This is a genomic window from Leptolyngbya cf. ectocarpi LEGE 11479, from assembly GCF_015207065.1.
In the GTDB taxonomy this organism is placed as follows: Bacteria; Cyanobacteriota; Cyanobacteriia; order Phormidesmidales; family Phormidesmidaceae; genus Leptothoe; species Leptothoe ectocarpi.
In genome coordinates, this window is sequence record NZ_JADEXP010000001.1 from 1 (window position 1) to 57,671 (window position 57,671).

Annotated in this window: 59 protein-coding genes; 40 read left to right on the forward strand and 19 right to left on the reverse strand. The window is 48.8% G+C overall.

What is annotated here, in order from left to right; translation table 11 throughout:
- The 3 genes from IQ260_RS00005 to ndhN form a co-directional block, all read right to left on the reverse strand.
- On the reverse strand, positions 1–818 hold an 818-nt coding region (locus tag IQ260_RS00005), incomplete at its 3' end, for an AAA family ATPase (protein ID WP_228015293.1).
- A gap of 96 nt (positions 819–914) precedes the next feature.
- Positions 915–2,051 (reverse strand): circadian clock protein LdpA, encoded by a 1,137-nt coding sequence (ldpA, locus tag IQ260_RS00010; RefSeq protein ID WP_193989665.1) that lies wholly within the window; start codon positions 2,049–2,051, stop codon positions 915–917.
- Between the two features lie 77 nt (positions 2,052–2,128).
- Positions 2,129–2,602: an NAD(P)H-quinone oxidoreductase subunit N gene (ndhN, locus tag IQ260_RS00015; RefSeq protein ID WP_193989667.1), complete on the reverse strand. Its 474-nt coding sequence runs from the start codon at positions 2,600–2,602 to the stop codon at positions 2,129–2,131.
- Between the two features lie 521 nt (positions 2,603–3,123).
- Here ndhN and rplC point away from each other — a divergent pair.
- The 21 genes from rplC to infA all read left to right on the forward strand — a co-directional run bounded on the left by rplC (position 3,124) and on the right by infA (position 14,257).
- A complete protein-coding gene (rplC, locus tag IQ260_RS00020; protein ID WP_193989669.1) occupies positions 3,124–3,762 on the forward strand; it encodes a 50S ribosomal protein L3 in 639 nt (212 codons plus the stop codon).
- A gap of 20 nt (positions 3,763–3,782) precedes the next feature.
- Positions 3,783–4,415, forward strand: a complete 633-nt coding sequence (rplD, locus tag IQ260_RS00025; protein ID WP_193989671.1) for a 50S ribosomal protein L4 — start codon at positions 3,783–3,785, stop codon at positions 4,413–4,415.
- Entirely contained in the window at positions 4,408–4,713 is a 306-nt protein-coding gene (locus IQ260_RS00030) for a 50S ribosomal protein L23 (protein WP_193989673.1), read from the forward strand. The genes rplD and IQ260_RS00030 overlap by 8 nt, the downstream gene beginning before the upstream one ends.
- 38 nt (positions 4,714–4,751) lie before the next feature.
- Positions 4,752–5,615: a 50S ribosomal protein L2 gene (gene rplB / locus IQ260_RS00035; RefSeq protein WP_193989675.1), complete on the forward strand. Its 864-nt coding sequence runs from the start codon at positions 4,752–4,754 to the stop codon at positions 5,613–5,615.
- A 79-nt stretch (positions 5,616–5,694) separates the two neighbouring features.
- Positions 5,695–5,973, forward strand: a complete 279-nt coding sequence (gene rpsS / locus IQ260_RS00040; RefSeq protein ID WP_193989677.1) for a 30S ribosomal protein S19 — start codon at positions 5,695–5,697, stop codon at positions 5,971–5,973.
- 8 nt (positions 5,974–5,981) lie between these two features.
- On the forward strand, positions 5,982–6,344 hold the full coding sequence (gene rplV / locus IQ260_RS00045) for a 50S ribosomal protein L22 (protein WP_193989684.1): 363 nt from the start codon (positions 5,982–5,984) through the stop codon (positions 6,342–6,344).
- A 45-nt stretch (positions 6,345–6,389) separates the two neighbouring features.
- Positions 6,390–7,121 (forward strand): 30S ribosomal protein S3, encoded by a 732-nt coding sequence (rpsC, locus tag IQ260_RS00050; RefSeq protein ID WP_193989686.1) that lies wholly within the window; start codon positions 6,390–6,392, stop codon positions 7,119–7,121.
- A 35-nt stretch (positions 7,122–7,156) separates the two neighbouring features.
- Entirely contained in the window at positions 7,157–7,576 is a 420-nt protein-coding gene (gene rplP, locus IQ260_RS00055) for a 50S ribosomal protein L16 (protein WP_193989688.1), read from the forward strand.
- A 3-nt stretch (positions 7,577–7,579) separates the two neighbouring features.
- A complete protein-coding gene (rpmC, locus tag IQ260_RS00060; protein ID WP_193989690.1) occupies positions 7,580–7,825 on the forward strand; it encodes a 50S ribosomal protein L29 in 246 nt (81 codons plus the stop codon).
- A gap of 13 nt (positions 7,826–7,838) precedes the next feature.
- On the forward strand, positions 7,839–8,090 hold the full coding sequence (gene rpsQ, locus IQ260_RS00065) for a 30S ribosomal protein S17 (RefSeq protein ID WP_193989692.1): 252 nt from the start codon (positions 7,839–7,841) through the stop codon (positions 8,088–8,090).
- Positions 8,091–8,102: 12 nt separating this feature from the next.
- Positions 8,103–8,468, forward strand: coding sequence for a 50S ribosomal protein L14 (gene rplN, locus IQ260_RS00070; RefSeq protein ID WP_193989694.1), 366 nt, complete (start codon positions 8,103–8,105; stop codon positions 8,466–8,468).
- Positions 8,468–8,809 (forward strand): 50S ribosomal protein L24, encoded by a 342-nt coding sequence (gene rplX, locus IQ260_RS00075; RefSeq protein WP_456152048.1) that lies wholly within the window; start codon positions 8,468–8,470, stop codon positions 8,807–8,809. The genes rplN and rplX overlap by 1 nt, the downstream gene beginning before the upstream one ends.
- A gap of 44 nt (positions 8,810–8,853) precedes the next feature.
- Positions 8,854–9,399: a 50S ribosomal protein L5 gene (gene rplE / locus IQ260_RS00080; RefSeq protein ID WP_193989696.1), complete on the forward strand. Its 546-nt coding sequence runs from the start codon at positions 8,854–8,856 to the stop codon at positions 9,397–9,399.
- 20 nt (positions 9,400–9,419) lie between these two features.
- The gene (gene rpsH, locus IQ260_RS00085) at positions 9,420–9,821 is read left to right on the forward strand and encodes a 30S ribosomal protein S8 (RefSeq protein WP_193989698.1); all 402 of its coding nucleotides are present in this window, start codon (positions 9,420–9,422) and stop codon (positions 9,819–9,821) included.
- 65 nt (positions 9,822–9,886) lie between these two features.
- Positions 9,887–10,423, forward strand: a complete 537-nt coding sequence (gene rplF / locus IQ260_RS00090) for a 50S ribosomal protein L6 (RefSeq protein ID WP_193989700.1) — start codon at positions 9,887–9,889, stop codon at positions 10,421–10,423.
- 7 nt (positions 10,424–10,430) lie between these two features.
- Entirely contained in the window at positions 10,431–10,790 is a 360-nt protein-coding gene (rplR, locus tag IQ260_RS00095; protein ID WP_193989702.1) for a 50S ribosomal protein L18, read from the forward strand.
- 21 nt (positions 10,791–10,811) lie between these two features.
- Positions 10,812–11,336: a 30S ribosomal protein S5 gene (rpsE, locus tag IQ260_RS00100; RefSeq protein ID WP_193989704.1), complete on the forward strand. Its 525-nt coding sequence runs from the start codon at positions 10,812–10,814 to the stop codon at positions 11,334–11,336.
- Positions 11,337–11,368: 32 nt separating this feature from the next.
- Positions 11,369–11,815, forward strand: coding sequence for a 50S ribosomal protein L15 (rplO, locus tag IQ260_RS00105; protein WP_193989706.1), 447 nt, complete (start codon positions 11,369–11,371; stop codon positions 11,813–11,815).
- Between the two features lie 86 nt (positions 11,816–11,901).
- Complete coding sequence (secY, locus tag IQ260_RS00110) at positions 11,902–13,224, forward strand: preprotein translocase subunit SecY (RefSeq protein WP_193989708.1); 1,323 nt, start codon at positions 11,902–11,904, stop codon at positions 13,222–13,224.
- Complete coding sequence (locus IQ260_RS00115) at positions 13,224–13,778, forward strand: adenylate kinase (protein WP_193989710.1); 555 nt, start codon at positions 13,224–13,226, stop codon at positions 13,776–13,778. The genes secY and IQ260_RS00115 overlap by 1 nt, the downstream gene beginning before the upstream one ends.
- Before the next feature lie 254 nt (positions 13,779–14,032).
- The gene (gene infA, locus IQ260_RS00120; protein ID WP_006276978.1) at positions 14,033–14,257 is read left to right on the forward strand and encodes a translation initiation factor IF-1; all 225 of its coding nucleotides are present in this window, start codon (positions 14,033–14,035) and stop codon (positions 14,255–14,257) included.
- A 46-nt stretch (positions 14,258–14,303) separates the two neighbouring features.
- Here the strand turns inward: infA and IQ260_RS00125 are convergent, their stop codons facing one another.
- Both IQ260_RS00125 and chrA read right to left on the reverse strand, forming a co-directional pair.
- On the reverse strand, positions 14,304–15,362 hold the full coding sequence (locus IQ260_RS00125) for a DUF1611 domain-containing protein (protein ID WP_193989712.1): 1,059 nt from the start codon (positions 15,360–15,362) through the stop codon (positions 14,304–14,306).
- Positions 15,363–15,494: 132 nt separating this feature from the next.
- Complete coding sequence (chrA, locus tag IQ260_RS00130) at positions 15,495–16,679, reverse strand: chromate efflux transporter (RefSeq protein WP_193989714.1); 1,185 nt, start codon at positions 16,677–16,679, stop codon at positions 15,495–15,497.
- A 98-nt stretch (positions 16,680–16,777) separates the two neighbouring features.
- Between chrA and IQ260_RS00135 the strand changes: the two genes are divergently transcribed.
- Entirely contained in the window at positions 16,778–17,755 is a 978-nt protein-coding gene (locus IQ260_RS00135; protein ID WP_193989716.1) for a LysR family transcriptional regulator, read from the forward strand.
- A 72-nt stretch (positions 17,756–17,827) separates the two neighbouring features.
- Here IQ260_RS00135 and IQ260_RS00140 read toward each other — a convergent pair whose 3' ends face one another.
- Positions 17,828–19,897: an NAD(P)H-quinone oxidoreductase subunit 5 gene (locus tag IQ260_RS00140; protein ID WP_322744860.1), complete on the reverse strand. Its 2,070-nt coding sequence runs from the start codon at positions 19,895–19,897 to the stop codon at positions 17,828–17,830.
- 301 nt (positions 19,898–20,198) lie between these two features.
- Here IQ260_RS00140 and IQ260_RS00145 point away from each other — a divergent pair, with 301 nt between their 5' ends.
- Complete coding sequence (locus IQ260_RS00145) at positions 20,199–22,226, forward strand: mechanosensitive ion channel domain-containing protein (RefSeq protein WP_193989718.1); 2,028 nt, start codon at positions 20,199–20,201, stop codon at positions 22,224–22,226.
- Here the strand turns inward: IQ260_RS00145 and IQ260_RS00150 are convergent.
- Together IQ260_RS00150 and recN are read right to left on the reverse strand one after the other, a co-directional pair.
- Positions 22,223–24,130, reverse strand: coding sequence for an EAL domain-containing protein (locus IQ260_RS00150; protein ID WP_322744861.1), 1,908 nt, complete (start codon positions 24,128–24,130; stop codon positions 22,223–22,225). The genes IQ260_RS00145 and IQ260_RS00150 overlap by 4 nt on opposite strands.
- A 311-nt stretch (positions 24,131–24,441) precedes the next feature.
- A complete protein-coding gene (gene recN, locus IQ260_RS00155) occupies positions 24,442–26,157 on the reverse strand; it encodes a DNA repair protein RecN (protein WP_193989720.1) in 1,716 nt (571 codons plus the stop codon).
- Positions 26,158–26,577: 420 nt separating this feature from the next.
- On the opposite strand from recN, the gene IQ260_RS00160 reads away from it, so the two are divergent.
- A complete protein-coding gene (locus IQ260_RS00160) occupies positions 26,578–28,509 on the forward strand; it encodes an ABC1 kinase family protein (RefSeq protein WP_193989722.1) in 1,932 nt (643 codons plus the stop codon).
- A gap of 93 nt (positions 28,510–28,602) precedes the next feature.
- Here IQ260_RS00160 and IQ260_RS00165 read toward each other — a convergent pair whose 3' ends face one another.
- Complete coding sequence (locus IQ260_RS00165; RefSeq protein WP_193989724.1) at positions 28,603–29,052, reverse strand: hypothetical protein; 450 nt, start codon at positions 29,050–29,052, stop codon at positions 28,603–28,605.
- A 504-nt stretch (positions 29,053–29,556) separates the two neighbouring features.
- On the opposite strand from IQ260_RS00165, the gene IQ260_RS00170 reads away from it, so the two are divergent.
- Positions 29,557–30,159, forward strand: a complete 603-nt coding sequence (locus tag IQ260_RS00170; protein WP_193989726.1) for an anti-sigma factor family protein — start codon at positions 29,557–29,559, stop codon at positions 30,157–30,159.
- Positions 30,160–30,189: 30 nt separating this feature from the next.
- Here the strand turns inward: IQ260_RS00170 and IQ260_RS00175 are convergent, their stop codons facing one another.
- On the reverse strand, positions 30,190–31,425 hold the full coding sequence (locus IQ260_RS00175) for an FIST signal transduction protein (protein ID WP_193989728.1): 1,236 nt from the start codon (positions 31,423–31,425) through the stop codon (positions 30,190–30,192).
- 425 nt (positions 31,426–31,850) lie between these two features.
- On the opposite strand from IQ260_RS00175, the gene IQ260_RS00180 reads away from it, so the two are divergent.
- From IQ260_RS00180 to IQ260_RS00195, 4 genes are all read left to right on the forward strand, one after another.
- A complete protein-coding gene (locus IQ260_RS00180) occupies positions 31,851–32,075 on the forward strand; it encodes a Calvin cycle protein CP12 (protein ID WP_193989730.1) in 225 nt (74 codons plus the stop codon).
- Positions 32,076–32,297: 222 nt separating this feature from the next.
- Positions 32,298–32,894 carry a DUF3177 family protein gene (locus IQ260_RS00185; RefSeq protein ID WP_193989732.1) on the forward strand — a complete coding sequence of 199 codons (597 nt, stop codon included), beginning with the start codon at positions 32,298–32,300 and terminating at the stop codon, positions 32,892–32,894.
- Between the two features lie 40 nt (positions 32,895–32,934).
- Positions 32,935–33,228 (forward strand): DUF7734 family protein, encoded by a 294-nt coding sequence (locus IQ260_RS00190; RefSeq protein WP_193989734.1) that lies wholly within the window; start codon positions 32,935–32,937, stop codon positions 33,226–33,228.
- 118 nt (positions 33,229–33,346) lie between these two features.
- Positions 33,347–34,417, forward strand: a complete 1,071-nt coding sequence (locus tag IQ260_RS00195; RefSeq protein ID WP_193989736.1) for a 3-deoxy-7-phosphoheptulonate synthase — start codon at positions 33,347–33,349, stop codon at positions 34,415–34,417.
- Here IQ260_RS00195 and IQ260_RS00200 read toward each other — a convergent pair.
- Positions 34,414–35,514 carry a hypothetical protein gene (locus tag IQ260_RS00200; protein ID WP_193989738.1) on the reverse strand — a complete coding sequence of 367 codons (1,101 nt, stop codon included), beginning with the start codon at positions 35,512–35,514 and terminating at the stop codon, positions 34,414–34,416. The genes IQ260_RS00195 and IQ260_RS00200 overlap by 4 nt on opposite strands.
- Positions 35,515–35,963: 449 nt before the next feature.
- On the opposite strand from IQ260_RS00200, the gene IQ260_RS00205 reads away from it, so the two are divergent.
- Complete coding sequence (locus tag IQ260_RS00205) at positions 35,964–37,511, forward strand: FecR family protein (protein ID WP_193989740.1); 1,548 nt, start codon at positions 35,964–35,966, stop codon at positions 37,509–37,511.
- A 67-nt stretch (positions 37,512–37,578) separates the two neighbouring features.
- Here IQ260_RS00205 and IQ260_RS00210 read toward each other — a convergent pair whose 3' ends face one another.
- Positions 37,579–39,996, reverse strand: coding sequence for a serine/threonine-protein kinase (locus tag IQ260_RS00210; RefSeq protein ID WP_193989742.1), 2,418 nt, complete (start codon positions 39,994–39,996; stop codon positions 37,579–37,581).
- A gap of 859 nt (positions 39,997–40,855) precedes the next feature.
- On the opposite strand from IQ260_RS00210, the gene IQ260_RS00215 reads away from it, so the two are divergent.
- Positions 40,856–41,374: a LabA-like NYN domain-containing protein gene (locus IQ260_RS00215; protein WP_193989744.1), complete on the forward strand. Its 519-nt coding sequence runs from the start codon at positions 40,856–40,858 to the stop codon at positions 41,372–41,374.
- 3 nt (positions 41,375–41,377) lie between these two features.
- Here the strand turns inward: IQ260_RS00215 and IQ260_RS00220 are convergent, their stop codons facing one another.
- Both IQ260_RS00220 and IQ260_RS00225 read right to left on the reverse strand, forming a co-directional pair.
- Positions 41,378–42,361, reverse strand: a complete 984-nt coding sequence (locus IQ260_RS00220) for a glutathione S-transferase family protein (RefSeq protein WP_193989745.1) — start codon at positions 42,359–42,361, stop codon at positions 41,378–41,380.
- A 9-nt stretch (positions 42,362–42,370) separates the two neighbouring features.
- Positions 42,371–43,117: a 5-formyltetrahydrofolate cyclo-ligase gene (locus IQ260_RS00225; protein ID WP_193989746.1), complete on the reverse strand. Its 747-nt coding sequence runs from the start codon at positions 43,115–43,117 to the stop codon at positions 42,371–42,373.
- 133 nt (positions 43,118–43,250) lie between these two features.
- Here IQ260_RS00225 and IQ260_RS00230 point away from each other — a divergent pair, with 133 nt between their 5' ends.
- Positions 43,251–45,206, forward strand: coding sequence for a tetratricopeptide repeat protein (locus IQ260_RS00230; RefSeq protein ID WP_193989747.1), 1,956 nt, complete (start codon positions 43,251–43,253; stop codon positions 45,204–45,206).
- Between the two features lie 144 nt (positions 45,207–45,350).
- On the opposite strand, the gene IQ260_RS00235 is transcribed toward IQ260_RS00230, so the two are convergent.
- Complete coding sequence (locus IQ260_RS00235; protein WP_193989815.1) at positions 45,351–45,614, reverse strand: hypothetical protein; 264 nt, start codon at positions 45,612–45,614, stop codon at positions 45,351–45,353.
- On the opposite strand from IQ260_RS00235, the gene IQ260_RS00240 reads away from it, so the two are divergent.
- The 5 genes from IQ260_RS00240 (at position 45,613) to lepB (IQ260_RS00260) (ending at position 50,087) form a co-directional block, all read left to right on the forward strand.
- Entirely contained in the window at positions 45,613–46,728 is a 1,116-nt protein-coding gene (locus IQ260_RS00240; RefSeq protein ID WP_228015299.1) for a glycoside hydrolase family 10 protein, read from the forward strand. The genes IQ260_RS00235 and IQ260_RS00240 overlap by 2 nt on opposite strands.
- 34 nt (positions 46,729–46,762) lie before the next feature.
- The gene (locus tag IQ260_RS00245) at positions 46,763–47,959 is read left to right on the forward strand and encodes an NAD(P)/FAD-dependent oxidoreductase (RefSeq protein WP_193989749.1); all 1,197 of its coding nucleotides are present in this window, start codon (positions 46,763–46,765) and stop codon (positions 47,957–47,959) included.
- 27 nt (positions 47,960–47,986) lie between these two features.
- On the forward strand, positions 47,987–48,664 hold the full coding sequence (locus IQ260_RS00250; protein WP_193989750.1) for an HAD-IA family hydrolase: 678 nt from the start codon (positions 47,987–47,989) through the stop codon (positions 48,662–48,664).
- A 226-nt stretch (positions 48,665–48,890) separates the two neighbouring features.
- On the forward strand, positions 48,891–49,439 hold the full coding sequence (lepB, locus tag IQ260_RS00255) for a signal peptidase I (protein WP_193989751.1): 549 nt from the start codon (positions 48,891–48,893) through the stop codon (positions 49,437–49,439).
- Positions 49,440–49,502: 63 nt separating this feature from the next.
- Positions 49,503–50,087, forward strand: coding sequence for a signal peptidase I (gene lepB / locus IQ260_RS00260; protein WP_322744862.1), 585 nt, complete (start codon positions 49,503–49,505; stop codon positions 50,085–50,087).
- On the opposite strand, the gene IQ260_RS00265 is transcribed toward lepB (IQ260_RS00260), so the two are convergent.
- Entirely contained in the window at positions 50,084–51,337 is a 1,254-nt protein-coding gene (locus tag IQ260_RS00265; RefSeq protein ID WP_193989752.1) for a dihydroorotase, read from the reverse strand. The genes lepB (IQ260_RS00260) and IQ260_RS00265 overlap by 4 nt on opposite strands.
- Before the next feature lie 27 nt (positions 51,338–51,364).
- Entirely contained in the window at positions 51,365–52,711 is a 1,347-nt protein-coding gene (locus IQ260_RS00270; protein WP_193989754.1) for a histidine phosphatase family protein, read from the reverse strand.
- A 411-nt stretch (positions 52,712–53,122) separates the two neighbouring features.
- Here IQ260_RS00270 and IQ260_RS00275 point away from each other — a divergent pair, with 411 nt between their 5' ends.
- Positions 53,123–53,290: a hypothetical protein gene (locus tag IQ260_RS00275; RefSeq protein WP_193989756.1), complete on the forward strand. Its 168-nt coding sequence runs from the start codon at positions 53,123–53,125 to the stop codon at positions 53,288–53,290.
- 128 nt (positions 53,291–53,418) lie between these two features.
- Positions 53,419–54,042, forward strand: a complete 624-nt coding sequence (locus tag IQ260_RS00280) for a ComF family protein (protein ID WP_193989758.1) — start codon at positions 53,419–53,421, stop codon at positions 54,040–54,042.
- Here IQ260_RS00280 and IQ260_RS00285 read toward each other — a convergent pair.
- Positions 53,996–54,418 carry a hypothetical protein gene (locus IQ260_RS00285; protein WP_193989761.1) on the reverse strand — a complete coding sequence of 141 codons (423 nt, stop codon included), beginning with the start codon at positions 54,416–54,418 and terminating at the stop codon, positions 53,996–53,998. The genes IQ260_RS00280 and IQ260_RS00285 overlap by 47 nt on opposite strands.
- A gap of 408 nt (positions 54,419–54,826) precedes the next feature.
- Between IQ260_RS00285 and IQ260_RS00290 the strand changes: the two genes are divergently transcribed.
- On the forward strand, positions 54,827–56,023 hold the full coding sequence (locus IQ260_RS00290) for a response regulator (RefSeq protein ID WP_193989763.1): 1,197 nt from the start codon (positions 54,827–54,829) through the stop codon (positions 56,021–56,023).
- A gap of 10 nt (positions 56,024–56,033) precedes the next feature.
- Here the strand turns inward: IQ260_RS00290 and IQ260_RS00295 are convergent, their stop codons facing one another.
- Complete coding sequence (locus IQ260_RS00295) at positions 56,034–57,659, reverse strand: AAA-like domain-containing protein (protein ID WP_193989765.1); 1,626 nt, start codon at positions 57,657–57,659, stop codon at positions 56,034–56,036.
- Positions 57,660–57,671 lie beyond the last annotated feature (12 nt).

Sequence of the window (57,671 nt, forward strand, 5' to 3'; positions counted from 1 at the left end):
CCAATTAAGTCCGCCAGGGTGGGATTTTTGATCAGATTTTCTAACTGATTACCGTGAGCCGTGCCCACTAGTTGTACACCCCGTTCGGCAATGGTACGAGCGGCTAAGGCTTCGAGTTCGGTACCGATTTCATCAATGACAATCACCTCGGGGGTATGGTTTTCCACCGCCTCAATCATGACCTGATGCTGTTGCTCTGGTCGAGCTACCTGCATGCGTCGGGCTCGTCCAATGGCAGGGTGGGGAATATCCCCATCCCCAGCAATTTCATTAGAGGTGTCAATAATCACCACCCGCTTGTTCAGATCGTCGGCCAACACACGGGCAATCTCTCGCAGAGCCGTTGTTTTGCCGACACCTGGCCGCCCCAGCAATAGGATAGACTGGCCTGCTTCCACCAGGTCACGAATCATCTCCACGGTGCCAAAGACGGCTCGCCCCACGCGGCACGTCAGGCCAATAATGGTACCCGCCCGATTCCGCATGGCGCTGATGCGATGTAGGGTTTTCTCAATACCGGCCCGGTTATCGCCGCCGAAGGTGCCTACACGCTCGATACAATGGTCGAGATCCTCTTTGGAGATCACTTGCTCCGAAAGATAGTCTGCTTGGCCTGGAAATCTGGCGTCGGGGCGTCGGCCCAAATCCAGAATCACCTCAATCAGCTGATGCCGCTGGGGATGCTTGCTAAGGGGCTGACTCAGGGCAGCAGGTAAAATGCTGAGCAGCTGGTCCAAATCGTCATGAATTGGAGCCGTACGGCTAGACAAGGTAGAAGTCGATTCAGGCGCAGATTGATGTTCGTCTGAACGAGCCATAGATTTGGGAGTTAAACAGAGAAGTAGAAACAGACTTGGATCAACAAATTTCTTAGCAGCGCTAGCGGTATGGAGCCCCCAAGTGCCTCTAAAAGGTTATGGAGGGATAGTAGCGGTTGAGGTGTGCGGCCCACACAGGTCATGCTTTAAGAATTGTGAATATCTAATTTTGGGATGTGCGTCAGGTTTGATTTGACTTACTAGCTCACCAGCCAAACTAACCTGCTGCCATAGTTTTTCGGGATCATCTTCCAGAGGACTATCCCCTACATCCACCAAACGTCTGGCATAACTACCGTAGGCGATGCCGTTGATGCCGTACGTTGTATGCTCGAGCGGAGATGGATGGCGTTCCTGGAGTAAATTGAGAGATCGCAACTTAGCTACCGTGTAATCGTTGGTGCCACCTGCTAGTTGAACATAGCCAGGTAAACGGGCGTTTAAGACTTTTTGAGCTAATCGAATAGTCGCCAGGGTGGTGCCTTTCCCAATATCACCAGTCATGGAACGACCGTCAGTCTGCCATAGCAACTGTGGCGGTTTGGGCTCCATTAGTTGGTAGAGCTGGGCTAAGTAATCAACAATGGCACTGGTATGGGGTTCACCATCGGGGCAGCTAATCGCAATCAGCTTCAGCTGGGAAATGTAGGGAGCTAGCTGCTGCCACAGAACCTGAAATTCTGCCTGCCGACCTATTTGGGTATGAATTTCGATGGCATCGATGTGGGGCAGTAAGGCGGGTGCGATCGCACCCGCAGCCACCTTGAACGAACGCTCTTCAATTATTCCAAGAGGGCACATCGGCAAACAGCGGCCACAGCCATAACAGCGGTCGGCCATTACCCCTAGCCCATCAACCTGAGCCTCTTTCATCTGCGAAATGGGTAATATCGCATGAGCTGGACAAACTCGCTCACAAGGCCTCAGACAGTCCGCCGGACATCTTTTTAACTCAAACCAAGCCTTGCGAAAGTGGGGATCCTGTCCATCATTAAAGCTCACCATCAACCAAGGTTTATCGATGGCGGCAATTGTCTGGGCCGCCGCAATTCCCGCCAAAGCAGCCTGAACAACCGCTAGTTCAGCAGCTACATCAATACAATCTGCCCCTGCCAAACTATAAACCAGGGACAAATTTCGAATTTTTGAGACATCTTGATAACTAGCGCCGCAAATAAGCTTGAACCATTGACCAAGCTCTAGGGCATCTAGCGGTTTTTGCGAAATAGCCACCCACCTATGCTATCTCTTCTGCCAGTAATCTGCAGACACATAGAGCGTTTAATCTAGTGAGCTAGCCCAAAAGAAATCTATGCAGACTGCACAGCATTCTTCAAAGGGAACCACTTAAACGAACGCTCGCCGCCCAGCTCAACCACAACTTTGATACGTGGGTCAGCGGCACTCAACGTTGCCAAAAAGGCTAGCTCCTGACTCGATAAAATATGTCCTTCAATCAACCAAAGCACAATCCCCTTCATACCAGGGGCCATCCGCTCTAAGCGATAGCTAAGGACCGGCGGAATAAAATAACGATCGCCAACAGCCGCTTGCCCCGTGCCTTTCTTCCCTAAGTGAGGCGGACGAACACCATGGACATCCCCTAAATAAGCTGATAAATCGCCCAGACCACGGGCCGTCATGTGCAGACTTTCATAGCCCGCCGCCCGCATGCGCCGTTGATAGCGGCCCTCAAAACCACCCTCAAGCGGTATTCGCACTGCTAGCGCACCATTGCTCTCTAAATCACGGACGAACCGATTGCCCAGTACCAGTAATCCCATAGCTTATGCAAACAGTGCCTGTAGTGAATTAACCCATCTATATATTAGAGATATTAGAGCCGTTAGCCATCACCTTATTAAAAAACCAGTGAATTCAGATTTATGACGACATGGCCAATTTAGTGCTTCTGCATGGATACGTATGCAAGATAGGGAAACTCTTCCGCCATCTCAGCATAAAACTATTCTCAAAAAAGTGGACAAGTGCATCAAATATCTGTAGCATTAGAGACCGCTGCTAAATTAGATACTAGGCGGGTTTCTGTTTAAGTCTAAGGCAGCACTTTACCGGCTCAAAGGGTTACATCTCCTGCACATTTCTGCAATGAGAGCTGTGCAAATCCCTAGCCATTAACGTTAGATATTCAATCTAATACGGTTGAATTTTCAGAAGAGCAGTCAATACCATTTAGGATTTATTTGCTTTTCTGGACAATTGCCCCCGCTGTGAAAAAACAAGGGGCTCAAACTGCTGGCTGTGGTAATGCAGGCTGGCTGAAATGTTTAGTCGGAGATTGATTGTGTCTGTCGGTATTCTCGGGACAAAGCTGGGAATGACTCAGGTGTTTGACGACACTGGCAATGCTGTGCCAGTAACTGTCGTTCAAGCAGGCCCTTGTGTTGTCACCCAAGTTAAAACGAAACAAACCGATGGCTACTGCGCCGTGCAGATTGGCTATCAGGAAGTAGCAGAAAAAGCATTAAGTAAGCCTGAGTTGGGTCACCTTAAAAAGGCAGGCCCTACTAATCTGCGCCACTTGCGCGAGTATCGCGTTGACGACAGTTCAACGTTTGAGCTGGGTCAAACGTTGGCTGCAGATATTTTTGAGGCTGGTCAGCTTGTAGATGTCTCCGGCAAAAGTATTGGTAAGGGATTTTCTGGGAACCAAAAGCGCCATAACTTTAAGCGTGGACCCATGACCCATGGTTCTAAAAACCATCGCCTACCAGGATCTATTGGTCCTGGTACAACACCTGGTCGTGTCTATCCTGGCAAGAAAATGGCTGGTCAGCTGGGCAACGTCAAGGTCACCGTGCGTAAGCTATCGGTAGTCAAGGTTGATAGTGAGCGTAATGTTCTGCTAATCAAAGGTGCTGTTCCTGGTAAGCCAGGTGCACTGTTGAACATTGCCCCTGCAAACATTGTCGGCAAGAAATAAAGGGGGCTAAGAACTTAATTATGGTTGATTGCGTAGTAAAGGATTGGCAAGGAGCTGATGCAGGCACCGCTAATCTTGACTTAAACGTTGCGAAAGAAGATAACGCAGCTCACATCGTTCATCGTGCCATTGTGCGTCAGATGCATAACTCACGCCAAGGTACATTGTCTTCCAAAACTCGTTCCGAGGTCCGTGGAGGCGGTCGCAAGCCATGGCGTCAGAAAGGAACTGGGCGCGCTCGTGCTGGTTCAAACCGTTCTCCCCTATGGCGCGGTGGTGGTGTGATTTTCGGTCCTAAACCTCGCGACTTCGAAGTCAAAATGAATCGCAAAGAGCGTCGTCTCGCTCTACGTACGGCGTTTCAGAGTCGTGTGGAAGATATGGTCGTCGTTCAAAGTTTTGCGGACCAGCTGACATCACCCAAAACGAAAGAAGTCCTGTCGGCGATGGAACGGTGGGGTCTAGATGCTGACCAGAAAACTCTGATGATCACGGCTGAGAAAAACGAGACTATTCATCGTTCTGTACGAAACGTAGCCAATATCAAGCTCATCTTGGCTACAAATCTGAATGTTTACGACATCCTACTAGCTGACCAGTTAGTGGTGACAGCAACCGCTCTCGAGAAAATTCAGGAGGTGTACAGTGCCTAAGGCAATTGACTCCCGAAATTTACCTGACATCATTCGGAAACCTCTCATTACCGAGAAGGCTACTTTGAATCTGGAAAACAACCAGTACACATTTGAAGTAGCGCCAAAAGCAACAAAGACTGAAATTAAAACAGCTATTGAAGCCTTATTTGAGGTGAAGGTAACGGGTATCAGCACCATGAACCCACCCCGTAAGAAAAAACGTCTCGGTCGATTTATAGGTTACAAGCCTACTTATAAGCGGGCAGTCGTCACCCTCGCAGAGGGCGATAGTATTCCCCTCTTCCCAGATGTCTAGTAACGACCTCAGCACTCCATTAGTTTGCAGATAAAATCATGGGAATTCGTACTTATCGGCCTCTGACTCCAGGAACTCGTGAGCGCAGTGTTTCTGACTTTTCAGAAATCACTCGGAGCAAGCCGGAAAAGAAATTAACGCGCTCTATTCATCGTGCTAAAGGCAGAAACAACCGTGGGGTTATTACCTGTCGTCATCGTGGGGGTGGCCACAAGCGTCTCTATCGCGTTATTGACTTTAAGAGAAATAAGCGAGAGATGACAGCAGAGGTCCTGTCCATTGAATATGATCCAAACAGAAATGCTCGCATCTCCCTAGTTCAGTACGAGGATGAGGAGAAGCGCTACATTCTGCATCCTGTGGGTTTAGCCGTAGGTTCTACCATTGTGGCGGGTCCTGATGCTCCGCTGGAAGTAGGTAATGCACTGCCGCTGCATAAAATGCCCCTTGGTACATCAGTTCATAACGTTGAGTTATACCCAGGCCGTGGTGGTCAAATCGTCCGTGCCGCAGGTGCTTCTGCTCAAGTTATGGCCAAAGAGGGTGGCTATGTCACCCTCAAGCTACCTTCCAGTGAAGTTCGGATGGTACGTCGCGAGTGCTATGCCACGATTGGTCAAGTCGGCAACGTAGAAGCGCGCAACGTTACCCTTGGTAAGGCCGGTCGGAAACGTTGGTTGGGTCGCCGTCCAGAAGTTCGCGGTAGTGTGATGAACCCGGTGGACCATCCCCATGGTGGTGGTGAAGGGCGTGCTCCAATTGGTCGCAGTGGACCGGTAACTCCTTGGGGTAAGCCTGCACTTGGATACAAAACTCGTGACAAGAAGAAGGCCAGTACGTCGCTAATAGTGCGCCGTCGTCGTCGTTCTTCCAAACGTGGTCGCGGTGGTCGTGATGCGTAGGCGTCTATCCAGAGATATGGATGTGATGGTTCACCAATTCTTTTGTTGTTTAACCGATTGTTTTTAGGCTGGCGAAACTATGGCTCGCTCTCTCAAGAAAGGACCTTTTGTGGCAGATCATCTGCTCAAAAAAATTGAAAAACTCAATGTAAAAGGAGACAAGCAGGTTATCAAAACCTGGTCTCGTGCCTCCACAATTATTCCTCAGATGATTGGGCATACCATCGCCGTCCATAACGGTCGTCAGCATGTTCCTGTCTATGTAAGTGAGCAAATGGTGGGCCATAAGCTAGGCGAATTTGCTCCCACGCGCACATTTCGTGGGCATGTCAAGGGTGATAAGAAAGCGAGACGTTAGAAATAGCCATGGTTGAAATCGATAGTAGTAATCAAGTTAAGTCTGTTGCTCGCTACATTCGGATGTCTCCCCACAAGGTGCGTCGGGTGCTTGATCAAATTCGTGGGCTCTCCTATCGAGAGGCCCTAATTATTCTTGAGTTCATGCCCTACAGATCCTGCGAGCCAATCCTGAAGGTGCTTCGCTCTGCTGTAGCCAATGCTGAGCACAACAATGGTATGGATCCAGTCGATCTCTATGTTAGTGAAGCCTTTGCTGACCAAGGGCCTGTCTTAAAGCGTTATCGCCCTCGAGCTCAGGGTCGTGCTTATCAGATTCGGAAACCGACCTGCCACATTACGATTGCCGTAGCGCCTGGCTCTTCTAGATAGATCTGTTAGTTTTTTCACTGTTAGCTCTGTATAAGGTAAAAATCTGTGGGACAGAAAATTCACCCAATTGGCTTTCGACTTGGCATCACTAAGGAACATGCTTCCTGCTGGTATGCCGACTCAAAGCAATATCCTAGCCAGCTGCAAGAAGACCATACTATTCGCCAGTTTATTGAGAAAACCCTCAATAACGCCGGTATTTCAGACATTAAAATTGCTCGCAAAGCTGACCAGATCGATTTGGAACTGCATACAGCCCGACCTGGTGTTGTTGTTGGTCGTGGCGGCACCGGGATTGAGTCACTGCGAGTCGGCTTGCAGAAACAGCTTAAGGACAACACTCGTCAGATTCGTATCAATGTGATCGAAATTGCTCGTGTTGATGCCGAAGCTGCCCTGATTGCTGAGTATATTACTCAGCAGCTAGAGCGTCGGGTTTCATTTCGTCGGGTTGTACGTCAGACAATTCAACGGGCGCAACGGGCTGGTGTTGAAGGGATCAAGATTCAGGTTAGTGGTCGTCTGAATGGGGCTGAAATTGCTCGAACTGAGTGGACACGGGAAGGTCGTGTCCCCCTGCACACCCTACGTGCAAATATCGATTATGCCTATAAGACTGCCCAAACAACCTACGGAATTCTAGGTATCAAAGTTTGGGTCTTTAAAGGTGAAATTATTCCGGGACAAGAGGATGCACCTCAACCCGCTAATAATCAGCCCCGTCGTCGTCAGCCTCGTCGTCGTCAGCAGTTTGAAGATCGTTCTAACGATTCTTAAGCTTTCTCTTTAACTGTTTAGCCTGTTTAAGCACCATGCTGAGTCCTAGAAGAACAAAATTTCGTAAACAGCATCGCGGCCGTATGCGCGGTATGGCCCATCGAGGCAGCACGATTAACTTTGGTGAGTATGCTCTCCAGGCAACTGAATGCTCTTGGATGACCTCTCGTCAGATCGAGGCTGCACGTCGTGCGATGACTCGTTATGTAAAACGTGGCGGAAAGATCTGGATCCGCGTTTTTCCAGATAAGCCTGTGACCATGCGTCCGGCTGAAACCCGGATGGGTTCTGGTAAAGGTAATCCAGAATTTTGGGTTGCTGTGATCAAACCCGGTCGAATTCTATTTGAAATTACAGGTGTGCCTGAGGAAATCGCCCGTGAGGCTATGCGTTTAGCATCCTTTAAGCTGCCATTCAAAACCAAATTCATCGCCCGTGAAGGATTGGAGGATTAAGAGATGGTACTTTCTAAGGCTAAAGAGTTAAGAACGCTTAGTGATGATGAGCTTTCTACTGAGATAGCAAATATCAAGCGAGAGTTGTTTGATTTGCGTTTTCAACAAGCTACTCGTCAGATGGAGACGGGCTTTCATCAGTTTAAACATGCCCGCCGAAAATTAGCTCAGCTAATGACTATCGAGCGCGAGCGTCAGCTGATAGCTGGTGTAGCTAATGAAGAGGCAGCAGTAAGTAGCGAGCAGTAGGAGTTAAACAGCCATGGCAGCTAAAGAATTAACAGGGCGTGTTGTTAGCGACAAGATGGATAAAACAGTTGTAGTGGCTGTTGAAAACCGAGTCCCTCACCCAAAGTATCAAAAAATTGTTGTCCGTACTAAGAAGTACAAGGCTCATGATGATGCCAATGAATGTAAGGCTGGGGACCTTGTTCGTATCCGAGAAACTCGTCCCCTCAGCCGTACTAAGTGCTGGGTCGTTGCCGATATCCTAGGCCGTTCTGAAAAAGTGTAGGGGAACCGATTAATGATTCAGCAGGAAACATATCTGAATGTGGCAGATAACAGCGGTGCACGTAAGCTCATGTGCATTCGTGTCTTGGGTGGAAATCGTCGCTATGCTGGCGTAGGCGATGTCATTATTGCCGTGGTTAAAGATGCACTGCCGAACATGGGCGTAAAAAAGTCTGACGTAGTCCGTGCAGTTGTAGTGCGCACCAGGAAAAATCTTCGTCGCAGCAGTGGCATGAGTATCCGTTTTGACGATAATGCGGCTGTTCTTATAAACAATGACAATAATCCCAAGGGTACTCGGGTTTTTGGGCCGGTTGCCCGCGAACTAAGGGATAGAAACTTTACCAAAATTGTTTCATTAGCACCGGAGGTACTGTAGTGGTAACAAAACAGCCCGTGCGCCATAGGATGCACATCAAGAAAGGTGACACTGTACAAGTCATCACGGGTAAAGATAAGGGCAAAGTTGGTGAAGTTACAACTGTCTTGCCTAAGAAGAGTCAGATCGTTGTTGAAGGCGTCAATATTCGCACTAAGCACGTGAAGCCTCGACAGGAAGGTGAGTCTGGACAAATTGTCACCTCTGAATTTCCAATTCATAGCTCAAATGTGATGCTTTACTCTAAAAAAGAAAAGGTAGCTAGCCGTGTTGGCTATACCTTTACTGAAGATGGTCGTAAAGTCCGCATATTGAAAAAGACAGGCGAAATTATCGATTAGCCCATTATTTGTCCCTGACCAAGCCCAGGGAAAGGAAAGAGAGAATGGCTGAACAGTTAAAAGATTTTTACAATACAAAGGTTGTTCCTAAATTAATGGAGCAATTTGAGTATAAGAACTTACATCAAGTACCTAAAGTACTCAAAGTAACCATCAACCGTGGTTTAGGTGAAGCTTCTCAAAACGCAAAAGCGTTAGAGGCATCAGTGAGTGAGGTGGGAGTAATCACAGGTCAGCGACCCGTAATTACTCGCGCAAAAAAAGCAATTGCTGGCTTCAAGATTCGTCAGGGTATGCCAGTAGGGGTGATGGTTACCCTTCGTTCTGAGCGTATGTATGCATTCCTAAATCGTTTAATCAATTTAGTATTGCCCCGAATTCGTGACTTTCGAGGTGTAAATCCTGGAAGTTTTGATGGGCGTGGTAATTACACCCTGGGGCTGCGGGAGCAGTTGATTTTCCCTGAGGTCAGTTACGACAGTGTTGATCAGGTTCGAGGCATGGATATCACAATTGTGACTGATGCCAAGACTGATGAGGAAGGACGAGCCCTTCTCAAAGAGCTGGGAATGCCGTTCCGGGATAGCTGAGGTTTATACGAGAGAGAAATATGGCGGCTAACGATACGATTTCAGACATGCTGACGCGCATTCGAAATGCAAATCTTGCGCGGCATAGGACTGTCCAAATCCCATCTACCAAAGTTACCCGAAATATCGCCAAGGTGCTTCAAGAAGAAGGCTTTATTGGTGATACCTCGGATTCAACTGAGGGTATTGCACGAATGATGACTGTGAGCCTTAAGTACAAAGGGAAAATGCAGCAGCCTATTATTCGTAACTTGACCCGTGTTAGCAAACCAGGTTTGCGAGTTTACGCAAGCTGTAAGGACCTACCTCGAGTTTTGGGAGGTATTGGTATTGCTATCGTTTCTACATCAAGTGGCATCATGACCGATAGGGATGCTCGTCATAAAGGTGTTGGTGGAGAAGTTCTTTGCTATATCTGGTAACGGGTTACCTCATTTGTAGTTAGTTGTTTTCACGTCCGTTGCTGGCGGTTAGGGAAGGATTCAAAATGTCTCGGATTGGTAAAAAACCGGTGCCTGTGCCTTCAGGTGTAACTGTTTCTATTGATGCTCAATCGGTAGCTGTTAAAGGCCCTAAGGGAGAGCTGTCTCGTGTTCTGCCTAGAGAAGTCGATATTGCCCAAGACGGGGAGCAGATTGTTGTGACTCGTCAAAGTGACTCACGTACGTCAAGGGCCTGCCACGGTTTATCACGCACTTTGATCGCCAATATGGTGGAGGGTGTGTCCAAAGGCTTTGAAAAGCGTCTCGAAATTAAAGGTGTAGGTTATCGTGCCGCCATTAAAGGCAAGACGTTGACCATGAATTTGGGTTACAGCCATCCGGTAGAGTTTGAACCGCCAGCGGGTATTGACTTTAAAGTAGAAAGCAACACCAATGTAACTGTTAGTGGCATTGACAAGGAGCTGGTCGGAACTATCGCTGCTAAGATTCGGGATGCTCGCCCACCTGAACCTTATAAAGGTAAGGGAGTACGCTATCTCGGTGAGATGGTTAGACGGAAAGCTGGTAAAGCAGGGAAGTAATTGAGTTATGAAAGCTACGCGTAAACAGTCTACTCATCGCCGTCACGCCCGTATTCGGCGTCGTATAAAGGGCACTGCTGAGCGGCCTAGACTAGCCGTCTATCGCTCTAATAATCATATATATGCTCAGGTCATTGATGATTACAAACATCACACCCTGGCTGCGGCTTCTACATTGGATACCGATCTAAAGGGAGATGACAGCAGTGCCACTAAAGATGCCTCAGCAAAAGTTGGTAAGCTAATTGCTGAGCGTTCTTTGGCCAAAGGTGTCAAGCAAGTCGTTTTTGATCGTGGTGGTAAACTTTATCATGGTCGGGTTGCAGCCTTGGCAGATGCTGCTCGTGAAGCTGGTCTGGATTTTTAGGACTTCTTAAAGGGTTTAAATATGGCAAAGGAACGTCGTAAGGGTAATAAAGGTAAAGAGAAAGATTCAGAGTGGCAGGAGCGCGTAGTCCAAATCCGCCGTGTGACTAAGGTAGTCAAGGGTGGTAAAAAGCTCAGTTTTCGCGCCATTGTTGTAATTGGCAATGAAAAAGGCCAAGTTGGCGTTGGCGTAGGTAAGGCTAGCGATGTCATTGGTGCAGTGAAAAAAGGTGTAGCCGATGGCAAGAAAAATTTGGTAGAGGTGCCGCTAAACAAGGCATACTCCTTACCTCACCCAGCGAATGGTGAAGCAGGTGGTGCTCGCGTCTTCATGCGTCCGGCAGCTCCTGGTACAGGGGTTATTGCAGGGGGTGCGGTTCGTACTGTACTTGAACTTGCAGGTGTACGTAATGTCTTGGCGAAGCAGCTCGGTTCTGACAACCAGTTGAACAATGCTAGGGCAGCAGCAGATGCTCTGGCTTCATTGAGAACCTTCTCGGAAGTAGCTAAAGAGCGTGGAATCGCACTTGAAAAGCTATATGCCTAGGTCTGAAATAGTTGAATTATTAGGTTGAAACGATGAGACTAGAAGATGCCCAGCCTAAAGCTGGTTCAAGACGACGACGGCGGCGCTTAGGTCGTGGCATTGCGGCAGGTCAAGGGGCTACATGCGGCTTCGGAATGCGCGGTCAGAAATCTCGTTCGGGTCGTCCTACGCGTCCTGGTTTTGAAGGTGGTCAACTGCCTTTATACCGACGTATTCCGAAGCTTAAGCACTTTCCCATCGTGAATCAGAAGGTATTCACTGTGCTGAATGTGTCGAATTTGGCCGATTTGGCTGCTGGATCGGAAGTCACCATGGATTCTCTAATGGAAGCTGGCATCATCACATCCGATGATGGCCCACTGAAAATTTTGGGTGATGGTGAACTTAACGTCGCATTGACAATTAAAGCAGCTGCATTTACGAAAAGTGCTAAAGCCAAAATTGAGGCTGCTGGCGGCACCTGTGAAATCGTGGCGTAAGCTTCTAGAATAAACCTATATTCTGATCAGCTGTGCTTGAGGTTTTTCGCCTGGGTGCAGCTTGTGTTTAATTAGATTCTAAAACTATGGTTGTCAGTCGAGGAAAGACACCCAGTGCCCAGGAAACCTTTTTGCAGATGGCACAAGCTGCTGGTCTGCGTGGGCGTTTGTTGGTGACATTGGGACTATTAGTGCTGGTGCGGTTGGGAATGTATATTCCTGTACCAGGAATTGATCGTGTCGCTTTCTCACAGCAGGTTGATGCTGGAGGTTTACTGGGCTTTCTAGATATCTTTGTGGGTGGTGGTTTATCCCTACTAGGTATATTTGCTTTAGGTATCTTGCCCTATATCAACGCCTCCATCATCATGCAGCTGCTGACAGCTGCAATTCCACAATTAGAGGATCTTCAAAAAAATGAGGGTGAGGCTGGGCGTCGCAAAATCTCCCAAATTACTCGCTATGTGGCGATGGGATGGGCAGTTTTGCAAAGCACGCTGCTGGCAAGTTTTTTGCTGAGCCCTTTTGCCAATCAACCTGGCATCCCTTTTATTGTTGAAACCGCTGTAGCTCTGACTGCAGGCTCCATGTTTGTCATGTGGGTAGGTGAGCTAATTACAGAGCGCGGCGTCGGGAATGGAGCATCGCTCCTGATATTTCTAAATATTGTTTCATCGCTCCCTCGTTTACTCGACAGTGCTGTAACCGTAGCTCAGTCTCCTACATCATCTCGTCAAGATGTAGCAGGCATAGTCATTGTCAGTCTGGTTTATTTGGCAATGATTGTCGGGATTGTCTTTGTTCAAGAGGGCATGCGTCGGATCCCCATTGTGTCGGCACGACGTCAGGTAGGTCGTAAACTCTATTTAGAGAAAAGTAATTATTTACCCTTACGTTTGAACCAGGGTGGAGTGATGCCGATTATTTTTGCATCGGCTATGTTGGTACTTCCGTTGCAGGCAGCACCTTATATTGCTAGCACCTTATCTAACCCCGGCGTTTCAGATTTTGTCAATCGATTTTTGAGTCCAGGCTCAATCCCCTATAACCTGATGTATCTGGTGATGATCCTATTCTTCAGCTACTTCTACGCCTCACTAGTGGTCGATCCTGAAGACATGTCTCGGAATTTGAAAAAGATGGGTGCCAGTATTCCAGGAATTCGTCCTGGCAAGGCCACTAGCGATTTTATTGGTAAGGTGCTCAATCGACTAACGTTTTTGGGAGCCTTGTTTCTTGGAATCGTTGCTGTGGTACCCAGTATGGTCGAAAGTGGTTTGCGCGTAACCGTGTTTCAAGGATTAGGGGCTACGTCTTTACTAATCCTCGTAGGTGTGGCTATTGATACGGCAAAACAGATCCAAACCTATGTGATTTCTCAACGTTACGAAGGCATGGTGAAAAAGTAGTGATAAGAGTAATTTTTTTAGGCCCTCCTGGGGCTGGTAAGGGGACACAGGCTGCGGTTCTATCTCAGATTTTTGGGGTACCTCACATTTCTACTGGGGACATTCTACGTTCATCAGTTGCGGCTCAAACTGCATTGGGCAAAAAAGCTGAATCTTACATGAATGCAGGAGAACTTGTACCTGATGACCTCATCCTGGATCTCATTCGTGAGCGTTTAGCTCAAGATGATGCTGCCAAGGGATGGATTTTAGATGGGTTTCCCCGCAATGTCAGTCAGGCAAACTTTCTGGACAAACTGTTGGCCGAGATTGCACAACCCTGTGAATGTGTACTCAATTTAGAAGTACCTGATAATGTGCTGATATCACGATTACTTGCCCGAGGCCGTAAAGATGATAATGAAGACGTTATCCGTAATCGATTAGAGGTTTATCGACAGAAAACTGAACCACTGATTGAGTTTTTTCGTAATCGCCAGCAGTTAGTATCCATCAATGGCAATCAGACAATGGATGCGGTAGCGTCTGATTTGAAGCGGATCTTGCAAGCTTAAGTCAGTCCCTAACCCTATCTAACGTTAATCAGTACTCACTGAGAGCTATTTGATAGTATTTTAGGTAGCGTTTGTTACGCTATTAGGATGAGGGCACCATTAGATCAAGTAAAATGGTGCTATAAAAATCCTAAGTTTTGCCAATGGGTAGAGTGGATATCCTAAAGCATCGGGATATCGACTGAAAAAGCGGATGGACGGTTGGGGTCTATCCGCTTTATGTTTAGTTTTTTACTGAGTTGAGGAATAGCTAATTGTCTAAGCAAGATTTAATTGAAATGGAAGGGACTGTTACCGAATCTCTTCCTAACGCTATGTTTCGGGTTGATTTGGATAATGGGTTTAATGTTCTGGCTCATATCTCTGGCAAAATCCGCCGTAACTATATCAAGATTTTGCCCGGAGATCGAGTCAAGGTTGAGCTGACTCCCTACGATCTGACAAAGGGACGCATCACATATCGTTTGAGGAAAAAGTAATTTTCCGATGTTAGTTTTCCATGCGCCGAAAGCGGGCTGCGCAGTTTTAGTCACACAGAATAGCATCTAAAATTGGGGCTGCGTCAAAGCGAACAACATCTGTACAGGGAAGTCCAGTGGTTGCTGATAGACCTGAGATTGTCTTCTTTGCTTCTTCTTCAGTTACACCAAAGGTATTTAATGCAATCCCTACAATCCGGGGAGAAGTAAACGTCCCACCTGCCGAAGCTACAGTCTCATAAAGATGAGTCACCTCTTGAATAGGAGGAATGATAAAGTCTGGAAAGTGTTGAATGCGCTCCAGATTAATTTTATGTACCAGTACGAGGTGTGTAGGTTGGGAACCTCGCAGTAAAGGTAGGGTTGCTGTCGATGCAGGATTTAGCAGAGATCCTTGCCCTTCGATATAGAGCACTTCGTTGTGATTTGCTGAGGCCATGACAGCTTGTTCGATGGCTCCAGCGGCAAAGTCTACTCGTACAGCATCCAGGGCTATCCCAGAAGCGCCAAGCATCAGGGCAGTTTGCCCCGTAGCAATCAATTGAGATGTCAACCCTCGAGCTTGGGTGGCTCGGTTAAGCTCGATACAGGTGGACATTTTGCCCACGGCCATGTCGGTGCCCACGGCTAATACTCGACGACAGCTTAGTCGCCTAGCTTGGCCTGTACCGACGGATAATCCGGTGGGTTCTTGTCGCATATCCCAAATCCACTGATCAGGATATCGAGCAGGGTCAAGATGCTTGGTGAGGCTAGGGTCGTCATTAAAGTAGGTATGGAGACCGTTCATGATGCTGAGACCTGCTGCGATCGCAACCCGCACATCGTCTAACCATGGCTCTGGCAACCGCCCCCCCGATGGCGCTAGCCCAATTGCCAACACATCTGGCTCATAGGCCAGCGCAGCCTCCATCGTAGCCACAATAGGAACTTCACGATTGATGCCAGTCAGCGCTTTGAGCGATTCTCCAGCGCAGGTTTCGTCAATCACAACAGCGATAAGATTTTCGCTGTAGCGCAGCAATGCTAGCCCCGTTTTGCCCTTAGGGCCGGTGATACCGTTATGGAACAAGATAGCAATGCGATGGTGGGGTTGGAGATGCATAATCAGTCAGGGAAACACTATGGGGAAATTGTGAGCTGTATAGCTCGGTAATTTCGTACTGTACACAACGTTTCGACTGGAATAACTCAAAACTCAAAAACCAAAAGACCCTGCGGCAAGTCGTCCAAATATCTACAAACCTGAAGCTCCACCATCTAACAGCGGATATCCGAACAGACCGAGTACAGCACCACCGAGAATCAGTTTCCAAGCAGTCACTTTGAAATGGATAATCGCAATGAGAGCTGCGATCGCAACCACCACAGCCAATACCGACAAAGGCCAGGTCACCTGACCAAATGTAGTTTGGCCTAGGGGCACTGCCGCCGCCATAATTGCCCCGACCACAGCCGGTTTGATTCCTTTAAGAAACGCCTGTACCCAAGGGTTTTTCCGCAAACGCACCAGCAGGGGAGCTGCCAGCATAATAAACAAAAATGACGGTGTGAAAATGCCGACAGCCGAGATCAGCGCCCCCAAAAAACCAGCCATTTTATACCCCACAAAGGCAGCTGTCAGGACGACTGGACCAGGGCTCAGCTGACCGATAGCCACGCCATTAATAAAGTCGGCAGTAGAAAGCCAGTCCAGCCGTTCAACCACCTCAAACTCGAGTAAAGGAATAATCACTAACCCTCCCCCAAAAATGAGGGTGCCAACCTTAAGAAAAAAGGTAAACAACGGCCACCCATAGGTCGAGAGTCGCTCAATGCCCCAAAAGCCAGGCTGCAATATGGCCAATACCCCCAAGGGCATAACACTATTGAAACGTCGTCCCTTCGGGCCATAAATGCCCATCCCCAATAATCCTGCTAGTAAGAATACAACCGGGGTACTAAGACTGCCGAAAGCACTGGCCAAAAACGCTATCACAGCAATACTGACCCCAATCCAGTTCTGAATAGACTTGCGGCCTAATTTGTAACAAAAGCCAAGGATGATAGCAATCATCACAGGCGACAAGCCAAAAAATACAGCCATCAGCTGAGGCAGTTGCTGAAATCGAAAATAGACCCAGCTCAAACCCACCACAATAAAAAATGCTGGCGTAATAAAAGCCAAACCTGCTAACAATGCCCCGAGCCAGCCACCATAGACATAGCCTGTGTAAATCCCCATTTGGGTAGAAGCTGGCCCCGGCAACATCTCACAGACCGCTAAACCATCGCTAAATTCATCGGAGCTGAGCCAGCCACGGCGCTCTACTGCCTCGTCATTGATCATGGCAATGTGAGCCTGGGGACCACCAAAGCCAATTGCCCCCAGTTTAAAAAAGAGCCCAGTCAGCTCCTGCAGCCGACTTAATTGAGTATTCATAGAAAAATCCCACTCAAACAGGTTTCTTTGATAGAATAGAGTCTATCGAACAAGACATTACGATTTACTTGCTCATAGCCGCAACGAGGATTCAGCCCGTGATTCATGCGACGCTCCATCAGCTCAAGGTGTTTGAAGCCACTGCGCGCCACGGTAGCTTCACCCGTGCAGCCGAAGAACTCTATTTAACCCAGCCAACGGTATCGATACAAGTCAAGCAGCTTACAAAAGCTGTCGGACTACCGCTATTTGAACAAATTGGAAAACGTCTATACCTGACCCAGGCAGGCAAAAAACTGCTAGAAACCTGTCAGGAAATTTTTCAGGGTCTGTCCCAGTTTGAGATGTCCATTGCCGATCTTAAGGGCATGAAGCAGGGCAAACTGAGCCTAGCTGTAATTACTACGGCTAAGTACTTTGTGCCTCGACTGCTGGGGCCGTTCTGCAAACGCTACCCTGGGATCGATATTTCCCTCAAGGTCACTAACCATCAGAATATCCAGGAACGGATGCTCAATAATCGGGAAGATTTGTTTATTTTTAGCCAGCTGCCAAGCCAGCCAGATCTTAAAACCTATCCTTTTTTGGACAATCCACTGGTGGTGATCGCACCCACCGACCATCCGTTAGCTGGAAAAAAGAACATCCCAATTGATGCCCTAAACCACGAGCCTTTTATCATGCGCGAACCGGGCTCAGGGACACGCGAGGCCGTACAAAAGCTATTTTCTGAGAACAATATAGATGTCAAGGTGCGGCTGGAACTGGGTAGCAACGAAGCGATTAAACAAGGTATTGCCGGTGGTCTTGGCGTTTCTGTTTTGTCGCAGCACACTATTATCTCGGAAGGGACTACGGGCGAGTTTGCCATCCTTGACGTGGAAGGATTTCCTATCCCCCGTCAGTGGTATGTGGGCCATTTAGCTGGCAAACAGCTCTCTGTAGTGGCTGAGAGCTTTTTACAATACCTGCTAGATGAAAGTCCGGCCATGGCGAAGAAGTTTTTACCAGGCCTGGGAAATCCAATCCTGGGTCAAGAAGACGTGCCTGGAAAAGAAACAGCAACGGTAGGATAACTAAACAAGAATGCCTAACCCCAAAAAGGATTAGGCATCTTGAAACTCAACATTCAAGGCTGATCGCAGCTGCTAGGTCAAACCTGATAGCAGCACTAGACCCAGCACAGCCCCAAACACAATCAGGGCATAGAATTGAGCACGTCCGGTTTCTAGGTACTTTAGACCTTCACCGGTAATCAACGTCAGGAAACCCGTCAGGTTAACAATCCCGTCTACAAGCTTAACGTCCGTGGTGAGTGCTGCTTTGGCAATCTTGCGACTGCCTTGGACAAAGACGGTGTCGTAGATATCGTCTACGTACCATTTGTTGAGGGAGAAGTTATAGAGGGGCTTGATCTTATTTGCGATCGCACCCGCATCGATTACCTTCACCACATACATCAGTACCGCCAGAGTAATCCCGACAACTGAGATCGCCACAGAACTGCCAGCCATAATGGCAAACTCATGCAGATCAACCTCTTCGGCCAGCTCAGCTACGGTCACTACTTCACCTGGGGCAGAGATAAACGCCTCAAAGTAGTTGGCAAAGGGTGTGCCCATCAAACCAACTAGAATAGAGGGAACCGCCAGTAACATCAGCGGTAGCGTCATCGTAATCGGTGATTCGTGGGGCTCAGATGCATGGTGATCGTCATGATCTTCCTCCGCTGTCGGCATTTCCTGAGTACTCATTGCCCCAGGGCCGAGGGAAGCGCCCATGCGTTGAAGAGTCTCAATGCGTAACTGCTCTTTGATATCCGCATTGGTACCGCGAAACTCACCTTCAAACGTAGAGAAGTACATACGAAACATGTAAAACGCGGTGATTCCAGCGGTCACCCAGCCCACAGCCCACAGTAAAGGACTCACCTGGAAGGTGGAACCCAGAATTTCATCTTTAGACCAGAAGCCAGCAAAAGGAGGAATCCCGGAAATAGCCAGGGTACCGATTAGGAAGGTAATGGCTGTTGCCGGCATATATTTACGCAGCCCCCCCATCAAACGCATGTCTTGGGCATAGGTGGGGTTATGACCAACCACACCCTCCATGCCATGGATGACTGAACCAGACCCGAGAAACAGCATCGCCTTGAAATAGGCGTGGGTCATCAGGTGGAAAAGCCCCGCGCTGTAGGCCCCCACCCCCATGGCCATCACCATGTAACCCAGCTGGGACATGGTGGAATAGGCGAGGCCTTTCTTAATATCGTTTTGCGTGATGGCGATGGTGGCCCCCACCATGGCGGTAAAGGCACCCACATAGGCAATGGTAGTCATGGCCACCGGAATCTCTTCAAATACCGGGTACATGCGACCAATCAGAAATACCCCAGCTGCAACCATAGTGGCCGCGTGAATCAGGGCAGAAATGGGGGTGGGGCCTTCCATGGCATCCGGTAGCCACACGTGGAGCGGAAACTGGGCGGACTTCGCCATGGGACCCATGAAGACTAAAATCGCAAACAGCGCTGCGATCGCACCGGGTAAACTGCCCACTTCCACCAGGTGAGTGAGGCGCTCACCCATGACATCAAACTCAAAGCTGCCGGTGGCCCAAAAGATACCCAACATGCCCAGCAGCAGGCCAAAGTCACCGACGCGGTTGGTAACAAATGCTTTCTGACAGGCATCTGCCGCTGGCTTACGGTTGTACCAAAAACCAATGAGCAGGTAGGAACACATGCCCACCAACTCCCAGAACACATAAACCTGTACCAGGTTAGGACTGAGCACCAGACCCAGCATGGAGAAACTAAACAGGCTCAAATAGGCATAAAACCTAACATAGCCAGGATCGTGAGCCATGTAGCCATCGGTGTAGACCATCACCAAAAAGGCCACCGTGGTTACAATCACCAACATCAGCGAGGCCAGGTGATCGATGGTGTACCCCATCTGCAGATGAAAGCTGCCTGCTGAGGCCCAATCAAACATAAATGAATAGGTTTCGTGACCATTCCACTGACTCCAGAAGAGGCCAAAGGACATCACCATCGCCGCCCCAATCAGGCTAACGATCAGTATTGAACTAGGTGTACGTAGCTTGCTTGTGGCGTCGCTATAGCTGATCAGACCCACACCCACAATCGCTGCACCGAGAAGGGGCAGTGCTGGGATGAGCCATGCGTAAGAATAAAGAGGTTCCAAGGCTTCCATAGTATGCTTTATGCCTGCTCGCTCGAGTTGGCAAAACCGCCTACATTGTGACACATGGGAGCTGGACTATTTTCCAACTTCCTGACGCCTTGCTTGCAGAACATTGATTTTTCCTTGAGCAACCACTCACCTGAACTTGGTAAAACTCAAGCAAACTGAGGATTTCTAGGACTTCTGTTTTATACGGGTCCAGCATCCACTGTAATCCTGAGAAAAAGGTTATTTTTTACGACAGGCTCTGACGGTTTAGGTTTCTTGATACTGGGCTGAGGTAAACAACGGTAAGCATTGATAAAACGCCATGGGAAATCAGAGGGTGGACTCAACCCACCAGGTGGGAATGGACAATAGACAAGGCTGGTGTCGATCTAGGCATGGGCAATGGAGCAGATGGGTACAGCCCTGCCGGATAATCTGGCAGCTAGCCAACATCGCTTTAGTCACCATCTTAGTCACGGCTCTGCTTAATGTTCAGCCTGCGGGAATAGCGCAATCTCAGCCAGCGCAGGCGAGGGCAGATGTGGTGATTGACGGTCGAGTCCTGTTTCAACTGGACCAGATTGATACCGTCAGTGCCCAGAGACGGGCGGATGTTGCCAATGAAGCCCTGTGGAAGGTGTTAGAAAATGCTGAAAGTCAGCCGACGCCTTCACCGATTCGGGTGAGAACTCGCGAGCAAGAGGGTCTGGTTACGGTACGGGCCAATGGGCGGCATTTGTTAACCGTGACCAGTCGCGATCTGATGGCTGGGGTATTGGCCCAGGACCAGGCAGACGGATGGGCCGGGGAGCTACAAGCAGCTCTGGACAGAGCACAAAAAGAACGACGGCCCACATATCAGCGGCAGATGGCCTGGGTGAGTGGAGGAGCCAGTGCGATCGCACTGGCTATCTGGGCACTGCTCTATAATGGTCGCCGCTGGCTATGGCGGCGACAAACCCGCACTGGCAAAAAATTACCCATGTGGCTATTGCCCTTCTTGCTCGGCGCCCAAGTCGTCGTGTGGCTGGCGACGGCGGTTTATATTTGCGAATTATTTCCGGCAGCGCGGTCCATGCGCTACCGGATTTTTCAATTTTTAGAACGGACCTTTACCGGTCCTCTCTTTGATATTGATGGTCAGGATTATTCCCTGGTCAATTTATTTCAGCTCGTTCTTCTAACCCTGGCGCTGTGGATTGGCGTACGGATTGTGACGTCGGCGGTAAAGTCGCGATTTTTAACGGCGGCGATTCCCAACCGGGGGGTACAAGATGCGATCGCAACGCTAATGCAGGTCGTTCTGACGGGCCTCGGCCTGTTTTTAATTTTACAAGTACTGGGAATTGACCTGAGTGCGCTGGCGATTTTAGCGAGTGTGCTGGGTGTGGGCCTGGGGTTGGGTCTACAGCATATAGCCAACAATATCGTCAGTGGCTGGGTGATGCTATTGGAACGATCGATTCAGGTGGGGGATTTTATTAACCTGGGGGACCTGGCAGGAACCGTGGAAAACATTGGGGCTCGGAGTACGGAAATTCGTACATTGGATCGAGTAGCGATTATTGTGCCCAACGCGGAGCTGCTGGAAAACAAGGTGATTAATTGGAGCCATGGCCACCCGGTATCGCAGCTGCACTTGCCCATTGGTGTCGCCTACAACTCAGATATCCGCCAGGTGCATGATGCCGTGATGGAGGTGGCCCATACTCACCCGAGTGTGCTGCAGTATCCCCAACCCCGTCTGCGGTTTCTCGGTTTTGGGGATAGCTCCCTTGATTTTGATGTACTGGTTTGGATTCGTGACCCACGGCTGCAGTTTGACCTCAAAAGTGACCTTTACTACATGCTTGAGGCAAATTTTCGGCATTACGACATTCAGATCCCCTTTCCCCAACGAGATTTGAATATTCGCTCACCCCAGCTAGATTTGGCCGCATGGCCACAGCAGTCCGCTCAGAATGATCCTTCTAGATTGCAGCAGCCCCAGAAAAGCCATCATGGCTCACCTGAACTCAATGATCTATTGGCGCATGTTAGAGACTATTCCAGTCTGTTAAAAAATCAGCAGGGAGTGCAGGAGGCGCTGTTGGAGCGTCTAGTCAAGCAGATGCGATCGCAAAATGGTTTGATTATTCAGAACCGACGCTTTCGCCTGACCGTATATTCGAGTTGCTTTGTGGGCAGTGAAGCCGTAACTTGGCTAACCCAAACACAAAACGCTACCAGGGAGGCCGCCGTCAGAATTGGCCAGGCCATGGTGGAACAAGGAATTTTTCACCATGTCAGCGATGAACATCCATTTAAGGATGAGTATTTATTTTATCGATTTTATGAGGATGAGGCTTAGGGCGAGCCCGGTGGCAAGGGTCTCGGTTTGCCGATGCCATACCCCTGGGCATAGTGCACATTTAAGTCTTGCAGCTTAGCTAAAATGGCGTCATTTTCAACAAATTCAGCAATGGTTTTCATCCCCATCATGATCGCCACCTGATTAACCATATCCACAATGGTGGCTATGTAATGTTCCTCATCAATGTTACGAATCAAATCCCCGTCGATTTTGAGATAATCAACCGGCAAACTGCGCAAATAGCCAAAAGACGAAACACCACTGCCAAAATCATCCAGTGCAAAGCTCACCCCTAGCTGCTTTAAGGTGGTAATGAATTTCAAAGCCTGATCAAGCTGTGAGATTGTTGTTGTTTCAGTAATTTCGAAACACAGTTTCTCCGCTGGCATGGTGGACTGTTGTAACAACTGCAGAACAAACTCTATAAACTTTTCATTACTTAAACTACTCCCCGAGAGGTTAATGGCCACCATGGTTTTAGCATCCGGATAATACTGTCTGTAGTTGGTCAGCACAGTTTTGACTACCCAGCGATCAATGAGGTCAATCATGCCATAGCGTTCAGCCATGGGAATAAACAACTCAGGAGAGACAATCTTGCCGTGCTCATCCGTTAACCGCAACAAAATTTCAACATGTTTATACGTGTCATCAAACAACGAGACAATCGGTTGCTCCATTAAATGAAAGCGGTTGTCTTCAATAGCCTGGGGAATATTGGCAATATGGACCAGTTCCAAATGCTGCCGATCCAGTTCCGAATCATTGTACTCGGCAAGATAAACTCGTCCTCGTCCCAAATCCTTGGCTTTGTAGCAGGCCAAATCAGCTCTGCTAAGCAACTCAAGCGCATTCGATGCATTCCCTAAAATGGGTACCAGACCAATGCTGACGCCCACCTGAAATTGACGTCCACGCCATGTAAAACGGTAGTCTCTAATCTTATCAACCAGCGTTTGAGACAGTTTTTGTCCTTGTTCTAGAGAACACCCTTCCAACAGCAGACCAAATTCATCTCCTCCCAGTCGTGCCAAACTGTCAGAGCTGCGGATAGTTTGGCGCAGCAGCTGGGCAAGCTCTGCTATTAGCTGGTCACCGATCAGATGTCCAGCTGTATCATTGACAATTTTGAACTGGTCTAGGTCCAGATAGCCTAAGACTGATTGGATATTGCGATCGCGGACTCGTTTTACAGCCTGACGCAGGCGTGTATCAAATTCATTGCGGTTAATCAACCCCGTCAATGGGTCATAGGCGGCTTGATAGGCAATGGTTTGCGTTAGGTTATATTCCTCTGTCATCTCTCTTTGCAAACCGCGATAACCCTGAAAACGATTATGTTTATCAAACAGGGGACACGCATTCAGCTTAAAAATACGGAGCGTAGTATCCGATGTGTGTAGCCTCAAAATAAAATTTTCCAGCGGCTGACGCTTTGCTAATGTCTCTTTAAAGTAATCCCAATTCGCTTCTAGACCAGGCAGGGTAGCTAACGCCTGACAGGGGGTTTTTCCTTCTAAATCTTCACGATTCAGATAGTGAAAACTGCCGGATAAATAGGAAAATTTGAGATTTTCATCTAACTCCCAAAATAGATCGGCCCCCAGCTCAGCCAACTCTCGATAGCGCTCTTCATTTTCCTGGAGCAGATGCTTCTGATACAGATAACAGCGCCACCTTTGGATTAACAAGACAACTATGACTGCACTAGTCAAGCAGAGGCTCATCATCAGCCATAAAATTCTGGGGTCTTGCCCCTGTAATGGCACGACCTGTAAACGAACGAACTCAGCCGACTTATTAGCAGATGTGATGTGGGGAAATAGGCATAAACTAAACGCATTTATAGCAGTCAGAATAAGTTTGGCAGCAGGTTGAAAAATGATAGGACGATTAATCACAGGTTTGGGCAGATAATGCCTACAGATGACAAGAAGCTGACAGTGATGCCAATATCTCGCTCACCGTTAAAGGCTTGAGTAATAAACTTCAGACTATCAATGATGTCAGTGTCCTCGATGTCAGCCGTCCTCCAAGGTGGACACGCTATCGTTAACAACGACACCGATCTATAAGTTCGGGTTAAACAAAACGCTCGGTTTTGTTCAAAATACCCAAGCCAATTAAAAATTCATAAATCCTGCCGGTTACCCTTAATCCAGAATCATAAAGCGAGCAAGCCACCACATCTAAAGTCAGCCCCAGCTATATCCTAATCTTGGCGAATCGTAGCGGCTTGGGCAAGGAGTGATTCGGCAAAGGCGATGCCCTCTTGATGGGAGCGTCCCCCCGCTAGCTGGGCAAGTTCTTCACGACGAGCGGTGGCATCAAGATCGGTCACCCTAACTACGGTGCGCTCACCAGTTTTCTTTTTGCCATTCGCGACCACCTGTTTATCAACATGAAAATGGGCATCAGCCATGGCAGCTACGAGAGGCTGGTGGGTAACGCAGAGGACTTGACGATTCTGACTGAGCTGGTAGAGCTTTTCGGCAATGGTCTGGGCCACACGCCCAGAAACACCTACATCAATTTCATCAAAAATTAGAGTGCCAATGGAGTCTACCTTGGTAAAGCAAGCTTTAAATGCCAACAAAAACCGACTCATTTCGCCACCAGATGCGGTTTCCGTTAGGGGCTGTAGGGGTTCACCAGGGTTGGGGCTAAAGAGAAATTCAACGACATCAGCCCCATGGGATTGGGGCTCAGCCGACCGCAGCTCGGCTTTGAACTTGACCCGCTCCATGGCCAGGGGTTTTAGTTCCTCAACCAGCTGTGATTCTAGACGTTTGGCAGCTTTTTTGCGGAGCTTTGTCAGCTTGGTACATTCCTCGGCTAAGGTAGCTTGGGTCTGCTCGTGTTCAGTTTCAAGGGTTTCAATGGACTGGCCATCGCCATTGAGGGCCTCTAGAGCGACTTGTATTTCCTGGTAGTACTCGATTAGATCAGGTAATTCACGACCATATTTCCGACATAGCTGTTTGAGATAGCTCATCCGGTCTTCAACATCGGCAAGACGAGCTGGATCCGTTTCTAAATTTTCCCCGTAGGCATTGATCTGACGACCGGCTTCCTCGACTTGAGCCATAGCATCGCTGACAAGATCGAGCATCGGCGTTACCTGCTCATCAAAACGTTGCATGGAGCCGAGCAGCTGCTCCACTCGTCCTAGCAGATCCGAGCAGCTGTCAAAGCTACCGTCACTTTCATAGAGGATTTGATAGGCATCATAGCTTTGTTTTTGCAGTTCCACGCTGTGGCTAAGACGCTGATGCTCCTGTTTGAGACGGTCTAGCTCATCAGCGTCTTGTAAGTTAGCACCGCTAAGATCTTGGGCATGGTACTCAAACAAATCTAGCTGTTGCTGACGCTGCTGCTCGGCTCGACGCCGACGCTCTAGGGCCTGTTGCGCCTCAACGGCAGCGGCATACGCGTTGGCAACGACCTGGCGCTGCCGCAGATGTTGACTACCGGCAAAGCCATCTAACCAATCGCGCTGGGCATCAAGGGAACCAAGCTGTACGGTTTGTCCTTGGGCGGTGATTTCTACCAGCAGACGGCGGAGTTCATCTAGCTGATTTTTTTTGACCACCACATCATTGAGACGGCTACGGCTACGTACACTGCCACGGCCAGTGGTCAGCTCTCGACTACAGCGCAAGCCATCACCGTTGAGGGGAATATCGTTAGCCGTGAGCCACTCGGCTACTGACGGCGGTGCGTTAAATGTGGCCTCAATCAGGGCTTTTTTTTCCCCCGTCCGTACCAATCGGCCGCTGGCTTTTCCTCCCAGGACGGTATCGATAGCATCCAGAATTATGGACTTACCGGCACCGGTTTCTCCGGTAAGAACATTGAGACCGGGTTGTAAGGATAGCTCTAGCTGATCAATTAGGGTAAAGTTGTCGATTTTCAGGGAGGTTAGCATGGCCATTGCCTCCTGGGCGCGATAGGTTGCAGACAGATAGGACTAAACCGGAGCACAGTATGGAACAGCCAAATAAGGGCATCGCTCGGACAGTGAGCTAACTAATTTTACTGTGGATTATTTACTGTGGAAATTAAGTGAAATGTCGGCCTACATAATTCAACCCGGTGGTTTCACCATTGACTCAATCTTTACTCCTAAGCAATTCGGTTTCTGCGACTGACATTGCCATAGGCGATAGATCACCATGGTAGTTATCAATAGTCAGTGGGGATGATGGGGATGACTTGTTACAATAGTTAATAAATCGGTTAAATGAATCGATCAAATGGGTCCTGTTTGACTGCTTAGCAGCATCAATAAGTCTCCCACACCACAGTTACACCTATTGAAAAGCCTTATACCTCAAGGATATAGCCCATGAATGCTGCACCAGCATCCCCTAGTTTGAATGAGCGTCCGGTATCCCTAGTGACGTCGGTGGATGAGTTGCTGACTTATGATCCGCTTGAGATCGCACACTACTACCGTTCCCGCCCCCTACAGATATTTCTACGACTACTTGAGCTGGTGTGGTCATTTCTCGGGTTTGGTCTAGGGCTGCTCTGGGACCGGCAAACTGGCCGCCAAGAAAAAATGGCCGCGAAACGGGCTGTCCAGCTGAGGGAGGTATTAACTAAGCTAGGACCGGCCTATATCAAAATTGGTCAGGCCCTCTCCACCCGTCCGGACTTAGTCTCCCCTGCCTTTATGGGAGAATTGGTCAAACTGCAGGACCAGATTCCTCCTTTCCCCAACGAAATCGCCTTTCGCCTAATCCAAGAAGATTTGGGCCAAACTCCCAACGAGATCTACGCGAAGATCTCGCCCGACCCGGTAGCCGCCGCCTCTCTGGGGCAGGTATACAAAGGAAAACTTAAAACCGGCGAGGACGTCGCTATTAAAGTCCAGCGGCCGGGACTTACCGGCCAAATCACCCGCGATATTTACCTGCTACGACGGCTAGCTCAGTGGGCATGCAATAACCTGACGGTGGTGCGCAGCGACTTAGTCAGCATCATGGATGAGTTCGGAACTCGCATCTTTGAAGAGATGGACTACACCCATGAAGGGGAAAATGCCCAGCGGTTCGAGTCCCTCTATGGTTACATACCAGACATCATTGTGCCCCAAATTCACACGGAGCTGACGGCCCGTCGGGTACTCACCATGGAGTGGATTAACGGCACTAAGCTTACCGAACCCGAAATTCTTGAGGCTAAAGGCCTAAAAGCAACTGAGATTGTTGAAATCGGTGTGCAATGCTCCCTTAGACAGCTATTAGAGCACGGCTTTTTCCATGCTGACCCCCATCCAGGGAACCTACTGGTTACCGATGATGGAAAACTGGCCTATCTCGACTTTGGCATGATGTGTCATGTGGAGAGCTACCAGCGCTATGGTCTGATCGAAGCCATTGTCCATATGGTGAATCGTGACTTTGAAGGTCTGGCCAACGACTACGTCAAACTAGAGTTTCTGACACCTGAAACGGATCTCAGCCCGATTATTCCTGCCCTGGCGACCGTCTTTAACAATGCCCTGGGAGCCTCCGTGGCCGAACTCAATCTCAAAAGCATTACCGATGAGTTCTCCTCTCTGATGTATGAGTATCCATTCCGGGTGCCGGCCTACTATGCGTTAATCATTCGCTCCCTGGTTACTCTAGACGGTATTGCCATTAGCGTTGATCCTAGTTTCAAAGTCCTCAGTAAAGCCTATCCTTACGTAGCCAAGCGGTTGCTCACCGATCCGTCTCCAGAGCTGCGCCAGTCTCTCCAGGAGCTGCTATTTAAAGACGGTGACTTCCGCTGGAATCGATTAGAAAACCTGCTGCGCAATGCCCGTGATAGCCAAGACTATGACTTAGAAAAAGTCCTCCAGCAGACCATTGACTATCTCTTCTCAGAGCGGGGCGATCATATTCGCGATCACATTGCCGATGAGGTTGCCAAAAGCCTTGACCAATTTGGTCATAGTTTAGTCAAACGATTGCAAACTGCTGTCACTAGCGAATCCATACCTCAACCGACTCCATCATCACCCGCTACACTGACCAAAGAATGGGAGCATATTAGTCGGATTGTGGGTCTACTCGGAGACACCAAGGGAATGGACGGCGGTACCATGATCCGGCTAGTGCCCCAAGTATTAGTCAAACCTGAAACCCGCCAGATGGGCCAACGCGTAGCCAATAACCTAGCGACGCGCGCGGCAGCTAGACTACTCCGCACATTATTTCTACCCAGGACTAACCATCCCCAAGAAACCAGCAGTTCGCCCGCCCTGCTATCTGCCCAAAAATCAGCGTAGTGCCTTAACCCTGTAAAAACCGACGAGACCAGGCTCTATATAGACAGAGCCTGGTCTCGTCGGTTCTAGACTGTTTATTATTAATCTTCGTCTCTATGGAGACGATTGCGCCCCATTCTGCCGTTCGCGCTCCTCTTGCTCTAATCGCAGTTTCTTTTCTAATGCTTGAATTTCATCCCGTCGGGCCGCCGTTTCTAGGGCGCGACGACGAATTTCTTGACTCTGCAATGTGAGTGACTGACGCCACTGCTCTGCTCGCTCAACTTCTTGATGAAAAAACTGAGGCGTCACCCCTTGGGTTAAGAAGTTAGAGACTAAATCTAATATCCAATCCGTCGCTTCTTGAAGCTCAATCACTTGATTGGAAGCATCTAGCTCCACTAGGACCAGGGTGCCTTCATTAAAAGTCACCGGTAGTGTAGACACAACCTCTTGATCACCTATAGATAGTTCCCATAGGTAATCTTCGAGCTGGCGCGCCAGAAATTGTAAAACGAGAGCCCCCTCAGAGGTTGTGTGGCAAACCTTGGCCAAGTGCTGCATGGTTGGATAAGCAAACGGCTAAAATCTAGTATACCCTTACCATCTTCGCTGGTTGTGGGTTCTGTCGGGGAGGTTCGTCAAGATTTCGTACACGCCCCGTATAAAGTGACACAAATTTGACATTGTCCACTCAAAATACGAAAAAGCATTGCTAAAGCGTGATGGATATAAGAACTACACTGCGATACTGAGCAGTGAGAAGAGCCAAATTTGGCCAATATTTTGATGAAATATCAAAATATATGTGGTTTATGAGGCTCAGTTCTTAAATCTGATTTAAATTCCATCAAAAAAGTCTTTGCTTTCCGGATACTTTTTGCTAAGCCCCACGTCTGGTAGTTCATAAAGCGAATTATTTCACAAGCTAACCATTTGTTGCTAAGTTGGCATCCCTAACCTCTAGCAGGTTTTAGCTTTTCGCATCCCACTTGTTGCATCCCACAAAGACTCTTAACAAAAACGCTGTTAAAGGTCTACGGTATCGATAGCTTAGGTCCCAATGTTATGTCCTTTCATTCTGCTCAACCTCATGAAAATGGTCCATCTGGCAATTTTGAGCCATGGGGCGATTTTTCCCAATATGTTGACGGCGGTAGTCATGAGTTCCCTGCTGCTAGCACTGATGAGCAAACTGATCAGCAAAGGACATTTGCCTCAGAGGAATCAGAGAAATCTGACGACGAAGCCAAGTTTGAACTTTTGAGTGCTTACCTAGACGATGAAGTGACCGCTGAGGAAAGACAGCTGGTCGCCCAGTGGCTGAGGGATGATCCCAACATTCAGCAAATGTATCAACAGTTGCTCATGCTCCGACAAGCGATTCGGACGGCCCCTGTGCCCGAGCAGCCTGCCCTAAAGGTTCCTTCGCCGCCTAAGCTATGGGAGGGGACCTCCTTAGGAATGATGCGTTGGACGTTGGTTTGTGCGGTTGCGATCGCACTTCTAGGCGGTCTTAGCCAACTAACCACAACCAGCGGTCGCCAGAACCTCCAAGAAGCTTGGCAGTTTATCAAAACCCTACCCCAAGGAACATTACTAGAACTGGCTTCAACCACCAGGGAAAACGCAACTGAGCCCCCCGTGCAGTTGGGTCAGAACATAAAGTAGGACTCTTGAATAAAGACCTGGTTTTCTAGGTCACGACTCTTCTAATTCACGACAAATGCCAAACACGGAGGTAAACCCGTGGAGAAAGGTCGTTTTCCCTACAGGCCCAATTTCACCACTACAAAAGAATCCACCTAGGGGGACAGACCCGAGCTGACGACTAAACTGCTCGGTGTCACAATTGGGTTCATCAAACAGGCTCGTACCCCGTCCATTACAGGCAAACAGGAGGGCACCTGAGGGCGCGGCACAGGCTTGATGATCGATGCGATAGGTTTCCAACAAACTGGCCAGGTCATCTTTAGCCGTGTTGGCATCTCTCAAATGAAACTGAATCCGCTGGCCAGGGCGAATGCGGTCGGCAATTGCGATCGCACCAACTTTAGGATCCACACCCACTAAGTTACGAATCAAAAAATCGCCCTGTCCCAAAGCCTGCTTAAAGCTACTCTGAGCCAGCCCAATAAACAATGACTCCTGAGCCAGCTGCCGATCGGTTTCATCTAAGTCTTGAAACAGCTCCTGTAGAGCTTCAAGGGGGGTTTGCTCGGCAGCCTCATCACTACTAACGGACTGGGCAGCCACCTTGGTCACCACGTTGCGATCCCCTTCAACCACACGAAATGTGGGGCCAATAGGGCGACAGCCCTGGGCCACAATGGCATCAATGGTGATATTGCCAAACAGAGCAACACCAATGACCCCTTGACGGTAGAGCTGCTGACCACAAAACAATCCACAGCTGCGGCTAATGCTCTCAATACCAGCCAGCCCACCCACTTTTACCGCATCTGGATAAGCAAAATCCAACCCTTGCAGCAGGTCGTTCATGCCCGATGCAAAGGGATCCGCCATCAGCAGGAAATGGGGATTGTCTGCCGGTGTGACTCCAATAATTTCAGTCCACTCGCTGGGGGGACTGTCTAAATCCGGCAGCTCATCAATGGAAAGATGAAAGCCTTGAATATTAACATCGGGCAAATGGGCAACGGTCAAACTAATGCCAGCGGTTTCTTCCACTTCTATAAGATGGCCGTCACTGGTATTACCAATTACGCCACTCCCACTACAGCCAATAATATGAGCTCCCCCCAGGGGACCTTTGAGCAATGGCAATACGCGGGAATATTCGCTAGCAAAGGCAGATGAAATAAAAATAATGGCCAAGTTCGGAGCTGCTTCTAGCTGGGTCAATACCCGCTCAATGACCTCTCGCAGCGCTAACTCTAGTGAAGGGTGGGTAGAGACAGCACTGGCCCATTTCATAGCGTTTGATGATGACGATGGCAAACTCAATACTCTGCAAAGGTTTAGATCAAAAGGGTTAGATCAAAATACTAGCAGTCTATCCCCAAGCCTCCTGACATTAGGCTTGATCTTAGCTGTTTATAGGTGGGCAAACAGCGCAGGTAACTGGAAGTACCCCATAGCTGAAAGTAAAATCCTGATTAACATCAAAGCCATAGCAGAATACCTTGGCCATGGCCACGTTTTAGCAATTACAAAATGCTTCTTTAGATACAACGAGTTTTCAGAAACCGAAGTTACCATAGGATGTGTAAACCACCTTGAGCACTAGGGTGCTTCTAGTGGGAATAGTTCCTACAGTGCCTCCGTAGGCCATTGGAAACGGTTGCAAACACGCTTTCAAATTACATACATCCATTGAAAGTCAAGGTAGATAATAGATTATGAGCGATATCCAAGAAAAAATCTCTGAAGAGATCAAAACAGCCCGCGACGTCTGCAGCACTGATGGCACTGGTTCTGAAAATTGCGCAGCAGCTTGGGACGCGGTGGAAGAACTCCAAGCTGAAGCTTCACACCAGCGCTCCTCAGAGAAGCCTAAGACTAACTTTGAAACTTACTGTGATGAAAACCCTGAAGCTGATGAGTGCCGAATCTACGAAGATTAACGCCACAGCTGCTGGATCATCTTCCATCTAACAACTCGGATGCTATGGAGCTGAAGATCTAGTTAGTTTGGGTACATTAAGGCCGAGTTTCCTTTCTCCTAAGGGGCTCGGCCTTATGCATGGAGATCGGAGTGGCGCCTTTAAGAGAGTACCGCTATGGCCTCTGACTACCGCCCTGCAATGTTAACCTAGAGAGCGCTTTGATTGCTCATCATTACTTTCATGCCTAGTTCTTCATTCCTACAGTCATTGGTTTGGACAGACTATCGTCTGGCAGTCGTATTTACCGTGCTGCTACCTCTGGTGCTCTTGGTTTGGGCACTGGTCACCCGAGCGGAGGTCCCCCAACAGCTACTAGTTATTTATTGGAAAGTGTCCAGTCTATTGGCGATCAGCCTGTACTTGATGATTGCAGAGCTGCCGTTCAGCTTTTTAACGGCTGTGATGGCACGGGTGCTGATGCCTGTATCCCTGTGGTTTTGGGCCGATCTCAATGAAGAAATTCGAGAGCAGCCTTTTTCTTGGCTAAAACTAGCGTTTACAGCTTGGCGGTGGGGACTGACGTTTTTCTGTGGGTTGGGCGTACTGTTTCAGCTACCGTTTTTACGCTGTGCATTTTCTCGAGCAGCCTTTGGTAGCGAAAGCTGTCAAGTTTGGTTAGAGGCACCCAAGCTGTTTAGGCAATCTTTTCATTCTGGATTTACACCGGGCTTTCTTGGTTTTTGGGCAATTTTGGCTCTGGTTATCTACATTCTGAGCCTAAGCTACTTTATTTTTGTCAAACTGGGACGTCAGGGACGCTCAGCCCTCAATCAGTAGGCTCCCGATGAAGCTCTCTGGTTAAGCCCCACAGGAAGCTATGACAGGATCAATCGAAAAACAGCTTGAGCACTACACGCTGCAACATCCCCAAGAAGTACTACTGGTTGCAGCTGAGGTCAACGGAGACCCAGATGAAATTTTAATATTTAGGGGATTTTCTAGTTCTCTAGTGCGCCCCACGGCACCCGATCCAGATGTCCCGGTGTTGCCTAACGATGCCGTCATTATTGCGATTGATCGTTTAGCTGGCCCTTACCTACCCGACTGCCCCAATTACCTGGAACGGCAGATTAGCTGGGATGAGTTCGCCCAGCGATTAACTAATCCTTGAGGTTACACTCGTTACGTTCAAGACCTGTCACAATAGATACCAGCTGTATAGAATTCTGTGCTGATTTCTAGTGCAGCTGGCTGTTTCGGTAGCTTTTCATCGCGATTCGTCCTCTGCTATGCATCAAACGCAAGATTTACATGTGGTTGAGACTCGGCCACTGATCAGTCCAGCTTTTCTCCACGCCGAGCTTCCCCTGACTCAGTCAGCCGCTGCTTTGGTCGCTAAAACTCGCGATCGCATTCGCAATATTCTCTACAACGAAGATCGTCGTCTGCTGGTAATTGTGGGTCCTTGCTCGGTGCATGATATTGCCGCCGCCCGTGACTATGGCGCTCGGCTGGTTAAACTCCGGGAAGCCCTATCTGATCGCCTAGAGATTGTCATGCGGGTTTATTTCGAAAAACCTCGCACCAATATTGGCTGGAAAGGATTGATCAACGACCCCCACTTAGATGGCAGTTACGATATCAACCAGGGACTGCGATTAGCCCGTAAGCTGCTGATCGACCTGGCTGAAATCGGTTTACCAGCGGCCACCGAACTCCTTGATCCGATTACGCCCCAGTACATTGCTGATGTTATTTCCTGGACCGCTATCGGTGCTCGTACCACCGAAAGCCAAACCCACCGGGAAATGGCCTCTGGATTGTCCATGCCCATCGGCTTTAAAAACAATACCGACGGTAGTTTACAGGCGGCCACCAATGCCATGGTGGCCGCCAGCCGTTCCCACCATTTCCTAGGCATCAACCACAGCGGTTTGGCCAGCATTGTGGCTACCACCGGCAACCCAGACGGGCATTTAGTTTTGCGTGGGGGCAAAAATGGGCCTAACTATAGTGTGGAAAATGTGGAACAGGCGGTAGAGCAGCTGTCCAAAGCAGGGCTCAACCCGAGACTGATGGTGGATTGTAGCCATGCCAATGCCAACAAAAAACACCAGCAGCAAGCTGTGGTCTTAAGTAATATTGCGGAGCAACTCAAAACAGGCTCCCGTCATATTCTTGGCGTCATGATTGAAAGCCACATCAAAGCGGGTCGCCAGTCTCTCCCTGAGAATTTAGACGATTTAGTTTATGGTCAAAGCATCACCGATGCCTGTGTAGATTTCGAAACGACCGAGACCATGCTGGAGCAGCTAGCAGTCGCGGTGGAGCCCCATTTGTCCGCTACTACCCCGCGCTAGAACAGAGGCAGGTTAATGTTGACGCTCGCTCCATAGATCGTGTCATCAAAGTTTACATTTGGTCGGGACGAGCGGCCAAATCGTAATCCGGTAAACACGCTCAAACGAGTTGTGCTGGAGAGGTCGTGACTGAACTGCGCTAGCACTTGATGATACGTGTCATGACGCGATACTTGAGTGTAATCGTCAAGAAATAGCTGATAAAGCAAACTCACGCGGGTCTGAGGATCAAACCCATAGTTTAGGGAGCCGGTAGCAATCTGACTAAAACGGCTAAATTCTTCTGGGTCGCTGTAGCTCAAACGAGCCTGATAATAGGCATCGACCCAGGTGCGATTATTTAAAATGTCGCGTCTGCTGAGCAGTAGCTCTACGTAGTTAGCCGTAAAGAATGAATCGCTGCCGGGGGTAGTGAGGTCTTGGTAGCGCCAGTTAAGCTGGCCATAGCTACGCGTTCCCAACCGTTGTCGAATACCGGCTTGAAACTGAATTTCATCATAGTCAACAACGGATAAATCTTCGTATCGGGCCAGGTTAGCTTCAGCACTTAGCACCAGGTTGGTCTTATCCGTCAGCCGGGGAAACGCGAACAGGCCAATACCCGTTTGATAAATCCGATCGTCGATGGGGTTAGGGGTACGGAACAAATTATTGCCCCCATAGACGTTGGCACGCCCTGTCAAAAATACGCTGGTTTGGCGAGTGGGCTCAGGCTCCACCTCTAATGGGGCATCGTCAGTCGGTCGAATGCGCAGTATACCTAGCTCACTGTCGATACCTACGGGTTGCGATCGCACCCGCAGAATCCCTAACTCATCGTCAACCTCCCCTTCAGGAACCGCCACATCCGCTGGCTGTGCATGGGCTGGCTCCGCATCGTCCTCATCATCAGCGTCCTTACCCTCCCCCACAATCTCGTCCTCCCCATCCTTACCCTCAGACGGCAGCCGGAGCATCTTGTTAGGCACCGGCTTCTCGCAACACAGCAATGAATCATGGGCCGCCAATCCGACTGTGGCCCCCAGAGAACTTTTCCCATTTTGAGCAATCTGAGCAACCGCACTACACTGCAGTACTCCCAAGCTTCCTAGGCACATTACCAACACCTGTATGTTCACCCATGGCCTAGAAAACAGCCTCATTATCAACGTTCCAGATCGTTAACACACTCATTTACTTGTTACCAGCACACCAATAGCGACTCAACCGCACAATGGCGTTACTTTCTCTAAAAGCCAAACATTCGCCCAACATTCGTAATATAGTGCAGAAAAATTAGCGTAAAAAAGCTACCTGCACAGACCAAACATCATCACTGAATGTTGCTAACCCAAATACCTAAATTTTTCTACCAAACAATAAAAAATAAGGAATAATGGCCTTAAAATTGAGTAAATCACATGATTTAGCCCTCAATTTAAAGAATGCATAAACAGGACTGTGGCCATGATGCCAAAAAGTTAGGTAGTATTACTACTGGAGCAGAGTAAAAGTCCCTGCTCGGTGCATTCGCCCAGTACTTCTGCCCATGACCCCCTGCTTTAGTATGTGCAAAGTTTCTGCCCGCTGGTGCTCAGTTTTTTTGGGTGCCTCCATTATTCTTGGCATTCCCGGTGCTGCCCTAGCGCAAACGTCGCTTACTTGGGCTAAAGTTGAGCGTTTGCGTAACCGAGTACATTTGATTCCCAACGGTTATGGTGCCAGATTGGCTAGAGTTGCCGATGTCATGAGTATTGGTGATGCTCTAAGAACTGCACCATCAGCCCGAGCCGAGCTGCGCTTTAATGATGGCTCTTTAGCTCGAGTCGGAGAGCAAGCCACATTCCGGTTCACTCCAAATACTCGCAATTTTCAACTTTCCAATGGTACTGTCTTGCTCTTAATTCCTCCGGGACGCGGGCGTACAACCATTCAAACTCCGAACGCTGTAACTGGCATTCAAGGCTCTGCATTATTTGTAAGAGTACGCTGTCTTGCGGAGCTAAGCTCTGAAGGAAACTGCTCTGCACCAGTAACGTTTGTCGGAGCCCTGACCAACAATCCCGCTGGGGCCATGGTTGCGTTTAACGAAAGCGGCTCACAGCAGCAACCTATTTATGCCGGAGAAATGATTGTCATCGAAGGCGATGAGATCATTGAGCGGCTTGAGTTTGACTTAAGAACTTTTTATCAAACTAGCGGATTGGTAGAAGGGTTAAATCTGGACAGTCCCACCCCACCCGAAGAACTCTCAGAAGATCTGCAAGGGGTATGGCAAGAAATTCAGGATGCTCTGGAGCTGCAGGGAGATTTTGACGCTCAGGGCTCAGCCGAAGAAATTGTAGAAAACCCAGGTTTTCTCGCTCCAACAGTGAGCCCACTGAACGCACTAGATTCAGCGGACTCTACGTCTCACAATATTTTTGCTGGTTTCCCTGGATTTTCAACTTCACCAGCAGCAGCTTTTCATAATGTAGCCGTTCCAGTAGTCGCATCCCAGCAATCATCAGAAACGCCTACAGCCACAATCTTTGAATTGCCAGATAATGACGCTACGTTGAACACAGATGTTGCCAATGCAAGGCTTGGAGCTGTCCTAGGAGTCGGGACACCAGCCCCAGCTCCGGCCCCAGTAGCCGTAGTGAATACGGTTGCTCCTCCAACGATCAATACCCCAGTGACTCCAGCGGTCACAACGACGGCACCGGTCAATACTCCGGTAACTCCAGTGGTGACCACGACTGCACCAGTTAATACTCCGGTAACCCCGGTGGTCACAACGACGGCACCGGTCAATACTCCGGTAACTCCAGTGGTGACCACGACTGCACCAGTTAATACTCCGGTAACTCCGGTGGTCACAACGACGGCACCGGTCAATACTCCGGTAACTCCAGTGGTGACCACGACCGCACCAGTTAATACTCCGGTAACTCCGGTGGTCACAACAACGGCACCAGTCGATACTCCAACGAATCCAGGAGTACCCACTTTAGAAGCTGATGCAATAGATCCACCAGAACGTAATGATTTATCCCAAGAAAACTTTAATTGGGATACACCTGCAACGGGTGATCCTGAAGTATTACAATCATCGCCCAATATAGATTTGTAATAAATTTAGGAACCTTGCGTTCTACACACATCGTGTTGTATTGAGTTTGGCAAACATAGTTAGCCTCTCATGTATCGCTATCATTTTTCTTATCGATAGCCGTAGTCGCACCTGGCAACTTATAATCCTTATTCCAGTCCGTTGGCAAAATAATCGTTGAGACCTTAGCATCTTGATTATCGATTGGTCTTGGTTCTGGTTGCTCCAATGTAAGTGTGTCCTCAGATAGTCCATCTAGTTTCAACTGTCGTAAGTCCTGGAGCACTGCGCTTGCAGTTGAATATCGCTGATTAAAGTCGTAGCGGACCATTTTCTCCAGCAATTTAGCTAGACCAGGATGTAAATCTGGAATCTTATGAGTCCACATAATTTCTCCGTGGGAATCTCGCTGGAGTGCATGGGGTGGTAATCCAGTTACAGCCTCTATAGCCGTAATACCCAGTGCATAGAGGTCGCTACTAAAGTTAGGCAATCCTGCAGACTGCTCACTTGGCATATATCCTTGGGTGCCAATCCCAACCGTTGAGGTAATGCGAGCATTAGTATCAGTCAATCGATTAGAAATTTGTTTAACCGCACCGAAATCAATGAGTACGTAGCGACGATCATGATGACGGGCAATAATATTGGACGGTTTTATATCTCGATGGATTACACCTTGTGCATGCACTGCTTGAATCACCGGCAACAGATCCAATAAAAACTCAGCTACTGCACGTTGTGACATCGGTTGTTGAGGATTCAGCAGATCCTTCAGCAACGTTCCATCAATCATCTCTTGCACGAGGTAAAAAGAATAGTTGGATTCAAAATAAGCTAGTAAACGCGGAATTTGATCATGTTCCCCTAACCGCTCTAAGGTCGCAGCTTCTGCCGAGAACAAACGCTGTGCTAACTGGTGGGCCCTGGGATTATCACTGACAATTTTCAGCTGCTTGACCACGCAAATTGGATTACCAGGGCGCTGTGTATCATGAGCTAAATAAGTGTCCCCAAAACCCCCTGCACCTAAAATTTTGCTAATTTGATAGCGATCGCTTAGTACTGTGCCAATCATTTCGCTCTCATGAATAGCCAGGAGATCTTTAAAGTCATCTTGCTGACTAATAATCTGTTGCACAATGGGAGATGTTACATAGCGTGCTAGCGTATTACGCAATGTTTTTTTCTGTAGCTGCTCACTAAAGAATCCAATTGTAAAATCTGCGGCTGCAAAGCCTAACACACCTAAAATTGGTACCGCGATGGGAATGATAACGCCCCCGATTGTAAAGACAATAAAGCCTACCAATCCCCAAGCTACTGATCCGGCAGCAGCCCATACTAATCGGCGAAAGGGTGTGCGTGAGGAGACTTTACTAATAACAATCGCCATTCCTCCCAGCCAGACACCGACCATCAGCGCGCTGAGCCATGGTCTTTGAGCTACGGAATATAGAGCTAGATCATCTCGTAGCGTCGCAACAGTATTCGCTAAAATCTCCACACCTGGCATGGGTGTGGAATATAACAAACTCTTAGAAAAGGGGGCTGCATGAAAGTCTTGATGGAGAGCAGCCGTGGACCCAACAAGAACAATCTTATTCTCAAAAAAACGCCCATTATCTAACTGAGTTTTCCAAAGCTGCTCATCTAAAAGATACCAAAAGGGAACATGTTGAAAGGTTTTTGCCGGTCCATGGAAGAAAATATAATCACCCCCATCCTTGGTGTAGTCGCTCTGAGCGGCTTTTAATGTGGCTTCAGCAAAGCTAAGCACCGCAGGTTCAGTGCTGATATCGTTGACTACAGACGCATCGCCTAAAAGATTTGCTTCAACATTTTTTAGAGCTTCTAAAAACTCTCGGCTGAGACGATGAATCTTACCATTGGGTTCTAAAATAAAGTTAATCGCCCCTACTTGAATGGGCATCTCACGAAAGTCAGGCAAGGGTAATGTGGGCTGCAATAAGGAGCCCTGTCTCAAATCAATATCACCATATTGCGCAGCCAACACTACTTGTGAGCCTCGTTCAGCCAGGACTTGGGAAAAGGCTTCATCATCTTGAGGCCCGTAGCTACTGGGTAAGGCAAAAACGATATCAAGAGCAATGGCACTCGCTCCGGCCTCCAAAATTTTCTCTACAGCAGTGGCATAGGTGGCACGGGGCCACGGCCAAGAGCCAATGGCAGCCAACTCTGGATAAGCATCGGGCTGATCTAAATAGTGCTGACCTTGGGATAAGGACTCTTCATCAATCGCTAAGATCACAATGTCCTCCGGGGCTGACATGGTTCCCCGTAACTCCCACATGAGCGATTGCCCTTGATGCTCTAAGGAACGAATAAAACTAAGATTCAATCCGGTAACCAGAGCAGTCGTACCAACCAGTAGGCCATTCAAGTAGGAGCGCCATCGCTGTGCAAAATTTATAGTTGGTATCAGGTGACGGAGACGATCCTGAGATGTCAGCGTAGCCGTGATATCGGCACCATCCTGTTTCATCCGTATAAAAGAGTATTTAGATACTGTACAAAGTAAAGCGGTAGATGATGCAACCTGAATTAAATTAGGACTTCTTGGGGCTCGTTAATCGAGCTACCCATTTTCAGTATTTTTTATAAAGAGCAGTGTATAAAATCACATAAAGTGTGCGATAGTATTACGGTCATATCCTGTGCTTTTCCCACTATCATAGCCTGAAGCCAATGGACGTAGCTTATTCTTATACTATGACGCTCGATTAGTGCTTGATATAGGAATCTATTTATTTCAACATCAAACTCTATGAGTGCAAAGCTTCCAGATTTTTAGGGGACATCTGCATAATAGCCAGATCTGCCTTATAGTAGTAACCTGCCCATTCTAGAAACAGAGTTGAACAGGCTGGCAGTCAATCGATGCGTCTGTGAGCTTCGTCTTTAGGTGCTTAGCAGTCTGCCAAGTTAACTATCCGCATAACAAAGCTAATTTATGTACTGAAAATGTGCATTCTAACTGAAAAAGTATGGATACAAAGTTCTATGGAATTTTAGTGAATTTTCTATGTATACGGGGACTTATGGTAGATGCCTAGCTAACTTAAGTTAAAACAATCCAGGATCGGCTTTGATTATTTATATATCGTCACCTTTAAACTCCTTATTAAGCTAGCGGTAATTATCCGCGCTTTAAGTTGTAGCCTGTGTTTTTTCGTTTATGAATGTTGGACTCAGGTTAAGTGAGCAGTTACATCCGACTTCATACTCAGGCGTTCTTCTGTTCTTATATTTTACGTTCCAGACTATGGCTAGCTAGCTGTACCGATGATTGGTTTTCAACGGCAGCTATTTAGTTTCTATTTAATCTTATTGTTTTTACTTCTATGCATACGCAACCGTTAAGTCGACTTTCTATATTTGTAGATGGGAATAATATGTTCTATGCCCAGCAAAAAAATGGCTGGTTTTTTGACCCTAAGCGTGTACTAGAGTACTTTACGAAAGAAACCGTCCCTTCTACGTTAGTTAACGCCTTTTGGTATACAGGTCTTAAAGATCCGCAGGATCAGCGTGGATTTCGCGATGCGCTAATTAGTCTTGGGTACACGGTGCGTACCAAAATTTTGAAAGAATACTATGACGATAATTCTGGACGCTATTCCCAGAAAGCAAACTTAGATATTGAAATCGTCGTTGATATGTTTAATACGGCAGCCCAATATGACCGGGTTGTCTTATTTAGTGGTGATGGTGATTTTGAGCGCGCCATTGAATTACTGCGTTCCAAAAATACCCACATTACTGTGGTTTCTACTGAAGGAATGATTGCGCGGGAATTGCGTAATGCAACTGACCGTTACATCGATCTAAATTCTGTAAGACGCTATATCGAGAAGGATTAATCGCTAATTTCCCCGGCTGTGGGGTGCTTTTAGGTTATCTAAATCTGGCCCTAGGGGAATAATGCCGCCTGGATTGAGGGGAAATAGGTTACCGAAGTAGTTCCGTTTGATGGCATCAACATCACATGTGCTGGCGATGCCTGGCAGCTGATAGATATCGCGTACATATTCACTGAGGTTTTTATAGTCTGCGATGCGCTGACGGTTACACTTAAACAGGCCATAGTAGGCTACATCAAAGCGAATCAGGGTGGTAAATAAACGAATATCAGCCAGGGTTAGCACATTACCGCAGAGATAGCGATGATGGGCCAGGGTTTTGTCAATGGTATCTAAGCTATCAAATAGCTCATTGCAAGCATCTTCATAAGCAGTCTGAGTCTGGGCAAAACCACAGCGGTAGACGCCGTTATTGACAGTGGAGTAAATTCGGGTGTTCCACTGATCAATATCGGCTTGTAATGCCGCTGGATAAAGCTCGAGTTCCGGGTGAGAGGCCCAGCTATTAAAGGCGGCGTTCAAAATCTCGATAATCTCAGCACTCTCATTATTAACAATTTTATGGGTTTGGCTGTCCCACAGAACGGGGACTGTCGCCCGCCCTTTGTAGCCAGACTGGATCTGGTTATAGAACTGGGGCATGGTGCGACATCCCAGAGAGTCTGCTTGCGATGGCTGGTCAAAGACCCAACAGCCTTCATTCCCTGATGGGGAGACGATAGTGATAGAAATAGCTGATTCTAATCCTTTCAGCGCTCGGACTATTAGGGTGCGATGGGCCCAAGGACAGCCCATGCCGACGATAAGTCGATAGCGGTGAGCAGCGGCAGGAAATGTGGAGGAGGGGATGCGATCGCAAAACACACTCTCCGGTCTCTGATAAGCACCGCCTTTATCGCTAGGAGCCATTTGGGACATCATCGTCCGCCATAGGGTGGTCCAAATAGTTTTAGCCGTGCGAATGAGGAGCGTAGGAGGTAGAGCCATGATAGGAAATTAACAACGCCGTTTAAACCAGGCCTGAAGAATAGGGATATTAGCAATTTGGTCAGGTTGAATGGTATCCCAATCTAAACCGGTAGGTCTTGGATGACTGTGTTCAGTCGTCCAAGACCGCGTCGGTGTAACTATTAAGTCTAACCCCCAGTCATGTTGCTGCATCGGCAGTTCTGCTGCAGCAACGATCTGTAAATCATGCACCGTGGTGGCAATAGGCGTGTCGGCTGCAATCAGCTTACATGCTCGCAGCATTGCCAATTCTAAATCAGCAAAGCCAGCGCCTTTCCCCGTACGACCGCCATTGGCAGAGACCGCCACACAACCGACTATCACCAAATCAATCGGGTGCATTTCCTCAAACGCCACTAACCGCCCATGGACCATCGCTCCTTTCATAGAAGCAGCATCCTCTAGAGCCACACCTTTAGTCTTGAGAGCCATAGCTGTTAGTTCAACAAAGCATTTTTTACGCGAGAGACGGGGGACAGCCATATACAGAGTTTTGCCATCGGTCAAGGCCCGCAACCGCACTGCAGACTGAGGTGAGTCAGGATTACACTTAACCACTTGGGCACACTGCCACAGCTTGGTGGCCGCCAAACCACCTGCGGCCATGTCAGCCCCTATAAAATTGGGAATATGGCCCACCGGATCGCGGTGGGTGACATGGTGGTTTTTGAGGATAGACCAAATACGCTGACGTAAATCGTCTTTGCCGCTATGGCGACCGGACCAGACGGACATAGGTTAAGCAAAAAAAGTTTTTAACTTAGACTTTCTAACTTATACAACGGTAACCACTAGCTAAATGTTTTCTAAATCTTTGGGGTGCCCTACAGGACTGGACTCTAAGGTGAGTACATCTACTAATGGGGCCATGGCGAAAAAAACCAAGAAGAAGAAAAAACTGAAGCAAGCCGTGCTCGGTTTTGGCAGCCAGTCGTTAACTACGGAGCTAGCTCAGGTTGAGGCTCTGCTGCGTCGAGAGCAATGGACAGAGGCTCATTCTCTTCTAACCCGGCTAAAAACTGCTCATCCTGAGAACCTGGATGTGTTGACCTCTTTGCTAGAGGTTTATTTCGAGCTGGGACAGCTACACCAGTATCAGGCTACCTGCGTAGAATTTTTGGCCCTCAAACCCAACGATGCCAGGGTGAATTTTTTGCTGGGGTATGCCTATGTGCTCAACTACTATCCTCTGCTAGGAGTACAACAATATCGCTATGCTATTGAGCGCTGGCCCGAGCACGTGGGTAGTGTTGAAGGTAAAGAACATCTAGCCATGATTGAGCCCAATTTATCGGACGTTCTGGATGGCATGGGGCTTAACCATCCGGATGATTGGGAGATAGGCATCCTTTACGAGCAGACCCGAGCCTATACTGAGACCGATCAGTGCCAAAAGGCCATTGCAACGGCCCAGACTCTCCTCCAGCAGCGGCCTGACTTTGTGCCAGGTCACAACAGTTTGGCCACGGCCTACATGGCTAACGATCAGTATGAGGATGCGATCGCAACGCTTCAAACAACATTAGTCACCCACCCAGATAGTATTCTTCTGCGAGCAAATCTGGTGCGTTTTCTCTGTTTACGAGGGAATTTCACAGACGCTGAAACCCATAAACCCCAATTGCTCGCCAACTCCAGCACCGATCTTGACGATCTAACCCGCAAGGCAGAAGCATTAGCCTACCTGGACGACATGGAGGCCATCGTAGATTTGCTGGCCAGCGTACCGCCAGATCCAGACCACGATAATCAACTGGTGGCATCCGGTCTCTTTCACCACTTGGTAGCTGTAGCCCTAGCTCGCCAAGGGAATCCTATAGCTGCCAGAAAACAGTGGAACCTAGCCCTAAAGCTATACCCGGATATGGAGGTGGCCAAAGAAAATCTAGATGATTTTGACATGATGCCCATCTTCAAAGAAGGGCCGTGGCCCTTTGAACTCAACAGCTGGGTGGAAAACGGCACATACCAAAACTTGCGACAGGTGGCCATAGCCATGACTCCGGAACGAGACCCTCAACCGGCCCTGATCGCAGCTGTAGACACATTAATCACAAACTATCCGTTTATCAGCCAGCTAGTGTCAGTATGGCTAAAACGGGGTAGCCCTAGAGCCCGTATGCTAGCCATGGTGATTGCAAAAAGTTGCCCAAATGAGACCCATCTGGCAGCCGTCAATGAATTTGTTGCAGGAACGTTCGGGAGTGATTCTCAGCGATATCACATGGCATCCTACCTGGCCCATCGACAACAGCTCACGACAACCAAGCTTTGGCTCAATGGAGAATGGCATGAAAACCCACCGCTAGCGACCTATGACATTATTCCAGAACCTGTGGGCGTAAAATCCCCAGAAGCAGAAGAATTACTCCACAAGGCCTTAAAAAAGATTGCCCTGGAGTCTGCTAAAGCAGCAGAAATGGCAGAAACCTATTTAAAGCAAGCCTTAGACATAGAACCTAACAATCCTGCCTTACTCAATAATTTGGCCCTAGCTTATACCCACCAGCAGCGATTAAGCGAGTCTCGTCAGCTGACACAGCAAATCATTGACCAGCATCCTGACGATTTGGATAGTCGAGTGGCCATGGCCCAGCTCTATCTACAAGAAGAGAATCTAGAAGCAGCTGAAACTATTATCGATCAGTTACTAAGCCGTTCCAGTTTTACTGAGGACGACTTAGTAAGCCTGATGCTGACCCGCAGTCGATTGCTCATGCTGCAAGGCCAAGAAAATATGGCTCGACTATGGTTTCAGGAAGTACTGCCTACGGTGAGAGAGCATCCATTGTTGCAACAGCTGGGATTTGGGCACAGCGGATAAATTGCCGTTGCTGCCCTGCCAAGGGTAAACTAATGCGCAGCCATCAAAGTTTTACACGCTAGCACCTGTAGATCTTCTGAAACACCCTTTGGGTGAGTGAATAACTAAGCATGTATTAGCTATATCCCGGTTTATAAGCTGAATTTATGCCATTGCTGATTTAGAGGCTGAAATTGCTCTGTCTGAAGGACTGGGTACCAGCATCTTTTGGGTAGAGCCAAACCAGAGATCAGCAATGCCAAATTTATACTCCGCATTTGGAATAGCAAGATTCTCCTTTTTTGGATATCGCTTTTTGAAACCTATGAACTCATCCATCCGGCGTTGGAAACCATTATCGCTGCTGCTCTTTGGGCTATCGCTCCTAGCCGCCGTTACTCTACATTCGTTTAGGCCAGCAATGGCCATGGTTCGGTCAGCTCCGATGCCAGAAATTCGCGGTGTATGGCTCACCACCAACGATACCGATGTGCTGGTGGATCAGCCCAAGTTGCATAACGCCATTGACCAGCTGGCTGAACTCAATTTCAATACCCTTTATCCAGTGGTCTGGAATGGGGGCTACACCTCATTTGATAGTGGAACGGCGCGGCAAGCAGGCATTCAGCACTTTACCCGGCGAGGTATACAGGACTATGACATTCTCGAGGAGTTAACCACCAAAGCTCACAGTCAAGGGATGTCGGTCATACCGTGGTTTGAATTTGGGTTTATGGCCCCCGCTACCTCCGAACTGGCGACCCTCCACAGGAGCTGGCTGAGTGAAAAATCTAACGGTAGCTACATCGACACCACCAGAGAAGGGGGTGACATGGTCTGGCTCAATCCATACAAGCCCGAGGTGCAGCAGTTTATCACCCATATGCTGCTAGAGCTGATCAGTCGCTACGATGTGGATGGTGTGCAATTTGACGATCATTTTATTTTGCCAGTGGAGTTTGGCTATGACAGCTATACCCGCGCACTATATAAAGACGAAACTGGCAAAGACATACCCAACGACCCCCACAATCCTAGCTGGGTCAAATGGCGTGCCGATAAATTAACGGCATTTGTTAAAACCCTGAATGCAGATCTGAAAGCTCGACGACGTGACATTATTTTCTCAGTTGCGCCTAATCCCTACCAATATGCCTACAAGGGCCAGCTGCAAGACTGGCTGACCTGGGTACGTCAGGGATGGGTGGACGAACTCATTGTGCAAATCTATCGCAACAATCTGGATAGCTTTCGTCAGCAGCTCTATACGGCATCCGTACGGGAAACCCAGCAAAAAATTCCCACAGCAGCGGGAATTCTAACAGGACTTAGAAATTCGCCTGTGCCCATTAGATTTATTGAGTCAAAAGTGCGGGCAGCCCGTGCGTCTGGATTGGGTGTGACATTTTTCTTTTATGAAAGCCTTTGGGAAGATGCGCCTGAACCGGCAGATACACGCCAGGCAAGTTTTAAGGAGCTGTTTGCAACACCGGCCCAGCGGACGGAGCATCGGGCGAATTCCCGTCTACCCGCGCTATCCTAATAACCTGTAACCCATAGTTGTTAGTGATAGCTTAATGGCAGTATCAAACCAGCGTGTTGTGATTTTGGGCGGTGGCTTCGGCGGCCTCTATACGGCCTTGGCCCTGAGTAAACTGCCATGGGATAAGACAGCAAAACCAGAAATCACACTGGTAGATCAGCGAGATCGCTTTTTGTTTGCCCCGTTGCTATATGAGTTGGTAACTGACGAGCTGCAAACGTGGGAGATTGCCCCCCCCTATACAGAGCTGCTAGCAGGGACCGGCATCCAGTTTCACCAGAGTGGCGTAGCGCATATCGACACTGGGGCAAATTCAGTCTGTTTGCAAGATGATACTGTCCTGCCCTACGACCGGCTGGTACTGGCTCTCGGGGGTGAAACCCCGATGGATATGGCATCGGGTGTCAAGGAGCATGCGATCGCATTTCGCACCCTTAACGATGCCTATACCCTCAAAGAACGTCTGCGTGTCATAGAAAGCTCCGATGCCGATAAAATTCGGGTGGCTGTTGTCGGCGGCGGCTATAGCGGCGTAGAGCTAGTGTGCAAACTTGCAGAGCGCCTCGGGGAACGCGGTCGTCTCCGCATTGTCGAGCACGGTACGGCCATCTTGCAAAACTCCCCAGAGTTTAATCAAAAAGCCGCCCAAGAGGCCCTCACCGAAAAGGGGGTTTGGATCGATTATGAAACCACTGTCACCGAAATCGGCGTAGACACGATCTCACTCAAGTACAAGGATGAAACTGATGTGCTGCCCGTGGATCTCGTACTCTGGACCGTCGGCAATCAAGTCAATCCCCTCATCACCAGCCTGCCCTTCGAAAAAAATGAGCGTCAGCAGCTCAAAATTCAACCCACGCTACAGCTGGTGGGTCAAGCGCATATCTTTGCCCTAGGTGACCTAGCCGATGGCAAAGATGCCGATGGCAACAAGGTACCCACCACCGCCCAAGCGGCCCTGCAACAGGCCGACTACACCGCTTGGAATATTTGGGCATCGCTGACGGGGCGCCCTCCTTTACCCTTTAGATATCAACACCTCGGTGAAATGATGACCCTGGGTAGTGACACGGCCACACTGACCGGACTGGGGCTAAAACTGGACGGCACCGCAGCCCATATTGCTCGACGCTTAACCTATCTCTATCGGATGCCCACCTTTGAACATCAGCTACGGGTAGGTCTCAACTGGGTAAGTCAGCCGTTGAGAGACCTGTTATCAGTATCCTAAAGACTGGTGTTTAGGATAAAGCTCTCTATGGCACAGCCTAAAGTTATCTTCCTCGATGCGGTCGGTACTCTCTTCGGTGTTAGAGGCAGCGTTGGCGAAGTCTATCAAACCCTGGCGCAACAGGCAGGGGTAGACGCATCGGCCAAGGGCTTAGACCAGGCCTTTTACCGCAGCTTTGCGGCAGCTGATGGGATGGCGTTTCCCGATGTGTCAGCTGTAGAGATTCCCCATCGTGAGTATTTATGGTGGTTGGACCTAGCCAAAGATACGTTTCAACGAGCAGACATCTTGAGTCAGTTCTCTGATTTTGAGGGCTTTTTTGAAGGGGTTTATCAGCACTTTGCCACAGCTGAGCCTTGGGAGGTCTACCCAGAGACCGTGAGTTCACTTCAGCGCTGGCAACGTATGGATATTACCCTGGGAATTATTTCCAACTTTGATTCACGGATCTACGCGGTACTCGATGCGTTAGAACTGCGCCAGTATTTTCAGACGATTACTATCTCCACTGAGGCGGGGGCCGCCAAACCCGATCCGCTGATTTTTACCGCTGCCCTGCAAAAACACAGCTGCAGCCCCCAGGATGCGTGGCATGTGGGTGATAGCCGCAAAGATGACCTCAAAGGGGCTCAGGCTGCTGGTCTACGTGGCATCTGGCTCAAACGCCCCCAGCAAACCAGTATCCAATCACCCGTTTTACGATAGAGACACCTCTGCCACAGTCAGCGTCCACTCTCAACGGCTGACCTCGTACCCTGTCATTTTGACTTTAGGTTTATTATGATCCGGCAAGGTTACCCTTACTGAAGAGGCATAGGAAATCTAGATCTATGCGATCGCTACCCTAAACTAAAGATTGAATTTGGTCTGGAGAATTCAGCCCACGCTACGCTTGTCGTTAACACCATCCCATCGTTTCTGGTCGTCAACTGTGTCTCAAAAACAGCAAAATCCCTGGATCGAAGGTCTACAGACTATTGGACTCAGCGTTGTACTCGCCCTTGGCATTCGCCAATTCGTGGCGGAAGCCCGCTATATTCCGTCCGAGTCCATGAAACCCACATTACAGATCAATGATCGCCTGGTGATTGAAAAGCTCAGCTATCGCTTTCAAGAGCCTCAACGCGGTGACATTGTCGTTTTCTGGCCACCGTCAGAAATTGTGCCCGCTGGCCAGAAACGAGATGCATTTATCAAGAGGATTGTCGGGCTACCCGGTGACACGGTAGCGGTCACGGATGGCGAGGTCTTGATCAACGATGAAGTCCAAGATGAAAGCTATATTCAAGCACCTCCTGACTACGAACAGGAGCCCGTCACCATTCCCACAGGCAGCTACTTTGTTCTGGGGGACAATCGTAATGCCAGTTATGACAGCCATGCCTGGGATATTTCTAAACCCTTTGTGCCGGAGGATCAGATCATTGGCAAGGCCGTCGTCCGATTTTGGCCCCTCACCCGGCTGGGTAGCTTAGATTAATCGGTAGTTTGGATTAAATTGATAATGTATTAGGGTGAGCCTACGTTACCGGGGCCAATTTCTGTGGCTAATCAAAATCAAAACATCAAGCATTCAGAGACAAAAGGTTCAGATCCGAATATATGGCTCGAAAGTGTACAAACAATCGGTCTTAGCGTAGTTCTAGCCCTAGGAATTCGTCAGTTTGTGGCCGAGGCCCGCTACATTCCGACGGGCTCGATGGAACCGACTCTGCAGGTTAATGATCGCTTGGTCGTCGAGAAGATTAGCTATCTTTTCACCGTTCCCGATCGAGGCGATATTGTTGTTTTTTGGCCCCCCGAAGAATTAACCCCTGCAGGCCAGCCCCGCAACGCGTTTATTAAACGAGTGATTGGCCTACCTGGGGATACGCTAGCAGTTACAGATGGCCAAGTATTCATCAATGATGAACCTATTGATGAACGGTATATCAAAGCACCTCCCAACTATGAGTGGGGGCCTAAAACTGTTCCTAAAGAGAGCTATCTTGTTTTTGGAGACAACCGCAACAATAGTGTTGACAGCCATGCATGGCCCCGTCCGTTTCTACCAGAAGATCAGATTATTGGTAAAGCTGTGGTTAGGTTTTGGCCCCCCAACCGGGTGGGGTTACTCAAACGGGATTAGACCCAAATGTGTTTGGCCTGCCCCTGGATAGCTTGATCCCCGTAGGGCGTGTTGAGTATGTCACAGCCTAGGATTTCTGACGTGGCTGTCCAAGTATGGTTCGGGTCAAATAAGACTAGATTTGCAGGCGAACCGATCTCGATCGATGCGGGTTCCAGACCTAGACACTGAGAGGGTTGTAGGCTGAGATAATTCCATAGCTGTAAGGCGCTCCACCGTTGGGTGGCCACAAACGTTTGCCAGAGAACAGGCAAGGCTAACTGTAGACCGACGGTCCCAGGCGGGGCAACGCTAAAGGGAACGGCTTTTTCTTCATAGGTATGGGCACAGTGATCGACTGCGATCGCATCCAATGTCCCATCCTCTAACCCAGCAATCAGGGCTGAGCGATCCTCAGGCGTACCTAGCGGTGGTGCTAACCGCAGGCTGGGGGCATAGCTGTCTAACTCAGCGGTGCTAAAAAGCAAATGCAGCCACGTCACACTAGCCGTAATCGGCAGACCGTCAGACTTGGCTCTACGGATCAGCTCAACACCGCGAGCGGTGGAAATCCGCATCAGATGCACCGGTCGTTGCACCATAGCCACGTCCTCTAGGAGGGCGGTGAGCGGTATGGTTTCGGCAGTGATCGGCAGCCCCGAAAGACCTAAACGAATGGCATCTGGACCATCACGGCAGACGCCAGATTGCGTGCGATCGCACGCCCACAGAGCTAATGGTAGCGACAGCGGCTGAGTATATTCCAATAACCGCTGTACCAGCCGTTTATTAGTCAGAGACTGCCCATCAGCAAACCCCACCACCCCCGCCGCGCTCAACTCCATCAAATCCGTCAATTGCTCACCCTGGGTGCCTCGGGTAATCGCTCCCCAAGGGAGCACTTGCGGCTCGCCCGCACCGTGGGTCAGACGCAGCATGAGCTGAGCCGGACTGTCCATCGCAGGCACCGTATTAGGCAAAATCCCCACTCGAGTAAACCCACCCTGAGCCGCAGCCTGCAGCAGCTGTTCTAGGGTCTCTCGCGATTCGTGACCGGGTTCACCCGTTTGGCTATACAGATCCACCAGCCCCGGCCCCAAAACACAACCCTGGCCATCAACCTCGCAGATACCATCATCAATAACATCGCCAGCGATCTCAAGCGACGGCCCCATCGCCTGGATGACGCCATCGCGTATCAATACATCCCCAAGCTGATCGCGCTGATTTAGCGGATCCAGTATGCGGACCTTTCGTATCCAGCTATCCATGATTTTTAGGACTTCTCAACCGTTACCTCACAGCGCACCCGCTGCCGTCGTATCAAATAGACTTCCCGACAGGTGAACCGTAATGTTCGCTGCACTCAACATCGGCTCACTTCCCACCCCGTCCGGATAGTCAATAACACTGACCGCACCATTCCCCTGCTTAAACTGCCAGAATGCCTCGGGACCCAAACCTGTCACCTGACACAAAATACATTTATTGATAGCATCGTGGGCTACCACAAGGATAGTTTTAGGCGTGTCTTGACTGTATTTAGCAACAATTTCCTGCCAGGCGGCCGCTGCTCGATCCCACACATCTTGCAAATTTTCACCCTCGGGCATCTGAACTGTTTCAGGCTTAGTCTGCCAGTCCACCAACATGCCAGGAAAACCCGCCTCAATCTCATGCTCGAATTTGCCTTCCCACTGGCCGTGGCCAATTTCCCATAGCCCTTTTGTAACCGTCAAAGACACCTCCCGATGGTGCTGCAAAATAATCTCAGCCGTCTCCTTTGGACGCATCATGGAACTAGAAACCGCACTATCAATGGGAATAGCTTTTAAAAATTCACCGGCTTGTGCCGCTTGCACCCGACCATTTTCGTTTAAGGGAATATCGATTTGCCCCTGAAAACGGGACTCGCGGTTCCAGTCGGTTTCTCCATGGCGCACTAATAATAAACGAGGCCCTTTGAACCCACTACGTAAGACCGGTATGGGCGCTCCCGTATGACTTGTTGAGTTCATGGACTCTAATTGAGCATCCTCCCCCCAAGCTCCCGGAAAATTGAGGACGCTAACACCGCAGTTAGCCTGGTACAGACGATTCAGGGCTTCGGGACCCAGACCAATGGCCGTTCCCACTAAGGCGCGGTTAATCGCACTGTGGGCCACTACCAAAACAGTCTGGCCCTGATGCTTGCTCAGTAGGTCTTGCCAAAACGCGATGGCCTGTTGCCAGACAGCCCGCACGGGATAAAAATCTTGGGTCGTACCATCAGCTTGAGGCACAGACATTTTGAACTCCTGGGGCTGATGCCGCCAAGCTTGATATTCTTCAGGATACTGAGCTTCAATATCTGAAAATGCCATCGCCTCCCATAGGGGAAGACTAATTTCCTTGAGTAAATCAGTAGGCTGTGGTGTATCATCCCACCCCATGGTCTGGGTAATCAGAGCCGCTGTTCGGGCAGCCCGCTTCAGAGGACTGCAATAGGCGACATCAATGGCAATACCTTTTAACAACTGGCCCACCTGAGCTGCCTGATGCTCTCCTTTGTCAGTCAGCAGTGACTCATCATGGTGCCCTTGAACAATACGCTTCACATTAAATGTACTTTCACCGTGCCGAACCACAATTACACGCGTTTTCAAGGGTCTATCCTCTCTCAACTGTACTGCGCTAGGTCAAACAGTGTTGATTGTACGTGAATTAACCGATTCATGGGTAAATGTCCTCAAGCTGGCACCTGCCAGCAACGTTATGGCAATTTGCGTAGATCATTCAGAACTCTGGCGGATGCCCACCTGTTTTCTTGAGGTTGTCATAATTTAGAGTCATTCCATCTTCAGGCAAACTTAAAATTCTTGACCTTCTAAATTCCACAGGCAACCGTTAGAATCACATCAAGTCTTATACATATGAGCTAGATAGCACTGATAAAAAGGCTTTAGAGACTTCACACTCTTTTTTAGAACTAAAGTATCTAACATCCATATTTTTACGCTAACACTACCTGTTCAGCCTGATGAACAATGAAAGTATTCTCACGACAAGTCATCCTTATGAATTTTGCTAAGACTCTTTGTGGGCTCAATAACAATGGTCAGGGTAACGAAGATAGCCAGTCCTCTGCTGAGGGCAAGCAGCCTCAAGATAATACGATGGCCTTGGTCTATCCTGACGGTCGTGTCACTAACGTAAAAGTGCGCCCGAAAAAATCTTATTCATAGAACCAGAAATAACATCGTAGTTTGTGTAGTTTGTCTCATAGATGTCATTACCCCAGGTCTTACGCCAGCTAACTAACATTTTCCTGAAGGCCCCTTGTCCCTTATGCCACCGTTCTGCCATAGAGGTCATGTGTGCAGACTGTCATCGACAGCTTTTAGCCTGTCAGTGGACAGAGTCTACCCGAGGTAGTGCGTTATCTGCAGGTAACTTGACACTGTCTGATAATGTACTACCTGTCTCATCATGGGGCGTATATCGTGGCGTCCTCAAGCAAACGCTAGCCTTGCTCAAATATGGCCAACAGGCCAACCTAGGTATTTGGTTAGGCTACCAGTTAGGTAAACATTGGCAGACAAGCAGATTTTCCCATCCTCAGAACCCAGTCGTGGTCCCCATACCGTTGCATACTACGCGCCTCAAGCAGCGGGGATACAACCAAGCAGCCCTGATCGCTCAAGGCTTTTGTCGAGTAACAGGGTTCTCACTAGCAGAGCATGCTCTTGTCCGCACTAAGGCCACCAATGCGATGCATAGTCTAGGGGTCCATGAGAGACAGGCCAATCTGACGGGGGCATTTCAGCTTGGAACGAAATTACCGTCTAGGTTTCGACCTATTTTATTTATTGATGATATCTATACAACAGGGACCACAGCCCATGCTGCGGTTTTGCCTTTGGCCGAGGCCGGGTATTCTATCAGCGGTATTACGACTGTGGCTCGAGCGGTTTTTGCATCCCCATCGGCCAGGTAACTAATACTCTGCCATCTTGATCGAATACTAGGCTCGCGTCTAAACCCGTAATTTGTTCAAACTGCTCAGGTGTCAATATCGTCTCTATCGCGTCAGCAGCTAAGGGTTCTGGCTGAGGATAAATGTCTATATCAGACTGCCAGGAGCGCAGTTTTTTATGTACTCCCTGGATAAAGGGCATCCCTTTTTTCATGGGAATTTCTGACCACCCTCTGACCAGGGCTTCGGTTAGAGCTAACTCTACTAAAGATTGAGGATAGGTTGCTAAGAGCCCAGTTAAATAATCTGCAAACAGCTTGCCATCGCTACCGTCTAGCTGATAGCTATCGACAATATGCTGCACTCGCTGACGAATGATGTGTGATTGGATATCCATGGGTCTAGGGCTTAAAAAGTGGCAATGGATTCAAGCTGACATGGGGAATAAAGTAATACATGAAACCCTGGAAAACGTAAATCTCCAAAACTTAAAAATAGCCTTTAACTGATTAACTATTCAATATAAATAGTTTTACAGAAAGCGCCATTAAGAGCGATCGCAACCATATTAAATACAATGCCAACAGCTAACGAGCCGATTCCTTTTATGGTGAAATCGTTATCGCTTCTAACGGTTCGGGCAACTTAGGAAAGGATATTTCTGACTGTCCTGTAGGTAATGGCTAGGGCATGTAGTCACATTTCCATAATTTTTGAGCGTTACTATTCCTGGATAGTTAGTGGCCAAATAATAGGAAATTTCCGTAGTTTTTACCGGTAAGTCCATAACCGGGCCTCCAAAAATATGACTGAGTCTGTATTGAATACGCTGCCGTTAGAAGACGGTCTGTCAGTAGCCACACTGATTAAAGCTGTAAAAACAATTCTTCAGACCCAGACTAATGGCTATATCTACTTAAAAACGGTCACTGGGGAACAATGGTGGCTTGATTTTCGCGTGGGACGGCTGCTGTGGGCTGGGGGTGGCCAGCATCGATTTCGACGCTGGCAGAGACTGCTAAAAGCACACTGTCCAGATTTGCAGCCTAGTGAGGTGCGGCTACGGGAGCCCGAATTGTTTGACCATTGGGAATATGTGGCGCTGTCAGTGTTGTTACAGCGGCAGCAGCTGCATCGTGAAATTGCGATCGCAATCATCCAGGCCACCTTATCAGAAGTTCTCTTCGATATTTGCCAAGTGGTCGATGACATTATCCACATTGCCCACACCACCGATCGGCAATCCCGCTTACCTCAACCCATGGCCATTCTTAGCAGCACAGGGCTGTTTTACAACGTCAAAACTGAGCTGCAATCATGGCGAGATACAGACCTGGGTAAGACATCCCCCAATTGGTCACCTATCATTATTGACAATGAGCGGCTTAAACAATGTACTCAGCCCCGCACCTATCAAATTCTAAAACGGTTGCTCCAAGGCAATCGTTCATTACGGGAGCTGAGTCAGATCACAGGCCGGGATGTGTATGCCCTAGGACGAATGTTGGCGGGATATGTAAAACGAGAGATCGTAGCCTTCAATCCTATTGACGACTTACCTAGTCCCCATGCCTCAATGGCACCAAAAGTGCCCCGTCAAATTGCCCAAAATTTACCCCTGGTTTTTTGTGTTGATGACAGCCCTCAAGTCGGCTACCTCATGGAAGAGGCTCTGCGTCCAGCAGGGTACCGCTGTATCAGCATTCAAGATTCTATTCAGGCCCTAGCTCAAATCATTCGCCACAAGCCCAACCTCATCTTTCTAGATTTGATCATGCCCGTAGCCAACGGGTATGAGATTTGCAAACAAATCCGTCGGGTCAAGGCATTTCACAAAACCCCCATCATAATTTTGACCGGTAACGATGGTCTTGTCGATCGCATGCGGGCTAAAGCCGTGGGGGCGACGGATTTTATGGCTAAACCCGTCGATCCGATCAAGGTGATTGAAATGGTCAGGCATCAGCTAGCCAATCTGGATGACAGCCTCGAAATCCATTGAAAAATCATGCCTAACTTACTTTATGCAAGACGCGATGACTGAGTGTGGAGGCTACGGCAATGCGATCTCGACCGCAGTGTTTCGCATCATACAGGGCAACATCAGCCGCTTTAACTAGACTGGCAACAGACTGGCTAGGTTTAGGGATAAAGCTGGCTATCCCTAAACTGACAGTCACCACCTGACAGGGCAGCCTCGACGTGCGGTGAGGAATGTTCAGAGCCCGGATGCGATCGCAAATTTGACGAGCAGTCATGAGCGCCGTCGGTAAATCCGTGTTAGGAAAAATAATCGCAAACTCTTCCCCTCCATACCGAGCGACCCATCCCAAAGACTGTCGCAAAACATAGCGCAAGGTTTTCGCCACATCCTGCAGACACTGATCGCCAGCCTGATGCCCATAGGTATCGTTGTAATCTTTAAAGCAATCAATGTCCAACATCACTAGGGACAGTCTGGAGCCCTTCCGAATTGTCTGCTGCCACTCCAGATTTAATCGCTGATCAAACGAACGCCGATTAGCCACCTTGGTCAAACCATCTAAATTCACGAGGGCTTTAAGCTGCAGGTTCTCAGCCTCTAACTGTCGGTAATGTAGAGCTGGTGAGCGAACAGCCCGACCATGACGACTAAAAAATAATCGGTATAGCTCACAGGCCGGACGACAGGCATGCCCCTCTAAGCGCACCAGCCCCAGACTAGCCAACTGCCTGGCAGCGGTGACATCTATCTCCACAGGCTGTAACGCCATCATCACTTGATTGAGCGCCTCGATCAGGACAGGACATTGACGTATTTCATTTAAACAGCCATGTAGGTGTTGGCTATAAATACCGGCAGGAGTGGGCGCATCTGCCAGCAACTGAGGAAGAGAAAACTGTCGCTGCGCCAGGTAGTACAGCGCCATAGACACTAAATAGGGATGTCCCCCTACCAACGTCATCAATGCATCTAAATCTTTACCCAGACATAGCTGATAACGCGTTGCCAACACCTGCACTTGCTGAATCGTAAAGGGAGTTAGCTGAATGGGTAAACCCACATTAAAAGGTGACTGATGCAGTTTTAGCGGCACATAGATATCGGTAGAATGCACCACCACGGTACGTAGCCTAGCAAACGCATCGTTATACCTTCCCTGTTCATACCAAACCCGCAGCAGGGGTAAAAAGCCACTGGCAATATCAGCGTGCTTTAAAACCTGATTGACCTCAGTTAGGGCCAACACAATCGGCGTATCGCTCGCGGTGAGTATGTACTCTTCAAAATAAATTGTGCAACTTAGTTTTGCACCAATTTCATCATCCCAATAATCTGCTAGACGAGGCGGCAGTTTAAGCGCCCTAGCTACAGCCATACAGAACCAGCGTAGAAACCGAGAAAGGCTACTATAGACACTTACATCAGCACTTTGAAAGTCAACTAGAGCCCTTTGGTAGCCCAACGTTTCAGCCTGAGCCAACACCCTCACCAATAGGGAGCTTTTACCCATGTGACGGGGCGCTTTAATCCGGGTCAGACTTCCGGGAATAGCGATATTTTGATAGCAGAGGGATTCGATAGGGGGGCGCTCGATATACAATGGCGACCCAACAGCCAAAACACCGCTAGGGAATTCTAAAGGCGTGGTCAGCAACGCTTGTATCTC

Coding starts and splice junctions, on each gene's coding strand:
- IQ260_RS00125 (WP_193989712.1), bottom strand. CDS start 15,362: ATGCATCTCCAACCCCACCATCGCATTGCTATCTTGTTCCATAACGGT.
- recN (WP_193989720.1), bottom strand. CDS start 26,157: ATGCTAACCTCCCTGAAAATCGACAACTTTACCCTAATTGATCAGCTA.
- rplR (WP_193989702.1), top strand. CDS start 10,431: ATGAAAGCTACGCGTAAACAGTCTACTCATCGCCGTCACGCCCGTATT.
- IQ260_RS00180 (WP_193989730.1), top strand. CDS start 31,851: ATGAGCGATATCCAAGAAAAAATCTCTGAAGAGATCAAAACAGCCCGC.
- rplO (WP_193989706.1), top strand. CDS start 11,369: ATGAGACTAGAAGATGCCCAGCCTAAAGCTGGTTCAAGACGACGACGG.
- IQ260_RS00285 (WP_193989761.1), bottom strand. CDS start 54,418: ATGGATATCCAATCACACATCATTCGTCAGCGAGTGCAGCATATTGTC.
- rpsQ (WP_193989692.1), top strand. CDS start 7,839: ATGGCAGCTAAAGAATTAACAGGGCGTGTTGTTAGCGACAAGATGGAT.
- IQ260_RS00185 (WP_193989732.1), top strand. CDS start 32,298: ATGCCTAGTTCTTCATTCCTACAGTCATTGGTTTGGACAGACTATCGT.
- IQ260_RS00190 (WP_193989734.1), top strand. CDS start 32,935: ATGACAGGATCAATCGAAAAACAGCTTGAGCACTACACGCTGCAACAT.
- rplP (WP_193989688.1), top strand. CDS start 7,157: ATGCTGAGTCCTAGAAGAACAAAATTTCGTAAACAGCATCGCGGCCGT.
- rplN (WP_193989694.1), top strand. CDS start 8,103: ATGATTCAGCAGGAAACATATCTGAATGTGGCAGATAACAGCGGTGCA.
- IQ260_RS00165 (WP_193989724.1), bottom strand. CDS start 29,052: ATGCAGCACTTGGCCAAGGTTTGCCACACAACCTCTGAGGGGGCTCTC.
- IQ260_RS00145 (WP_193989718.1), top strand. CDS start 20,199: ATGGGAAATCAGAGGGTGGACTCAACCCACCAGGTGGGAATGGACAAT.
- chrA (WP_193989714.1), bottom strand. CDS start 16,679: ATGAATACTCAATTAAGTCGGCTGCAGGAGCTGACTGGGCTCTTTTTT.
- IQ260_RS00195 (WP_193989736.1), top strand. CDS start 33,347: ATGCATCAAACGCAAGATTTACATGTGGTTGAGACTCGGCCACTGATC.
- IQ260_RS00245 (WP_193989749.1), top strand. CDS start 46,763: ATGGCAGTATCAAACCAGCGTGTTGTGATTTTGGGCGGTGGCTTCGGC.
- rplB (WP_193989675.1), top strand. CDS start 4,752: ATGGGAATTCGTACTTATCGGCCTCTGACTCCAGGAACTCGTGAGCGC.
- IQ260_RS00275 (WP_193989756.1), top strand. CDS start 53,123: ATGAATTTTGCTAAGACTCTTTGTGGGCTCAATAACAATGGTCAGGGT.
- rpsS (WP_193989677.1), top strand. CDS start 5,695: ATGGCTCGCTCTCTCAAGAAAGGACCTTTTGTGGCAGATCATCTGCTC.
- rplF (WP_193989700.1), top strand. CDS start 9,887: ATGTCTCGGATTGGTAAAAAACCGGTGCCTGTGCCTTCAGGTGTAACT.
- IQ260_RS00280 (WP_193989758.1), top strand. CDS start 53,419: ATGTGTGCAGACTGTCATCGACAGCTTTTAGCCTGTCAGTGGACAGAG.
- rplV (WP_193989684.1), top strand. CDS start 5,982: ATGGTTGAAATCGATAGTAGTAATCAAGTTAAGTCTGTTGCTCGCTAC.
- IQ260_RS00140 (WP_322744860.1), bottom strand. CDS start 19,897: ATGGAAGCCTTGGAACCTCTTTATTCTTACGCATGGCTCATCCCAGCA.
- rplE (WP_193989696.1), top strand. CDS start 8,854: ATGGCTGAACAGTTAAAAGATTTTTACAATACAAAGGTTGTTCCTAAA.
- IQ260_RS00210 (WP_193989742.1), bottom strand. CDS start 39,996: ATGAAACAGGATGGTGCCGATATCACGGCTACGCTGACATCTCAGGAT.
- IQ260_RS00200 (WP_193989738.1), bottom strand. CDS start 35,514: ATGTGCCTAGGAAGCTTGGGAGTACTGCAGTGTAGTGCGGTTGCTCAG.
- secY (WP_193989708.1), top strand. CDS start 11,902: ATGGTTGTCAGTCGAGGAAAGACACCCAGTGCCCAGGAAACCTTTTTG.
- IQ260_RS00235 (WP_193989815.1), bottom strand. CDS start 45,614: ATGGCCATTGCTGGCCTAAACGAATGTAGAGTAACGGCGGCTAGGAGC.
- rplD (WP_193989671.1), top strand. CDS start 3,783: ATGGTTGATTGCGTAGTAAAGGATTGGCAAGGAGCTGATGCAGGCACC.
- IQ260_RS00205 (WP_193989740.1), top strand. CDS start 35,964: ATGTGCAAAGTTTCTGCCCGCTGGTGCTCAGTTTTTTTGGGTGCCTCC.
- IQ260_RS00240 (WP_228015299.1), top strand. CDS start 45,613: ATGGTTCGGTCAGCTCCGATGCCAGAAATTCGCGGTGTATGGCTCACC.
- IQ260_RS00265 (WP_193989752.1), bottom strand. CDS start 51,337: ATGGATAGCTGGATACGAAAGGTCCGCATACTGGATCCGCTAAATCAG.
- IQ260_RS00250 (WP_193989750.1), top strand. CDS start 47,987: ATGGCACAGCCTAAAGTTATCTTCCTCGATGCGGTCGGTACTCTCTTC.
- IQ260_RS00175 (WP_193989728.1), bottom strand. CDS start 31,425: ATGAAATGGGCCAGTGCTGTCTCTACCCACCCTTCACTAGAGTTAGCG.
- rpsH (WP_193989698.1), top strand. CDS start 9,420: ATGGCGGCTAACGATACGATTTCAGACATGCTGACGCGCATTCGAAAT.
- ndhN (WP_193989667.1), bottom strand. CDS start 2,602: ATGGGATTACTGGTACTGGGCAATCGGTTCGTCCGTGATTTAGAGAGC.
- rpmC (WP_193989690.1), top strand. CDS start 7,580: ATGGTACTTTCTAAGGCTAAAGAGTTAAGAACGCTTAGTGATGATGAG.
- IQ260_RS00225 (WP_193989746.1), bottom strand. CDS start 43,117: ATGTCCGTCTGGTCCGGTCGCCATAGCGGCAAAGACGATTTACGTCAG.
- IQ260_RS00215 (WP_193989744.1), top strand. CDS start 40,856: ATGCATACGCAACCGTTAAGTCGACTTTCTATATTTGTAGATGGGAAT.
- IQ260_RS00290 (WP_193989763.1), top strand. CDS start 54,827: ATGACTGAGTCTGTATTGAATACGCTGCCGTTAGAAGACGGTCTGTCA.
- IQ260_RS00220 (WP_193989745.1), bottom strand. CDS start 42,361: ATGGCTCTACCTCCTACGCTCCTCATTCGCACGGCTAAAACTATTTGG.
- rpsE (WP_193989704.1), top strand. CDS start 10,812: ATGGCAAAGGAACGTCGTAAGGGTAATAAAGGTAAAGAGAAAGATTCA.
- IQ260_RS00230 (WP_193989747.1), top strand. CDS start 43,251: ATGGCGAAAAAAACCAAGAAGAAGAAAAAACTGAAGCAAGCCGTGCTC.
- IQ260_RS00160 (WP_193989722.1), top strand. CDS start 26,578: ATGAATGCTGCACCAGCATCCCCTAGTTTGAATGAGCGTCCGGTATCC.
- IQ260_RS00170 (WP_193989726.1), top strand. CDS start 29,557: ATGTCCTTTCATTCTGCTCAACCTCATGAAAATGGTCCATCTGGCAAT.